Origin of the sequence: Croceibacterium xixiisoli, from assembly GCF_009827305.1 — a bacterium.
Taxonomy (GTDB): Bacteria; Pseudomonadota; Alphaproteobacteria; order Sphingomonadales; family Sphingomonadaceae; genus Croceibacterium_C; species Croceibacterium_C xixiisoli.
This window is the reverse complement of the sequence record NZ_WTYJ01000002.1, coordinates 57,672-115,342: the sequence shown is the minus strand read 5'-3', so window position 1 is coordinate 115,342 and position 57,671 is coordinate 57,672. Positions and strand designations below refer to the sequence as shown.

The 57,671-nt window shown below is 62.0% G+C and carries 49 protein-coding genes (2 of these 49 cut by a window edge); 27 read left to right on the top strand and 22 right to left on the bottom strand.

From position 1 onward, the window contains the following. The 5 genes from GRI97_RS09620 to GRI97_RS09600 form a co-directional block, all read left to right on the top strand. Positions 1 to 330, top strand: partial view of a response regulator gene (locus GRI97_RS09620; RefSeq protein WP_235917751.1) — the 3' portion only. It extends 66 nt beyond the left edge of the window; the window shows 330 of its 396 coding nt (coding positions 67–396); its start codon lies beyond the left edge, outside the window; the stop codon is at positions 328 to 330. A gap of 125 nt (positions 331 to 455) precedes the next feature. Beyond that, positions 456 to 3,008, top strand: a complete 2,553-nt coding sequence (locus tag GRI97_RS09615) for an HWE histidine kinase domain-containing protein (protein WP_161390984.1) — start codon at positions 456 to 458, stop codon at positions 3,006 to 3,008. A gap of 272 nt (positions 3,009 to 3,280) precedes the next feature. Then, positions 3,281 to 4,465, top strand: coding sequence for an acyl-CoA dehydrogenase (locus GRI97_RS09610; RefSeq protein ID WP_235917750.1), 1,185 nt, complete (start codon positions 3,281 to 3,283; stop codon positions 4,463 to 4,465). A 262-nt stretch (positions 4,466 to 4,727) separates the two neighbouring features. Next, a complete protein-coding gene (locus GRI97_RS09605; RefSeq protein ID WP_235917749.1) occupies positions 4,728 to 6,590 on the top strand; it encodes a glycosyltransferase in 1,863 nt (620 codons plus the stop codon). A gap of 194 nt (positions 6,591 to 6,784) precedes the next feature. Then, positions 6,785 to 7,657 carry a hypothetical protein gene (locus GRI97_RS09600; RefSeq protein ID WP_235917748.1) on the top strand — a complete coding sequence of 291 codons (873 nt, stop codon included), beginning with the start codon at positions 6,785 to 6,787 and terminating at the stop codon, positions 7,655 to 7,657. A gap of 60 nt (positions 7,658 to 7,717) precedes the next feature. Here GRI97_RS09600 and GRI97_RS09595 read toward each other — a convergent pair whose 3' ends face one another. Both GRI97_RS09595 and GRI97_RS09590 read right to left on the bottom strand, forming a co-directional pair. Next, complete coding sequence (locus tag GRI97_RS09595; protein WP_161390982.1) at positions 7,718 to 9,841, bottom strand: acetate--CoA ligase family protein; 2,124 nt, start codon at positions 9,839 to 9,841, stop codon at positions 7,718 to 7,720. 200 nt (positions 9,842 to 10,041) lie between these two features. After that, positions 10,042 to 10,902: a p-hydroxycinnamoyl CoA hydratase/lyase gene (locus GRI97_RS09590; protein WP_161390981.1), complete on the bottom strand. Its 861-nt coding sequence runs from the start codon at positions 10,900 to 10,902 to the stop codon at positions 10,042 to 10,044. Between the two features lie 106 nt (positions 10,903 to 11,008). Here GRI97_RS09590 and GRI97_RS09585 point away from each other — a divergent pair, with 106 nt between their 5' ends. From GRI97_RS09585 to GRI97_RS09560, 6 genes are all read left to right on the top strand, one after another. Continuing rightward, a complete protein-coding gene (locus GRI97_RS09585; protein WP_161390980.1) occupies positions 11,009 to 11,419 on the top strand; it encodes a MarR family winged helix-turn-helix transcriptional regulator in 411 nt (136 codons plus the stop codon). Positions 11,420 to 11,597: 178 nt separating this feature from the next. Further along, positions 11,598 to 13,544 (top strand): acetate--CoA ligase, encoded by a 1,947-nt coding sequence (acs, locus tag GRI97_RS09580; RefSeq protein ID WP_161390979.1) that lies wholly within the window; start codon positions 11,598 to 11,600, stop codon positions 13,542 to 13,544. A gap of 50 nt (positions 13,545 to 13,594) precedes the next feature. After that, complete coding sequence (locus GRI97_RS09575; protein ID WP_161390978.1) at positions 13,595 to 14,218, top strand: glutathione S-transferase family protein; 624 nt, start codon at positions 13,595 to 13,597, stop codon at positions 14,216 to 14,218. A gap of 238 nt (positions 14,219 to 14,456) precedes the next feature. Next, on the top strand, positions 14,457 to 15,539 hold the full coding sequence (locus GRI97_RS09570) for an MBL fold metallo-hydrolase (RefSeq protein WP_161390977.1): 1,083 nt from the start codon (positions 14,457 to 14,459) through the stop codon (positions 15,537 to 15,539). A gap of 205 nt (positions 15,540 to 15,744) precedes the next feature. Further along, a complete protein-coding gene (locus GRI97_RS09565) occupies positions 15,745 to 17,127 on the top strand; it encodes a hypothetical protein (protein ID WP_161390976.1) in 1,383 nt (460 codons plus the stop codon). Positions 17,128 to 17,245: 118 nt separating this feature from the next. Next, the gene (locus GRI97_RS09560) at positions 17,246 to 18,523 is read left to right on the top strand and encodes a hypothetical protein (RefSeq protein ID WP_161390975.1); all 1,278 of its coding nucleotides are present in this window, start codon (positions 17,246 to 17,248) and stop codon (positions 18,521 to 18,523) included. Positions 18,524 to 18,703: 180 nt separating this feature from the next. Here GRI97_RS09560 and GRI97_RS09555 read toward each other — a convergent pair whose 3' ends face one another. The 3 genes from GRI97_RS09555 to GRI97_RS09545 all read right to left on the bottom strand — a co-directional run bounded on the left by GRI97_RS09555 (position 18,704) and on the right by GRI97_RS09545 (position 20,929). Further along, positions 18,704 to 19,720, bottom strand: coding sequence for an aldo/keto reductase (locus GRI97_RS09555; protein WP_328598529.1), 1,017 nt, complete (start codon positions 19,718 to 19,720; stop codon positions 18,704 to 18,706). Between the two features lie 83 nt (positions 19,721 to 19,803). Then, positions 19,804 to 20,229 (bottom strand): barstar family protein, encoded by a 426-nt coding sequence (locus GRI97_RS09550; RefSeq protein ID WP_161390973.1) that lies wholly within the window; start codon positions 20,227 to 20,229, stop codon positions 19,804 to 19,806. Next, on the bottom strand, positions 20,213 to 20,929 hold the full coding sequence (locus GRI97_RS09545; RefSeq protein WP_161390972.1) for a DUF6683 family protein: 717 nt from the start codon (positions 20,927 to 20,929) through the stop codon (positions 20,213 to 20,215). The genes GRI97_RS09550 and GRI97_RS09545 overlap by 17 nt, the downstream gene beginning before the upstream one ends. A 171-nt stretch (positions 20,930 to 21,100) precedes the next feature. On the opposite strand from GRI97_RS09545, the gene GRI97_RS09540 reads away from it, so the two are divergent. The 3 genes from GRI97_RS09540 to GRI97_RS09530 all read left to right on the top strand — a co-directional run bounded on the left by GRI97_RS09540 (position 21,101) and on the right by GRI97_RS09530 (position 22,118). After that, positions 21,101 to 21,454, top strand: coding sequence for a hypothetical protein (locus GRI97_RS09540; protein WP_161390971.1), 354 nt, complete (start codon positions 21,101 to 21,103; stop codon positions 21,452 to 21,454). Between the two features lie 3 nt (positions 21,455 to 21,457). Further along, positions 21,458 to 21,853, top strand: a complete 396-nt coding sequence (locus tag GRI97_RS09535) for a GFA family protein (RefSeq protein WP_161390970.1) — start codon at positions 21,458 to 21,460, stop codon at positions 21,851 to 21,853. Positions 21,854 to 21,947: 94 nt separating this feature from the next. Continuing rightward, a complete protein-coding gene (locus GRI97_RS09530; RefSeq protein ID WP_161390969.1) occupies positions 21,948 to 22,118 on the top strand; it encodes a hypothetical protein in 171 nt (56 codons plus the stop codon). Here GRI97_RS09530 and GRI97_RS09525 read toward each other — a convergent pair whose 3' ends face one another. Both GRI97_RS09525 and GRI97_RS09520 read right to left on the bottom strand, forming a co-directional pair. Then, on the bottom strand, positions 22,119 to 23,273 hold the full coding sequence (locus GRI97_RS09525; protein WP_161390968.1) for a CaiB/BaiF CoA transferase family protein: 1,155 nt from the start codon (positions 23,271 to 23,273) through the stop codon (positions 22,119 to 22,121). Between the two features lie 6 nt (positions 23,274 to 23,279). Next, a complete protein-coding gene (locus GRI97_RS09520; protein ID WP_161390967.1) occupies positions 23,280 to 24,308 on the bottom strand; it encodes an amidohydrolase family protein in 1,029 nt (342 codons plus the stop codon). Between the two features lie 130 nt (positions 24,309 to 24,438). Between GRI97_RS09520 and GRI97_RS09515 the strand changes: the two genes are divergently transcribed. From GRI97_RS09515 to GRI97_RS09500, 4 genes are all read left to right on the top strand, one after another. After that, a complete protein-coding gene (locus GRI97_RS09515) occupies positions 24,439 to 25,407 on the top strand; it encodes a helix-turn-helix domain-containing protein (protein WP_161390966.1) in 969 nt (322 codons plus the stop codon). Positions 25,408 to 25,571: 164 nt separating this feature from the next. After that, a complete protein-coding gene (locus tag GRI97_RS09510) occupies positions 25,572 to 26,249 on the top strand; it encodes a CDP-alcohol phosphatidyltransferase family protein (RefSeq protein WP_161390965.1) in 678 nt (225 codons plus the stop codon). 156 nt (positions 26,250 to 26,405) lie between these two features. After that, positions 26,406 to 27,653, top strand: a complete 1,248-nt coding sequence (locus tag GRI97_RS09505; protein WP_161390964.1) for a hypothetical protein — start codon at positions 26,406 to 26,408, stop codon at positions 27,651 to 27,653. Positions 27,654 to 27,658: 5 nt separating this feature from the next. Then, positions 27,659 to 28,792 carry an acyltransferase family protein gene (locus tag GRI97_RS09500; RefSeq protein WP_161390963.1) on the top strand — a complete coding sequence of 378 codons (1,134 nt, stop codon included), beginning with the start codon at positions 27,659 to 27,661 and terminating at the stop codon, positions 28,790 to 28,792. Positions 28,793 to 28,799: 7 nt separating this feature from the next. On the opposite strand, the gene GRI97_RS09495 is transcribed toward GRI97_RS09500, so the two are convergent. Continuing rightward, positions 28,800 to 29,840 (bottom strand): acyltransferase family protein, encoded by a 1,041-nt coding sequence (locus GRI97_RS09495; protein WP_161390962.1) that lies wholly within the window; start codon positions 29,838 to 29,840, stop codon positions 28,800 to 28,802. Positions 29,841 to 30,121: 281 nt separating this feature from the next. On the opposite strand from GRI97_RS09495, the gene GRI97_RS09490 reads away from it, so the two are divergent. The 7 genes from GRI97_RS09490 to GRI97_RS09455 all read left to right on the top strand — a co-directional run bounded on the left by GRI97_RS09490 (position 30,122) and on the right by GRI97_RS09455 (position 38,659). Beyond that, positions 30,122 to 31,327: an acyltransferase family protein gene (locus GRI97_RS09490; protein ID WP_161390961.1), complete on the top strand. Its 1,206-nt coding sequence runs from the start codon at positions 30,122 to 30,124 to the stop codon at positions 31,325 to 31,327. Between the two features lie 116 nt (positions 31,328 to 31,443). Next, positions 31,444 to 33,282, top strand: a complete 1,839-nt coding sequence (locus GRI97_RS09485; protein WP_161390960.1) for a PEP-utilizing enzyme — start codon at positions 31,444 to 31,446, stop codon at positions 33,280 to 33,282. Continuing rightward, positions 33,279 to 34,346 (top strand): PEP/pyruvate-binding domain-containing protein, encoded by a 1,068-nt coding sequence (locus tag GRI97_RS09480; protein WP_161390959.1) that lies wholly within the window; start codon positions 33,279 to 33,281, stop codon positions 34,344 to 34,346. Before GRI97_RS09485 ends, GRI97_RS09480 begins: the two co-directional genes overlap by 4 nt. Beyond that, positions 34,343 to 34,819 carry an acetyl-CoA carboxylase biotin carboxyl carrier protein gene (gene accB / locus GRI97_RS09475; protein ID WP_161390958.1) on the top strand — a complete coding sequence of 159 codons (477 nt, stop codon included), beginning with the start codon at positions 34,343 to 34,345 and terminating at the stop codon, positions 34,817 to 34,819. The genes GRI97_RS09480 and accB overlap by 4 nt, the downstream gene beginning before the upstream one ends. A gap of 5 nt (positions 34,820 to 34,824) precedes the next feature. After that, entirely contained in the window at positions 34,825 to 36,360 is a 1,536-nt protein-coding gene (locus GRI97_RS18610; protein WP_235917746.1) for an acetyl-CoA carboxylase biotin carboxylase subunit, read from the top strand. Continuing rightward, on the top strand, positions 36,360 to 37,823 hold the full coding sequence (locus GRI97_RS09460) for a biotin carboxyl carrier protein (RefSeq protein WP_161390957.1): 1,464 nt from the start codon (positions 36,360 to 36,362) through the stop codon (positions 37,821 to 37,823). The genes GRI97_RS18610 and GRI97_RS09460 overlap by 1 nt, the downstream gene beginning before the upstream one ends. Then, positions 37,823 to 38,659 carry an HAD-IIA family hydrolase gene (locus GRI97_RS09455; RefSeq protein WP_161390956.1) on the top strand — a complete coding sequence of 279 codons (837 nt, stop codon included), beginning with the start codon at positions 37,823 to 37,825 and terminating at the stop codon, positions 38,657 to 38,659. Before GRI97_RS09460 ends, GRI97_RS09455 begins: the two co-directional genes overlap by 1 nt. 265 nt (positions 38,660 to 38,924) lie before the next feature. Here GRI97_RS09455 and GRI97_RS09450 read toward each other — a convergent pair whose 3' ends face one another. From GRI97_RS09450 to GRI97_RS09390, 13 genes are all read right to left on the bottom strand, one after another. Next, the gene (locus GRI97_RS09450; RefSeq protein WP_161390955.1) at positions 38,925 to 40,127 is read right to left on the bottom strand and encodes an FkbM family methyltransferase; all 1,203 of its coding nucleotides are present in this window, start codon (positions 40,125 to 40,127) and stop codon (positions 38,925 to 38,927) included. Positions 40,128 to 40,323: 196 nt separating this feature from the next. Further along, positions 40,324 to 41,541: an FkbM family methyltransferase gene (locus tag GRI97_RS09445; protein WP_161390954.1), complete on the bottom strand. Its 1,218-nt coding sequence runs from the start codon at positions 41,539 to 41,541 to the stop codon at positions 40,324 to 40,326. Between the two features lies 1 nt (position 41,542). Beyond that, on the bottom strand, positions 41,543 to 43,831 hold the full coding sequence (locus tag GRI97_RS09440) for a glycosyltransferase (protein WP_161390953.1): 2,289 nt from the start codon (positions 43,829 to 43,831) through the stop codon (positions 41,543 to 41,545). Continuing rightward, complete coding sequence (locus GRI97_RS09435) at positions 43,828 to 44,409, bottom strand: hypothetical protein (RefSeq protein ID WP_161390952.1); 582 nt, start codon at positions 44,407 to 44,409, stop codon at positions 43,828 to 43,830. Before GRI97_RS09435 ends, GRI97_RS09440 begins: the two co-directional genes overlap by 4 nt. Before the next feature lie 32 nt (positions 44,410 to 44,441). After that, entirely contained in the window at positions 44,442 to 44,855 is a 414-nt protein-coding gene (locus GRI97_RS09430; RefSeq protein ID WP_161390951.1) for a hypothetical protein, read from the bottom strand. A gap of 73 nt (positions 44,856 to 44,928) precedes the next feature. Continuing rightward, a complete protein-coding gene (locus GRI97_RS09425; protein ID WP_161390950.1) occupies positions 44,929 to 46,080 on the bottom strand; it encodes a polysaccharide biosynthesis/export family protein in 1,152 nt (383 codons plus the stop codon). A gap of 141 nt (positions 46,081 to 46,221) precedes the next feature. Continuing rightward, a complete protein-coding gene (locus GRI97_RS09420; protein ID WP_161390949.1) occupies positions 46,222 to 47,472 on the bottom strand; it encodes a glycosyltransferase family 4 protein in 1,251 nt (416 codons plus the stop codon). 8 nt (positions 47,473 to 47,480) lie between these two features. Next, positions 47,481 to 49,001, bottom strand: a complete 1,521-nt coding sequence (locus GRI97_RS18905) for an ATP-binding cassette domain-containing protein (RefSeq protein WP_161390948.1) — start codon at positions 48,999 to 49,001, stop codon at positions 47,481 to 47,483. Continuing rightward, positions 48,998 to 49,801, bottom strand: coding sequence for an ABC transporter permease (locus GRI97_RS09410; RefSeq protein WP_161390947.1), 804 nt, complete (start codon positions 49,799 to 49,801; stop codon positions 48,998 to 49,000). Before GRI97_RS09410 ends, GRI97_RS18905 begins: the two co-directional genes overlap by 4 nt. Further along, positions 49,801 to 50,955: a hypothetical protein gene (locus GRI97_RS09405; protein WP_235917745.1), complete on the bottom strand. Its 1,155-nt coding sequence runs from the start codon at positions 50,953 to 50,955 to the stop codon at positions 49,801 to 49,803. Before GRI97_RS09405 ends, GRI97_RS09410 begins: the two co-directional genes overlap by 1 nt. Beyond that, entirely contained in the window at positions 50,945 to 52,207 is a 1,263-nt protein-coding gene (locus tag GRI97_RS09400) for a glycosyltransferase family 4 protein (RefSeq protein ID WP_161390946.1), read from the bottom strand. The genes GRI97_RS09405 and GRI97_RS09400 overlap by 11 nt, the downstream gene beginning before the upstream one ends. Next, complete coding sequence (locus GRI97_RS09395) at positions 52,207 to 52,965, bottom strand: NTP transferase domain-containing protein (RefSeq protein WP_161390945.1); 759 nt, start codon at positions 52,963 to 52,965, stop codon at positions 52,207 to 52,209. Before GRI97_RS09395 ends, GRI97_RS09400 begins: the two co-directional genes overlap by 1 nt. 71 nt (positions 52,966 to 53,036) lie before the next feature. After that, entirely contained in the window at positions 53,037 to 54,137 is a 1,101-nt protein-coding gene (locus GRI97_RS09390) for an inositol-3-phosphate synthase (RefSeq protein ID WP_161390944.1), read from the bottom strand. A gap of 344 nt (positions 54,138 to 54,481) precedes the next feature. On the opposite strand from GRI97_RS09390, the gene GRI97_RS09385 reads away from it, so the two are divergent. Beyond that, the gene (locus GRI97_RS09385; RefSeq protein WP_161390943.1) at positions 54,482 to 55,609 is read left to right on the top strand and encodes a glycosyltransferase family 4 protein; all 1,128 of its coding nucleotides are present in this window, start codon (positions 54,482 to 54,484) and stop codon (positions 55,607 to 55,609) included. Here the strand turns inward: GRI97_RS09385 and GRI97_RS09380 are convergent. Continuing rightward, positions 55,582 to 56,511 carry a CDP-alcohol phosphatidyltransferase family protein gene (locus GRI97_RS09380; RefSeq protein ID WP_235917743.1) on the bottom strand — a complete coding sequence of 310 codons (930 nt, stop codon included), beginning with the start codon at positions 56,509 to 56,511 and terminating at the stop codon, positions 55,582 to 55,584. The two genes, GRI97_RS09385 and GRI97_RS09380, sit on opposite strands and share 28 nt — an antisense overlap. A gap of 180 nt (positions 56,512 to 56,691) precedes the next feature. On the opposite strand from GRI97_RS09380, the gene GRI97_RS18900 reads away from it, so the two are divergent. Then, positions 56,692 to 57,671 carry the 5' portion of a CDP-alcohol phosphatidyltransferase family protein gene (locus GRI97_RS18900; RefSeq protein ID WP_161390942.1) on the top strand. 61 nt of this gene lie beyond the right edge of the window, so the window shows 980 of its 1,041 coding nt (coding positions 1–980); it begins with the start codon at positions 56,692 to 56,694; its stop codon lies off the right edge, out of view.

Below are 57,671 nucleotides of genomic sequence, written 5' to 3'. Positions count from 1 at the left end.
CTCGACCTGACCGAAACGGTGCAGGATCTGGGCTATGCCATCGATGGCCCCTATGCGGACCGGGAAAACGCCCTGAAGGCGATTGGGCGCCATCTCCCGGACTGCGCCATTCTGGATGTGAACATCCGCGATGGCGAGGTCTATCCGCTGGCCGATGTGCTGGAAAAGGCTGGCGTGCCGATCATCTTCCACACCAGCCAGGCCGAACCGCGAGAAGTGAAGCAGCGTTATCCGCGTGCGCTGGCTTGCCCCAAGCCTTATCGGTTGAACATGCTGACTGAGGTTTTGAAGAGGGCGACGGGGGGAACGATGAGGCCGAAGGCTGCTTGAAGCGGCCCTGGTTTTAACTGCATCGGATCGACACCAGCCTCAATTTTTGGGAAGATGCATTTTCGATGCGCGGTCAGCGTGCCCTCTTCAGGCGTAACCCTGCGCAAGGACATTGAAGGGACAATGTGAACAGCTTCGAGAAAGTGGACCTGACGAACTGTGATCGCGAGCCGATCCACCTTCTCGGCGCTATCCAATCTCCTGGATTTCTAATCGCAGTAAGCAGCGACTGGATGATCTCGCGCGTCTCATCCAACATCCGAGATCTGCTGAATCATGATCCAGATCAGCTTATCGGTTGTCCGCTGCCCGATTATGTGTCGGCCAAGCTGGTGCACGATCTTCGAAACAAGCTGTCGTATCTGATCGAGCCTGACATGGTTGAGCGGCTCTACGGACGCGAGGTGGGAACCTCCGGGCAGTTGTTCGACATCGCGCTCCATATGTCGAACGGCCTTATCGTCATCGAGATGGAGCCAGGCTCGCCTGCTGGCAACGACGGCATCAGTTCGGTTCGCGCCATGATGTCCCGCCTCAACCGCACAAAAGACATGTCGACCTTCTATCGCGAGGGCGCGCGGCAAATTCGCTCCTTGCTAGGATACGACCGTGTGATGGTCTACAAATTCGCCGCCAGCGGCGCGGGCGAGGTCGTAGCCGAGGCCTGCAAGCCAGGCATCGGCAACTTTCTCGGTTTGCACTACCCTGCGAGCGACATACCGCTGCAGGCGCGCGCGCTCTACAAGCGCAACCTTATTCGCGTGATCCGCAACGTAGAGGCGGAACCGATCTCTGTGGTTCCTGTGATTGACGCGGCCGGCCAGCAGCTGGACCTGTCGCTGTCGGTGCTGCGATCCGTATCGCCTATCCACATCGAATATCTCAAGAACATGGGCGTAGCCGCCTCACTGTCGATTTCGATCATCGTCGATGACGAATTGTGGGGCCTGTTCGCCTGCCACAATTACTCGCCCCGATCTCCGACGCTTGAACGGCGCACTGTGTGCGAACAGTTCGCCGAGAATTTCGCGATGCGCCTCGAATCCCGCGAACGCCGACAGGCAGTCGAATACGAACGCCGTGCACGGGATATATCCGATCAGCTTTTGGGAGCAGTAGCATCGGACGAGACCCTGCTCAACGACCCTGACTGGCTGGGTGATATCCTGACCAATGCCATTCCTGCCACCGGTGTCGGCGTATGGATCAACGGCAATTATGCATTTTCCGGCGTAACCCCGCCGACCGAAGATTTCAGGCGGATCGTTCGCGCGCTGAATGGCCTTGCAGCTGGAAGAGTCTTCACGACCGATCATATCGGCGGGCTGATCGACGGCGCCGAGGAGTTCGCCGACAGGGCAGCAGGCATGCTGGCGATTCCGATCTCCCGTTCGCCCCGCGACTATGTGATCCTGTTCCGATCCGAACTAAAACAGTCTGTTCGATGGGCCGGTGATCCGCACAAGCCGGTCAGCTATGGTCCAAACGGGCCGCGCCTGACACCGCGCGAGAGCTTCGCTGAATGGCAGGAAGACGTGCACGGTCGCGCCGAACCTTTTACCAGAACCGAGCAGCGCGTGGCCGAGACGTTGCGGGCAACATTGATCGAGGTTGTCCTGCGTCTCGCCGACGAGGCCGCAGCAGAACGCAGACAGTCGACGGCGCGACAAGAAATGCTGATCGCGGAACTCAATCACCGCGTCCGGAACATTCTCGGCGTGATCCGGGGCCTGATCAGGCAGTCGCAGCCCGACAGTCCCGAAGTGAAGGACTTCGTGAAGCTGGTCGATGGTCGCATTCACGCGCTGGCCCGCGCGCACAATCAGATCACGGACGACCATTGGGGGCCGGCCCCGCTCAACGCGCTCATAGACGCCGAAGCGGCTGCATTCGCGGCCACCCGGGAGAGCGCGATCATTGCTGAAGGCGAACCGGTGCTGCTCAATCCACAGGCCTATTCGACCATGGCGCTGGTCGTTCACGAGCTGGTGACGAATTCCACCAAATACGGAAGCCTGTCCGGGACGGGAGAGGTTTACATCGACTGGTCTCGCAACCTGACGGGCGATCTTGAATTCACGTGGCGCGAGGTTGGCGGCCCGCCAGTATCACCTCCCAAGCGCAAGGGTTTTGGGACGACGATCGTAAATCGATCTGTTCCTTATGACCTCGGCGGCAGGGCGAGCATCGACTATGCGGTTGACGGTATCACTGCGCATTTCGTCATCCCCGCCCGGCATGTGTCACGCCCGCAAAACCATGATATCGCCACCATCACCCAACCGCGTCGATCGGTCTCAAGCCAGCAGCACATCGACACGGCGCATTTCGGGACGAAAACGGTGCTGCTGGTTGAAGACAGTCTGATCATCGCGCTGGACGCTGAGGACATCCTGAACCGCTTCGGGGCGTCCGTTTTCACGGCATCCACGCCGGAGGCCGCTCACGACATCCTCGACAGCGAGCAGATCGACTATGCGATCCTCGACATCAATCTGGGGGACCAGACCAGTTTCGGGGTCGCGGATCGACTGCGCGAACTGGCGATCCCGTTCTTTTTCGCGTCCGGATATGGCGAGCAGGCAAACTTGCCGATGGACCATCGCTCTACAACTGTTGTTCAAAAGCCTTACACGACCCACAATCTCGCGAAGGCGATCGACGACTTCACGGCATGATGACCCTCAAACTCCCGCTTCCAGAGTAAACGATCAACATCGTTCCGGGCGAATATGTCTGATGGGTCGGAAACGATCGCTGCGGCATCGTTTTAGACCGTCAGGGCAGCACCCACTCCATTTGGTTGCTCCATACCCTTGCGCAATTGCTACGCCTTTGGTTCAAACAGGTCGCGAGCGGAACAATGTCTCAAGCCATCGCCCCCCATCTGCGCTGAACGATTTACCTACGCCAAAACCACGATAGGATGGTTGCGCAGGAGACTATTTCTATGGCGAGCATGGTGCCCTTCGACTGGACCGATCCTCTCGATCTCGATTCCCTGCTGAGCGGGGAGGAGCGCATGATCCGCGATGCGGCGCGCGGGTTTGCCGGGCAGGTGCTGCAACCGCGCGTGATCGAGGGGTTTAGGGATGAGCGCGACGCGCCCGAACTGTTTCCGCTGATGGGTGAGGCCGGGCTGCTGGGGGTGACCATTCCCGATGAATTCGGCGGGGCTGGCGCGAATTATGTGTCTTACGGGCTGGTCGCGCGGGAGATCGAGCGGGTCGATTCCGGCTATCGCTCCATGGCTTCGGTCCAGTCCTCGCTCGTCATGTATCCGATCCATGCCTATGGATCGGCAGAGCAGCAGGCGCGGTTTTTGCCGGGGTTGGCGCGGGGCGAGCTGATCGGTTGTTTCGGACTGACCGAGCCCGATGCCGGATCCGACCCGGCATCCATGCGCAGCGTCGCGCGGCGGGATGGCGATGGCTATCGCCTGTCGGGCACCAAGACCTGGATCAGCAATTCCCCCTTTGCCGATGTCTTCGTGGTGTGGGCCAAGAGCGAGGCGCATGACGGGCGCATTCGTGGCTTCCTGTTGGAAAAGGGCATGGCCGGGCTGAGCGCGCCGAAGATCGAGGGCAAGCTGTCGCTGCGGGCCAGCACCACCGGCGAGATCGTGATGGATGATGTTCGCCTGCCGGCCGAGGCGCTGCTGCCCGGGGTGGAGGGGATGAAGGGGCCATTCGGCTGCCTCAACCGTGCGCGCTATGGCATTGCCTGGGGCACCATGGGCGCGGCCGAGTTCTGCCTGGCCGCCGCGCGCAGCTATGGGCTGGAGCGCAAGCAGTTCGGCAAGCCGCTGGCCGCCAATCAGCTGTTCCAGAAGAAGCTGGCCGATATGGCGACCGAGATTGCGCTGGGGTTGCAGGCGGCGCTGCAGGTCGGCCGGCTGATGGATGACGGGCGGCTGTCACCCGACATGATCAGCCTGATCAAGCGCAACAATGTCGGCAAGGCGCTGGAGATCGCGCGCCATGCGCGGGACATGCATGGCGGCAATGGGATTTCGGAAGAATTCCAGGTGATCCGCCACATGGTGAACCTGGAAACGGTCAACACCTATGAAGGCACGCATGATGTCCATGCACTGATTTTGGGGCGGGCGATTACGGGGATCAGCGCGTTATGAAGCTGAGCCTGAAAATCAGGCATGCCCTGTGCGTGCCTGATTTCAGCGCCTTTTTGACTTTGTGTCGACCCTGCATCGGGCATTTTTCGGGAATGTATCGCCCGGCAGGCTCGTTTCACCGCAAACCATTCGGCAGACAGCGCCTATGCGGGAACGGCCATATTCCAGCCGCATTCCATTCGGCGTAGGTATAATTGCATGAGGGCACCGTTCGTTGCCGGTTCGTACTGATATTGATCCCTGGGTTCTGTTTATCGCCATCATGGCGTTGCTGATTTCCCTGTGGACTTCACGCGCGGTCAGATCCGCCTATGATATTCGCCCGACATCGCCGCTTGGCCTGCTGATGGTTGCCGCCATGGGTGGTGCCATCACGGCGGCGGTCACCGGGTTCAGCGCGGTGATGCCGCCGTTCCTGCTGTTCCTGGCGGTGGCCGGCTGCATCTGGATGTCGGCGCGGCATCTGAGCATGCCGGGCGTGGCGTGGATGACGGTCGATTTTCTGGGGATCGCGATCGCGTGGCTGTGGGGTTGCCTGTTCATCAACGAGCTGTTCTTGCCCTGGGGCGTGGAGGCGCTGGCGCTGTTCGGCCTGACCATCACCCTGGCGGTATCGATCCTGGGCGCGATGGAGCGTATCGCGCGCGAGGCGATCTTCACCCATGACCGTTGGCGCCTGCCATTTTCGGCGCCGACCGGCCAGTTGCTGGGCACGGACCAGCCCAAGGTTTCCATCCAGCTGCCCTGCTATGCCGAACCGCCCGAAGTGGTGAAGGAAACCATGAACCGGCTGGCGGCGCTGGAATATCAGAATTTCGAAGTGCTGGTGGTGGACAACAACACCAAGGACGAAGCGCTGTGGCGCCCGCTGGAACAGCATGCCGAGGTGCTGAACCGCCAGATGGGCCGCGAAGTGTTCCGCTTCTTCCATGTCTCCCCTCTGCCGGGGGCGAAGGCCGGGGCGCTGAACTGGCTGATCGACAACAACCACATGGCCGAAGACACCGCCATCGTGGCGGTGATCGACGCCGATTATTATTCGGAGCCCGATTTCCTGTCACGGCTGGTGCCGTTCTTCGACAGCCCGAGCGTCGCCTATCTGCAGACGCCGCATGATTATCGCGATTTCGAAAGCAGCCGCTATCTGTCCGCCTGCTATTCCGAATATATGCCCAACAACAAGATCGATATGCTGGGCGTGCATGAATATGGCGGCGCCTTCACCATCGGCACCATGTGCCTGCTGCGCGCCAATGTGCTGCGCGAAGTGGGTGGCTGGGCCGAATGGTGCCTGACGGAGGATTCGGAAGTTTCGGTGCGCATGCGGGCGGCCGGTTTCCGGGGCATCTATCTGGGTGAAACCTTCGGTCGCGGGCTGATCCCCGACACCTTCGACGATTACAAGAAGCAGCGTTTCCGGTGGACGGCCGGCCCGGTGCAGCAGCTGCGCCGCCACTGGCGCCTGTTCCTGCCTGCCCCCTGGGCACGGCGCATGCCGGGCTGGACCAAGATGCTGGAAGTGCTGCGCTGCATCGCCCCGATCCGCACACTGACGGGGCTGGTGATCGGCCTGGCGGGTATCGCCAGCATTGCCATCGCCAATGCGACCGGCGCGGGCGCCAAGGTGGATGTGCCCGATATCGCCTGGAGCCTGATCCCGCTGGCGCTGGCCACCACGCTGGTGCGCACCTGGCACCGCTATCGCATTGCCGGGATCATGCGCGTTGCCGACATGATCCGGGGCGAAGTGGCCCGTGCTGCGCTGACCTGGGTGGTGCTGGTGGCGGGTGTTGCCGGCCTTTCCAACAAGCCGCTGGCCTGGCGCCGGACGCCCAAGTTCGGCGGCACGGACAGCTTCGCCGGGGCGCTGTATTCCGCCTTCCCCGAAACCATGCTGGGCCTGGCAGCCTCTGCCGCAGCGTTCGGCATGTATCTGCTGAAGCCGATCATCGGGCTGGAAATGACCATTCTTGCCTGTTCCAGCCTCGGCTTCCTGGCGCTGCGGTTCTTCTGCGCGCCCTATATGGCGGTGCTGGCGCTGCGCGATGCGGCCCCGCAGACGGTGCTGCCGGCGATCCCCGCACCAATGAAGGACAAGCTGCCGGCGGCCCGGCAGGCGGCCTGATCGATCCTGCTGCCGGTCTGGCACGGTTGCGTGCCGGACCGGCAGCGGCGAAAATTTTACGATTTGAGTGGATCGTGCGAAGGGTTTGCGCCACCGCCACGTTAGAGCCGTGATCGAAGCGGGAAATTGACGGAAGGCTTTACCGAGAGGCCTTGCCGGTTTTATGTTCACTGCACCCCGGCCGACGAGGTTTCTTGCCCCTGTTTCCGCCCAATGCCCCCGCTTCGGTCACCTATTCCGAAACCGATGAGCTTGAACAGCCTGCGCTGATCGAGCGGTTGCGAGAGCGTTTCGGCCGTCGCACGCTGGGGATTGTCGTCGCGATCCTGCTGGAGCTGTTGCTGCTGGCGGTGTTGCTGACGCTGGGGCAGTTCGGCGGCGGGCAGGAGGAGAAGGGCCCGGCGGTCACCACCTTCAGCGCCAGTTCGCAGCCGAGCGAGGACGACACGCCCCAGAGCGCGGAAGAGCCCGAGCAGGCGCAGGACAGCCAGCCGGAAGCGGCTCAGCCCGAACAGCCCCAGCCCGAGCAGGTGCAGCCGGATGCGCCCGCGGCGGCGCCCACTCCGGTGATCCCGACGACCAACAGCACCCCCGCGCCGGTGACCCCGCCGGCCGCGCCCGCTGCCGAGGCCCCTGCCCCGCCTGCACCACGCCGCCCGTCGCGCCCGCTCGGCCCGGTGATGGGTCCGCCGGCTCCGCCCAGCAATCCCGGCGGCGGCATGCCCGGCGATTCCGAACGGGTCGGCACCGCGCCCAATGGGGAGCCGATGTATGCGGCGCGCTGGTATCGGCGGCCCGATGACAATGAGCTGGCGGGCTATCTTTCCACCGCAGCGGGCCCCGGCTGGGGCCTGATCGCCTGCCGCACCGCGCCCGATTACCGGGTCGAGGATTGCGTCGCGCTGGATGAAGCCCCGGCCGGCGTGCGGATCAGCCGCGCCGTGGTGCAGGCCGCCTGGCAGTTCCGCGTCCGCCCGCCGCGCGTGGGGGGCAAGGACATGGTCGGCGAATGGGTGCGCATCCGGATCGATTACGGCGTACGGCAGGCCAGCGCAAACCAGCGCTGAAGCAACGAAAAAGGCCGGAGCATCGCCCCGGCCTTTCGATCTTGTGCCTGATGGCGGATTTTACTGCTGGACCAGCATCAGCGCATCCAGCGCCACTACGCCTTCGCCATTGGGGTGGATGATCACCGGGTTGAGATCGATTTCCCGGATCGCGGGGTTGCCCGCCATCACGCGGCCGATCTGCACGATCAGATCCGCCAGCGCATCGACGTCGAGCGCCGGAGCACCGCGATAGCCCTGCAGGATGGCGGCCTGCTTGAGATCGAGCAGTCCGGCCTTGACCGCAGCCACATCCATTTCCGGGGTGAAGAGCTTCACATCCTTGAGGATTTCCGCCGTCACGCCGCCGAAACCGGCCAGCACCACCGGGCCCCATTCGGGATCCGATTTGGCGCCGACGATCATTTCGGTGCCCATGCGGCCCATCTTTTCCACCAGCACGCCATCGAGCGCGATGGCGGCATCATAGGCCGCGACATTGGCATACATGCGGGTGAAGGCTTCGCGCACGTCGTCCGCCGTCTTCAGGTTCAGGATCACGCCGCCGGCATCGGACTTGTGGCCCAGCGCCGCCGCCTGCGCCTTCATCACCACCGGATAGCCGAGCGCGTCAGCCGCCGCCGCCGCATCGTCCGCCGTGGGGGCAAAGGTGCTGTCGGGGAAGGAAATGCCCAGCGGCTTGAGCAGGGCCTTGGCCTTGTATTCGGGCACCACGCCATTTTCTTCGGCGATGCCGGCCACGGCCAGCGGCGCCTGCGAACGATCGCTCAAATCGCGCTTGGCCAGATCGGCCAGGCGGGCGATCGCGCGATAGGCGCGTTCGGTGCTCGGGAACCAGGGAATGCCGACCTTGCGCAGGCCTTCGATATATTCGGCCGGCACGGTCGCACCTTCGTCCACCCCGGCAAAGACCAGCGGCTTGTCGAAACTGCCGCTTTCCAGCACCTTGATGATGGCGGGGAACTTGATTTCCGAGGTGATCGGATCGGACTGAATGATCGAGGCGACCACCGAACCGACGCGGTCATCTTCCAGCAGCGCGGTCAGCACCTTGGTGTAGATTTCCGGTTCGGACAGGCCGATCGCGGTGATGTCGGTCGGGTTGGAGACCGGCACGAAATCGGGCAGCACCGCGCGCAGCGCCGGGCTGTTGTCATCATTGAGATCGATCAGGTCGAGCCCGATATCCTCGGCAATGTCGAAGGCCAGGCCGCGCAGAGCGCCGCTTTCACCCAGCACCGCCATGTTCGCGCCCGGCAGCGCCTTGCAGCGCAGGGCGATCTCGGTGATGTCGGCCAGTTCTTCCAGCGTATCGGCGAAGATCACGCCTTCGCGGCCCAGCTTGATCTTCATCAGCTGATAATCGCCGGCCATGGCACCGGTGTGCGTGGCCGCGCTTTCCTGCGCCTTGTTGGACTTGCCCGGATGCAGCATGATGATCGGCTTGCCGGCTTCGCGCGCACGACGGGCGGCGGCGATGAAGGCCTTGGGCCGGCGCAGGCTTTCCACATACATGGTGATGACGTGGGTATCTTCGTCATCGACCAGCCATTCGACGAAATCTTCCACGCCGGCAGCGGCTTCATTGCCGGTGGAAACCGAGGTGCTGACATAGCAGCCACGCGGATGCAGTGCGGTGGCGAGCACGGCGGCAAGCGCGCCCGACTGGCTGGCGATGCCGACCGCACGGGTGCCCTTGGGCGGGCTCTGCATGTTGGTTTCGACGAAGGTGAGCGGAACGCGTTCGACGTAATTGGTGCAGCCCAGGCAGTTGGGCCCTTCGATGACCATGCCGGTTTCGCGGGCGATTTCACCCAGTTCGAGCTGTTCCTTCAGCCCTTCTTCGCCGGCTTCGGAAAAGCCGGCCGAATAGATCACCACGGCGCCGCATTTGCGCGCGGCCAGCTGGCGGACGGTATCGAGCACGAAGGGGCGCGGAATCGCGAGGACCGCGCAATCGATGCCTTCGGGCAGTTCGTCGACGCCCTTGTAAACCTTCAGCCCAAGCAGTTCGTCCCGCTTGGGATTCACCGGATAGATGTCACCGGCGAAATCATACTGGACGAGATTGTTGAGCAGGGTGGCGCCGAGCGCGCCCTTGCGATCCGAGGCGCCGATCACGGCCACCGATTTGGGCCGCAGCAGCCGGTCGATCTGCTGGTTGGTGAAACGCCGCTCACTCATATCCGTCACTCTCCCAAATGAATTGCGTGCCGGGCTTGCCGGCCGGAAATCCTTGTCGATCCCTCTGCCAAAACGGCCCGGGGGTGTCGAGCAATGGCGCGCGCCAAGGGCTCTGCGCACCAGATCAATAATACGGGACAAATGATGGGGCCCGCCGGTCAGCGGGCCCCACATGTGGTGATGGGATCAGATGATCCGCATCAGTCCTTCTGCAGCGTCGACTTGTCGAACGCGCCGAGGCCCGGCTTGAAGGTCTTCTGATCCAGGAACTGGCTGGTCGCTTCCTTGCGGGTTTCCCAACCGCCGAAATCGTTCAGCGCTTCCTGTGCGCGGATCAGGTAATCTTCGGCATTGTCATAGGTCATTTCGCGCACGCGGCGAACGGCCCACTTGGTGGCGCGCAGAGCCTGGCTGTCCTTCTTCTTCAGAACGTCGGCCACTTCCTGCACGCGTGCCTTCAGCTTGTCAGCCGGCAGCGATTCATTGACCATGCCCTTGGCGGCCGCTTCCGGACCGGTCAGGTTTTCGCCCATCATGGCGTGGTACATGGCATCGCGGAAGCCGAGCAGTTCTGCAGCAACCTTCGATGCGCCGCCGCCGGGCAGGATCGCCCAGTTGATTTCGGACAGGCCGAACTGCGCTTCGTCGGCGCAGAAGGCCAGATCGCAACCGAACAGCGGGCCATAGGCGCCGCCGAAGCACCAGCCGTTGATCATGGCCACGGTGGGCTTTTCGTACCAGCGCAGGCGTTCCCACCAGCTGTAGGCTTCACGCTGCGAACGGCGGGTGGCGTGCAGGCCTTCCTGTTCGCTGAAGCGGAAATATTCGAGCAGATCCATGCCGGCCGACCAGGCCGTGCCTTCGCCCGAAAGCACCAGCACCTGCACATCGTCACGGAATTCAAGCGCTTCGAGCGTGCGGAGCATCTGGCGGTTGAGCTTGGGGCTCATGCAGTTCCGCTTGTCAGGGCGGTTGAAATAGACCCACGCCACGCCATCGATGATGTCATAGCGGACGGTTTCTTCTTCGGGACGGGGATCGGGCTGTGAGGGACCGGTCATGCTTTCTCTCCTGCTTGAACTCGACTCGTTTCGGAATGCTCCGAACGCGAGCGGGCCTTTATCGCCGGGGATTGTTATGATCAACTACAATCGCTAGGGGGGCGGCATGAATGATCCGCTTACCGCCTTCCCCGGCTATTCGCTGCGCCGCGCCGCGCATGCCAGTTCGTCAGAGCTGGCCAACCGCCTCGCCGCCATCGGTCTGCGCCAGTCGGATGCATCGGTGCTGATGCTGATCGGTGCCAACCCCAGCGCCACCGCCAGCGCCCTGGGCCGCCATCTGGCCATCCAGCGCGCCAATATGGTGCCGCTGCTCAAGCGGCTGGAAGATGCCGGGCTGATCGAACGCGCGCCGATCGACGGAAAATCGCAGGGGCTGGCGCTGACCGAAGCGGGCCAGGATCGACTCGCCCAGGCGCGCCAGACGATCGAAAGCTTTGAAGAAGAACTGTTTCTGCGCATTCCTGCCGAACATCGCGAGCATCTGCTGCCCGCGCTGGAAGCGATCTGGCGCTGAGCAGCACCCGTCTGCTGCGCGATCTGCCCCGGCATTGAGACAGATGGACCGTTCCGACTGATCTGACCGTGCTTTCCCGCCGCAAGCCTCTTGCGGCTGCGCCCCCTGCGGCTTAGCCCTTGGGCAGCAGGCCGCTGCGTTGCGACGGCCGGAAAGAAAAGCAGAACGGGAGCAGGCGATGAGCGAGGTGACAGTCCATCCGGTGTCGGCGGAATGGGCAGACAAGGCCCTGATCGGCGCCGAGGCCTATGCGGAGAAATATCGGCGTTCCCTGGCCGAACCCGATGCCTTCTGGGCCGAAGAGGCCAAGCGGCTGGACTGGATCAAACCCTTCACCCGGGTGAAGGACACCAGTTTCAACGTCGATGATTTCCGCATCCGCTGGTTCGAGGATGGCACGCTGAACCTGGCCGCCAATTGCCTGGACCGGCATCTGGCCGACCATGGCGAGCGGGTGGCGATCCTGTGGGAAGCCGATGATCCGGCCACGCCCGGCCGGCGCATCACCTATCGCGAACTCTATGCCCAGACCTGCCGGCTGGCCAATGCGCTGAAGGCGCAAGGGGTCAAGCGCGGGGACCGGGTGACCATCTATCTGCCGATGGTGCCCGAAGCGGCGGTGGCCATGCTCGCCTGCGCGCGGATCGGCGCCGTGCATTCGATCGTCTTTGCCGGCTTCAGCCCGGAGGCGCTGGGTGGCCGGATCGACGATTGCGCCAGCGATGTGGTGATCACCGCCGATGAAGGCCGGCGCGGGGGCAAGACCATCCCGCTCAAGGCCAATGTCGATGCGGCGCTGGAACACCACGCCCCCAATGTCAAAAGCGTGATCGTGCTGCGCCATACCGGCGCCGACGTGCCGATGGTGGCAGGGCGCGATATCGATTGGGCCGATGCGGTGGCCGGCCAGCCCGGCGATTGCCCACCCGAGGAAATGAACGCCGAAGACCCGCTGTTCATCCTCTATACCAGCGGATCGACCGGCAAGCCCAAGGGCGTGCTGCACACGACCGGCGGCTATGGCGTGTGGGTTTCGATGACCCATGAATACACTTTCGATTATCGCCCGGGCCAGATCTACTGGTGCGCGGCGGATATCGGCTGGGTCACCGGCCACAGCTATGTCGTCTATGGCCCGCTGGCCAATGGCGCGACCACGCTGATGTTCGAAGGCGTGCCCAATTTCCCCGACCACAGCCGGTTCTGGCAGGTGGTGGACAAATATGGCGTGGAGATTTTCTATGCCGCCCCCACCGCCCTGCGCGCTCTGATGCGCGAAGGCGATGATTGGGTGACTCGCACCGATCGCAGCACGCTGCGCCTGCTGGGCAGCGTGGGCGAACCGATCAATCCCGAAGCCTGGGAATGGTATTACAATGTGGTCGGCGGCGGGCGCTGCCCGATCGTGGACACATGGTGGCAGACGGAAACCGGCGGCCACATGATCACCCCCCTGCCCGGCGCCACGGCGCTGAAACCCGGCAGCGCCAGCACCCCGATGTTCGGCGTGCAGCCCGCGCTGGTGGATGGTGAGGGCCAGCTGATCGAAGGCGCGGCCGAAGGCGCGCTGGTGATCACCGACAGCTGGCCGGGCCAGATGCGCACCGTCTATGGCGATGATGAACGCTTCTTCCAGACATATTTCAGCACCTTCCCCGGATATTACTTCACCGGCGACGGCTGCCGCCGGGACGAGGATGGATATTACTGGATCACCGGGCGGATCGACGATGTGATCAATGTGTCCGGCCACCGCATGGGCACGGCCGAGATCGAAAGCGCGTTGGTGCTGCATGATCTGGTGGCCGAAGCCGCCGTGGTGGGCATGCCGCATGACATCAAGGGCCAGGGCATTTACGCCTATGTCACCACCATTGCCGGAACCGAAGACAGCGACGATCTGCGCCGCGAGCTGATCCAGTGGGTGCGCAAGGAAATCGGCCCGATCGCCACGCCCGATGTGGTGCAATTCGCCCCCGCCCTGCCCAAGACCCGCAGCGGCAAGATCATGCGCCGGATCCTGCGCAAGATCGCCGAAAACGACACCGGCAATCTGGGCGATACATCAACGCTTGCAGATCCGGGCGTGGTGGATGATCTGCTGGCCAACCGTCCCGAAAGCTGAACATTGTTCCGGTAATTGAACCACACCAACCCCCTGAAAGGCCGTATTTAATGATCACCGTCTATCACGCCCCCCGTTCCCGTTCGCTGCGCGTCATCTGGCTGCTGGAAGAGATCGGCGATCCCTACAACATCGAAGTCAGTTCCATCCCGGCCCCGGCCGAATATCTGGATGTGAACCCGATCGGCACCTATCCGGCGATCGACGATGACGGCGTGACACTGAATGAATCGCTGGCGATCCTGCAGTACATCACCGGCCGCCGCCTGTTCGGCCTGGCCGAAGGTGCGCCCAGCTTCACAATTGGCCCGGTGCCGAGCCCGGCCGATTATGCCGCGCATCTGCAGTTCCTGCATTATGGCGAAGCATCGCTGCAGTCTGCCGTCAGCGCGCTGTTCCGCACCATGGTGATGGGCGGCGAAGACCAGAACAACTGGACCGCCAATGATGCGCGCACCCAGCTGATCCGCCGTCTCAAGCTGCTGGAAGATCGCCTGGCCGATGGCCGCGATTACATCATGGGTGATGCCTTCACCATTGCCGACATCTCGGTCGGCACCGCACTGCTCGCCTTCGCCCCGCTGGGCCTGGACGATGAGCTGTCGGACAATGTCAAGGCATACCGCGCCCGCCTGCAGGAACGTGAAGCGTTCCAGCGCGCGCTGACCAAGTAAGAGCTGGCTGGTCCCGCAAGGGATCAGTCTGCCAAAATGGCCGGTGGCGCTGACGCGCTGCCGGCCATTTTTGCATCTGACAACAACATATTTCTCAAACGGATCAGCCGGTTTCCGCGCCGCTGCCCGACCGGCACGGCGGGCGATGAAATTTCGGACCGAATCCATTTGTTCACGCCCGCCGGCTTCGCTACCAATCGCGGCAAAGTGTTTGGGGACGTCCCCGGGGAGAGACTGAGTGAAGAAACATCTGATCATCGCGTTGCTGGTATCCGGCAGCCTTTCCACCGCCTGCGTGGCGCAGCCGGCCCCCACCGCCGGTGCCCCGGCGCGCCCGGCCGCCGCCGCGCCGCGCGGATCGCCGCTGCCGCCGCCGACCCCGGCCGAACACATCACCGGCAATGTCTACAAGATCTTCGGCGGTGGCGGGAACACGCTGGTGATCGTGCAGGATGCCGGCGTCGTGCTGGTCGACACCAAGATGCCGGACAATGGCCAGGCCATTCTGGATGAAGTGCGCAAGATCACCGACAAGCCGATCACCACCATCATCAACACCCACAGCCATCCCGATCACATCGGCAGCACGGATTTCATCCGCGCGCAGTTCCCCAATGTGCGCGTGATTTCGAGCGAGGCGACGAAGACGGAAATCACCGCCAATCCGCAGCACAACCCGGCGGTCGTGCCCAATGAAACCTACACCGGGCGCATGACGATCGGCGAAGGCGCGGACCGGATCGAACTCTACAGCTTCGGCCGTTCGCACACCGCCGGCGACACATTCGTGGTGGTGCCGTCGGCCAGGCTGCTGTTCATGGGCGATGTGATGGCTTGGAACATGGCGCCGTTCCTGCCCGCCGGTGGCGCGATGGAAATCGCCGATGTGGTCGAACAGCTGGTCGCCACGGTCAAGGATGTCGACATCGTGGTCGAAGGCCATGGCCATGTGAACGATTGGGCCGGGCTGCAGCGCATGGCCAAGTTCAACCGCGCGCTCGTGACCAATGCCCGCGCCGCCTATGATCGCGGCGATGCCCCCGGCACCGCCGTGGCCGAATTGCAGCGCAATCCCGATTTCGCCGTGCTGCTGGACACCAAGATCAAGCCGGGCCTGGAATATGGCAACACCCCGCTGGCGCGCGCGCATATGAATGTGAACGTGGCCTTCCAGGAATTTGCCGGCGAACCGGTCGGCTTTGGCGTGGCCAATGGTCAGCCGCTGGCGCAGACGGACAAGCACAAGGGTTCCAACCCGGCCGATACCGCGCCGCCGGCTGCGCCCCAGTCGGGCGCTGCAGCCCAGCCGCACGCGCATTGATCGCTGACTGAATACCGCCGCCGGCCGCGTTTCCCGCGTGGCCGGCGGATTTCGGGCTGCACGCTGCCGCTTGGCCTGCACGGCCTGTCGCAAGCGTCATATACGCTACACGCCGATCCGGAAATCCTGCCCTCGACAGCGGTTTTGAGGAGCAGAATGCATGCGATCCAGCGGGCGATTCACGGGCAGACAGCCGAAACTGGCCTTGGCAATCCTGACAGCCCTGGCCGGCACATCGCTGGCCACGATCATCCCGGCCAGCGCCCCGATCGCGCAGCAGGCCGATGCCACCACCCGCTTCACCCGTGACCCCGCCTTGCTGCGGCAGAAACAGGCCCAGATCGTGGCCGCCATGCGCAGCACCGCGCCCGAAGCCGCCGCCGATGTCGAACGGCTGTTCGCGCAGGATATCATCGCCATGATTGCGCCGAGCCTGCGGGAACTGGGGCTCGATCATCAGGACATGGCCGATATGACCACCGCCTATTGGGTCGCCGCCTGGGAGGCATCGCAGGGCATCGTCGGGCGCAAGACCGATCGCGCGATCATGACAGGCGCGCGCAACCAGATCGCCGGCATCGTCCGCAGCAATCCGGCGCTGGCGCAGATGAGCGATGCGGAAAAGCAGGATGTCGCCGATACCATGATGCTGCAGGCGATCCTGATCGAGGCGCGCATGGGCGCGGCGAGCAAGGCCGGCGGCACCATGCCCCGGCAGATGAGCGACACGATCCATGCTGAAGCCAATCAGTTGCTCAACACCGATCTGCGCCAGGTAACGCTGAGCCCGGCTGGTTTCACGCCCAATGGCGGGGCCCGAGCCAATACTCCGGCTGCAAGCACGCCGACTGCCGGCAATCCGGCGGCAGGCACGGCTGCGCCGCCGCCGCGCCCTGCCGCTGCGCCCGCAGCCGGGGCCCATGCCGCCAATTGGAACCAGGTCGATGGCGTGTTCTTCCGCGCCTTCACCACCTTCGGCGTCGGCGGGATCGTGATCACCGATTACGAGCCGGTGATCCTGTTCAAGGACGGCAGCTATTACGAGATCGAGGGCGACGCGCTGGAAGATGTCGATCTGGCCGCCAGCCGCCGGGCCAAGCCGCGCAATTGGGGCCGCTGGAGCAAGACCGGCCGCACCTACAATTTCACCAACAGCCAGGGCCGGGCATCCGACGCCGAATTGCAGAACGGCAATTTCTTCCAGTCCTTCCCCGGGGAGGCGAGCGGCGGCAAGCTGGCGGCGAAATACACCCGCGTTTCGGGCGGCGGCAATTCGGCGATGGGCGGGGAAATGACGATCAGTTCGCAAAGCGATCTGACCTTCGCCGCCGATGGCCGCTACACCCGCGCATCATCCTTCGGCGCGATCGGATCGGGCAGCATGAGCGGCGTGGGCACCTCCGTCGCCAGCCGCAACCGGCCCGCCGGCGTCGGCCGCTACACGATCGACCGCCACACCATCACCCTGACCGAGCCCGATGGCACCACCAAGCGGCAGTTCTTCGCCTTCGGGTCGCGCGGGGACCCGGCGCAACCGGCGCAAAACATGCTGTTCATCGGCAACCGGGTCTACATCATCCTGGATTGAGTCGAGCGAAAGTAATCCCGACAGTACTTATTGAGCGATTACCAAGACTGTACAGCAAAGCTGATCGACTCTTTTGTCGAATCGGCGTATTGTCCGCCCATCTTGCCGGGGGGCTCAAATGATCGGACTGCGCAAACGCACACTCGTCGCACTTCTGGCAGCAGGGGGCGGCGCAGTGGTCGCCGCCAGCCCGGCCCTGACCCAGAATGCACCGCCCCCACCGGTCCGCTACACCGTGGATGCGGGCACCCTGTCCGGCATGGCCGCCATGGGATCTGCAGCCAGTGGATCGGGTGGCGGCGGATTGGGCGCCGCGATGGTGATGATGGGCGGCGGGGGGCGTGGCCCTGCCCATGAACTGACGCTGCGGATCGGATCATCCCGCCCGGCCGATGGCCCGCCCAAGGCCGACCATTTCATGCCGCAGGCCGCCGGTCTCGGCCTGTCCGTGCCGCTCAACACCCCCGGCCCGGTCGGGCGCGAAGAACCGGCCGAAGAATTGCCGAACCAGATGCAGACGCCGAGCGGGCGCCTGCTGCTGTATTGGGGCTGCGGCGAAAGGGCCGGACCGGGCCAGCCGGTGGTGATCGATTTTTCCAAGCTGGCGCGCGGGCAGATGCCACAGGGCCTGTTCGCTCCATCGCTCAACCTGCCCGATGACTGGTCCATCCGGCAGGGCAATTCCACCACCTATGGCTGGTGGAACAACGGGCATGACGGCAAGAGCCTGCCCTCCAACGCATCGCTGCTGGGCCAGCATCGCATTGCCGGCAATTATGCGCCGGAAATCAAGTTTGACCTGAAGCAGGATTTCATGGGCGCGCTGCAGACGACATCGCGCGATCTGCCGAGCGGCGCCGTGGCGCTGAGCTGGAATGCGCTGGCCGAAGCAACCGGATATTACGCCTGGGTGATGGCCATGCCCGATGGCGGCGGCGATCAGCCGCGTGACGTGGTGTGGTGGACATCATCGGCCACCCAGCAATTCGGCGGCCCGATGGCCGACTGGATTGCCCCGGCCGGCGTGCGCCGCCTGATCGAAGCGCGCACGGTGATGGCCCCGACGCAGACCGAATGCACGATCCCGGCCGAGGTCAAGAACGGCGGGGAAATGATGATGGCCAATCTCTATGCCTATGGCCCGGAAGTGAATTTCGCCTATCCGCCCCGCCCGGACAATGCCCGCACGCCCTGGAACCCGGAATGGATCGCCCGCGTGCGGTACCGTTCGCACACCATGTTCATGCCCGGCATGGAGGCGATGATGGGCGGTTTCGGCGGGGAAGATCAGGCCGAAGGCGGCCAGGCCGCCCAGCCGCAGCCCGAACAGCCCCGCAAGCCACGCTGCCGGGGCCTGGGCGGAATTGCCGCACGTGCGGCGGGGCTGTGCGAATAGGCTGGGGTTGTTCCACAACCGGATTAATCAAGCTGGTTCATTCACAAACTACGCTCGCCTTGAGCCTGTCGAAGGGCAGGCAAAACACCTGAGACAGGCCCAACCGGCGTGCCTATGCTTCGACAAGCTCAGCATGAGCGGGTTTGGTGAAGGTTTGAAGCGAGAAAACAGAGTTCGGCATCACCACACTTCCTGCCGCCCTTCCACGGGATAGGCCGGGTCGGTGTAGCCATGCTGGGAGGCATGGCCCGGGCGGACCAGATCGTCGACAAAGGCTTCGTCTTCCGCATCCAGCCGCACATCCATGGCGGTCAGATAGGCATCCCATTGCTGTTCGGTGCGCGGGCCGGCGATGGCGGCGCTGATCAGGCGGTTGCGCAGCACCCAGGCGGTGGCGAACTCTGCGCTGGTGAGGCCGCGTGCTGCAGCCCGTTCTCCGATAGCCTGGGCTACGGCGAGCGATTCCGGGCGCCATTCGGTCTGTTGCAGCCGGACATCGCCACGTGCGGCGCGCGATCCTTCGGGTGCGGCGGCGCCGGCGGCGTATTTTCCGGACAGCACGCCACGCGCGATCGGGCTGTAGCTGACCACGCCCAGGCCGTAATGGCCGGCTGCGGGCAGCTGTTCCACCTCCGCCTTGCGATCGACGATATTGTAAAGCGGCTGGCTGACCACCGGGCGCTCCATACCCAGCTGATCGGCCAGGCGGCAGATTTCCGCGATCCGCCAGCCGGAGAAATTGGACACGCCGTAATAGCGGATCTTGCCCTGGCGGATCAGATCGGAGACCGCGCGCAGTGGTTCTTCCAGCGTCTGGCCCGGTGCCGCCTGATGGAAATAGAGGATGTCGATGTAATCGCTGCCGAGCCGTTTCAGGCTGGCCTCTGCCGCCTGGATCACCCATTTGCGCGACTGGCCGCGCTGATTGGGGCCGATCCCCGAACCATAGCCGAACTTGGTCGCCACCAGCCAGTAATCGCGGTTTGCCGCAATGGCGCGCCCGACGACTTCTTCCGACGCGCCGCCGTTATAAGCATCCGCCGTGTCGATGATGTTGATGCCCCGGTCGAACGCCTTGCCGATGATCCGGTCCGAAGTGGCCGCATCGGTGGCGCCGCCGAACATCATCGCCCCCAGGCACAGCGGCGAAACCTTCAGCGCGCTGCCCCCCAGGGGCCGGTATTCCCAATCGCTCACCCTGCTCTCCATCTTGTTTTCGGGAACGGCATCGCATGGTCGCGGGGCATCAGGCAAGCCAAGCCGGCGTGCTGCCGGAGCCGCTATTCCGGTTGCAGCGTGATGTTGGGGTGATCGGCAATGATCTGCTGGACGATGTCGAAGAAGGTCGGCCCTTCCCCCCGTTCCAGCGCATCCAGATCGGCGCGGATGCGCTGAACATTGAAGCCTTCGGGCTGGTCGAGCTTCGCCTGATACCAGCCGCGCGTGGCATCGCGGCCCAGATCCTGCCGGTTGCGCTGCATCTGCCGCCAGATCAGCACCACCGGGGCATCACCCTGCAGCGCTCCGTAACCGCCATAAAGCATATCATCCAGCGCATCGAGGCTGTGGCCCAATTGCCAATCTTCACCGGCCATGAAGACCCGGTTTATTTCTACATAGAAGGATGCAATGTCACGGATATGCGCCCCTTCGATGATGATGCTGGCGCCGTTATCCCCATCGTGATCCCTATCGTTTGGTGACAAAGCCCTGCCCCGTCAGTTCCATGCGATCGGGATCGATGCCGGAGGCAAGCAGCGCGCGCCGGGCCGTGCCCTGCAGGCCTTGAATGGCCGCCTGGTCGGCCGACTTGTGTGCCCGTTCGGATACCAGATCCATCAGCACCGCCTGATACAGCAGGGTTTCGGCAAATTGCTGGCGCTTGGCCGGGTTATCGAGCCCCGCGCCGGCGAGATCGAAACCGGCCGCCGTCTGCGCGCGCAGCCCGGTGACCGAAAGCTGCGGCTGTGGCGTGGTGATCCCCTTGGCTGCGCCCCACATGGCCAGCCGGTAAATGGTGACCGCATCGATAACATCGCCCGATCGCAGCCCCATGGCAGCGACCGCCCGATCCATCATGGCGATCAGATCATGCCGGGCGAAAACCTGCGCAAGCTCCTCCCCCGCATCCTCACTCTCACGGGCAAATGAGTCGATCAGAGCCTGCTGCACCTTGCGCCGGATGGTGGGATCGACGGTGTAACCGGGATCGATCCCGGTTCGGGCGGCAGGGCGGCGCGGCTGCGGATCGTCATTCTCTTCGGCCGGATTGACGATCATGTGCTGGCGCATGGTCGCGTGGACCTGGTTCATCGCTTCCGAAGTGGCGAGATTGTTCCAGTCCTGCGCAGCGGCAGGCTGGATCCAGAACGGGAGGGCCATCAGGATCAGCGGTAGCCGCATCATATCACCCCATGCAGTGGCATCAGTGCAGCCAGATATATCCTGTCAGCGGGGCCAGCGCCTATGCCCGGCCCGGCAGCCCGTCCCGCGCGGGTTTCGCCCGGTCGCGAATGCCGGTTTTTGGGCTGTGGCGAGAGTGGTATCGCCCTGACTTGACTTGATCATGGGGATGCGATGTCATCCGCCGTCATGGGAATGATCCTGCCCGCCTTGCTGATCATCATCGCCATCATCGCGGCGCTGGTCTGGCGCGGGCGGCAGTTCGGCCGGCTGGCGCGACATGGCGTGCCGGTGACGGGCACAGTGGTGCGCAAGATGCGCCAGGGCGGAGCGCAAAGGATCGCCTTCACCTATCGCGGGCCCGACGGGCACGAGTATCGCCGTGCTGCCACGATCGCGCTGGGCAAATGGGTGGAACTGGCAGAAGGCGGGCCGATCCCGATCATCTGCCTGCCCGACCACCCGCAGACCAGCGCGCCGGCGTGGCTGATCGAAGATGCCCGGCGGGCGTTGAAGCTGCAGCCCTGATCCATGCAGCGCACTGCCACCTGCCGCTGCGGGGCGTTGCGCGCCATCTGCAATGGGGAACCGGTGCGGATATCGGTGTGCCATTGCCTGGATTGCCAGCGCCGCAGCGGCAGCGCCTTTTCAGCGCAGGCCCGTTTTCCCGCCGACTGCGTGGAACTGATCGGGGAGGCGCAGATCTATAGGCATCAGGGCGACAGTGGCGCGCATGCGTCGTTCCATTTCTGTGCGCTGTGCGCTGGCACGATCGCCTATGCCAATGCGACCATGCCCGGGCTGATCGCGATCCCGCTGGGCGCCTTTGCCGATCCGCATTTTCCGCCGCCGCAATTCTCCGTGTATGAAGAGCGCAAGCATGGCTGGGTCACGATCGCGGGCGATGGCATAGAGCATTGGGACTAGAGATGGTTGCCCCCGCGCACAGCCGTGATCCGTTATCCGCTGCCGCCGCGATACATACTGCAGAGGGGCGAAAAACGCCTGGCAGGAACAGATCATGAGCCATTGCACCCACCATTTCGTTGCGTCTGCGGATCAGGGCAGCAGTGCCATCACGGCGGCCAATGGCTGCGATCAGCCCTGCCCCTATGGCAATTTCTATCACTGCTGCATCGTGACCGGGCCGCATGACGGACCGCATTTTTGCGACCAGGGGCATAGCTGGTAGCTAGCCCTTCCCTACCCGTGGCGAAGGCTGCGAGGGCGTGAGATCCTCTCCGGCGAAGCGGATCGGGGTGCGCAGGCCGGGGATCGGCGTGCCGTCATCGGCCTGCATGGCCAGCACCATGCCACGCGCCGCCACCTGCGGATCGGTCAGGGCGGCGGCGACATCGTTGATCGGGCCGGCGGGAATTCCCGCCGCCTCCAGCGCGGCGAGCAGATCGTCGCGCGTCCACATCGCGGTGATCCGCGCCACTTCTGCAGAAAGCGCCGATCGGTCGGCGACGCGCCCGGCGTTGGTGCGCCATTCTTCGCGCGGGTCCAGATCCAGCAGCAAGGTCAGCCGTTCGAACTGCGCATCATTGCCGACTGCGATGACGATCCAGCGTTCCCCCTCCGTACCCGGTCGCACGGGAAACGCTTCGTAAGGGACGATATTGGGGTGGGCATTGCCCAGCCGGCGTGGCGTTTCGCCGGATACCAGCGCGTTCATCGCCTGATTGGCCAGCGTGCCGACCATTACATCCAGCAGGGCCATATCGACATGCTGTCCGTGCCCGGTCGCCTCCCGCTGGCGCAGCGCGGCCTGGATGCCGATCACTGCATAGAGCCCGGTCAGAATATCGGCATAGGCCACGCCGATTTTCTGCGGCGCGCCATCGGGATCGCCGGTCAGTTCCATGATGCCGCCCATCGCCTGGATGATGAAATCATAGCCGGCGCGATGGGCATAGGGACCGGTCTGGCCGAAGCCGGTGATCGAGCAATAGACCAGGCGCGGGTTGATCGCGCTGAGGCTGGCGTAATCAAGCCCGAACCGAGCGAGGCCGCCGAGCTTGAAATTCTCGATCAGCACATCGGCATCGCGCACCAGATCGAGCACCAGTGCCCGGCCTTCCTCGGTGGCGAAATCGGCCACGACCGAGCGCTTGCCGCGATTGGTGGCGTGAAAATAGGCAGCATCGCGCGTGCCATCGGCATAGGTGACGAAGGGGGGGCCCCAGCGACGCGTGTCATCGCCGCCGGGGCTTTCCACCTTCACCACATCCGCCCCCAGATCGGCCAGCACCTGCCCCGCCCATGGCCCGGCCAGGATGCGGGCCAGTTCCACGACCTTGATGCCGGCGAGCGGACCGCTTGGGGAATGAGGGGCGTCGGTCATGGCGTCCTATTCGGCCGGGGGAATGTGGAACACGCGTTCGGCATTGCCGTGGCAGACAGCGTGCATTTCCGCCTCGCTCAGCGGCGCGGTCTGGATGAATTCGACCGCCTCCTTGATCGGCTGATAGGGATAATCGATCGACCACAGGACATTTTCCACCCCCATCCGGTCGATCGCGTAACGCAGCGCGAGATGATCTTCCACGCCGCTGGTGGTGAAGACGAAATTGTCCTTGAAATATTCTTCCATGCTCCGCTGCGTCTTCGGCGCGCGGCCGACCTTCTGCGCCCGGCTGTTCATGAAGTTGATCCGCCAGATGAAGAACGGCACCATTTCGCCCATGTGCCCGACGCAGATCTTCAGTTTCGGGAAACGGTCGAACACGCCGCCGGCCATCATGCGCAGCATATGGGTGCCGACCTCCACCCCATAGCCCCACATGGCGCTGTCCATGGCGTAATCCTGCAGCGGGCCCTTCAGCGTGTCGGAGGGTGAGCGCGGGTGAATGTAGATGCAGGCATCATGCGCCTCTGCCGCCTCCAGGATCGGCCAGAAGCGGTAATCGTCGAAATAATCGCCATTGGTGTGGCTGTTGACGACCAGGCCGTTCAATTTCAGCTCTGTCATCACCCGTTCCACTTCCTTGGCCGCGCGTTTCGGGCTGTGCGGGGCGAAACTGCCCAAGCCGACGAAGCGGGTGGGATGCTTGCGGATGATTTCGGCCATGCGATCGTTCGACAGCGCAGCCAGATCGGTGGCGGTATCGGCGTCGAACATCTGCACGCCGGGCGCCGTCAGCGTCAGCAGTTGCATGTCGACGCCATGTTCGTCCATCTGCGGCAGGCGCCGTTCTTCCACGTCGAGCAGCCCTTCGAGGAAGTTCATCTTGCCATAGCCGGAGGTATCGACCTCCGCATCATAGATGCCCTTGACCAGCAGCTTGTCCAGGCTCTGGCTCGGGCTGCGGGACACCTGCTGCAATTCGGCGGCGACTTCGGGAATGGACCAGGCTTCTTCCGTGGCAATCAGGCGCATCAATCTCTCTCCATGGGTGACTTTTATGATTTTGTGCGGAGACTAGCGGCTGAGGCCGGAGCGGCAATCCTGAAATCCAGCAAACACGCGCCCCATTGCCCGGCGCGGCACTGCGGCCTAGCCTGAGGGCATGGAGCAGCCGCGCCCGACAGAAGACACCAGCTGGAGTTCAGCAGGCCTCGCCCGGCGCGATGCGATGAACCAGTGGAGCGAATGGGCAGCCAGCACGATCGCCCCGATCGAGGTAACGGTGTTCGACACCGATGCCTTTGCCGCGCGCTGGGCCAGCCACGGGATCGGTCAGCTGCGGCTGCTGCATCTGCATGCCCCGGCCCAACGGGTGACACATACCGGGGCGGAGGGGAGCTCGGGCCGAGCGACCCCGTCGATCCAGCTGGTCTATGCCCGGCATGGGGCGATGAAGACGCTGATGGGTGGGCGCCGGTTTACGGTGGAACCCGGGCAGTTCGTGCTGCTCGACAACACCAAATTCTACCAGATGGAAATGGAAACCCCGCATGAGTGCATCGATCTGATGATGCCGCAGGCGTGGCTGGAAAAACATCTGCCCGATCCGGGCGAATTGCTGGCGCGGCCGATCTGCACCCGCGCGGGCTGGGGTGCACCCTTGGGGGCGCTGCTGGAAACCATTCTGGATGATCTGGTCAATGCGCCGCTACCGCGCCCGCTGATCGCCGAACAGATCGGCGGCTTGCTGGGCCTGGCGACCGGTTTTCACGAGGCGGCGGGCACGCGCCATCGTGGCCAGCTGGCGCGGCAGATCCTGCGCCGGATCGAAAGCGCCTATGCCGACCCCGATCTGTCGCCTGAGCGGGTGGCCGATGATTGCGGGATTTCCAAACGCTATCTGCAGACATTGCTGGCCGGCAGCGGCACCAGCTTCGTGCAGGAAATGAACGCCATCCGGCTCGACCGGGCGAGCGACATGCTGGCCGATCCACGCGCCCGTACATTGGCGATTGCCGATGTCGCCTATCGCTGCGGATTTCTGGACCCCGGCTATTTCACCCGATTGTTCCGCAAGCGGTTCGGCATCACGCCGCGCGCCTGGCGGGCCGGCCATGCACCGCAATCGTGAAATTGGCGCAGGCAAAGCTGGCACAAAAAGGAACGGTCAGGCGATTTTCGCATGAATTTGCGTCATAGCGGTTACAAACGGCGGCAGAATCTGCAGATGGCAGGCCTTACATTCATGTCAATCGTGCTATGGGCGGCTGCTGATTGCCGAAAGCACCCCCCCGCATGTTAGACAAGACCAGTAAAGAATCCCTCGCCCTGGACCGCATTCAGGACAATCTCCTGGCGCGCAATGAGCGCAGGCTGCTGAACTGGTTGTGCGCGCGGCTGCCCCGTTGGGTAACGCCGGACAAGCTGACCATTCTGGGATTGATCGGCAGCTTCATGACCTTTTCCGGCTATGTGCTGAGCAATCTGGGCCCGCTCTGGCTGGTGCTGGCGATCGCCGGCTATTTCGTGAACTGGTTCGGGGACTCGCTGGACGGCAGCATCGCCCGTTTCCGCCATATAGAACGGCCATCCTATGGCTATTTCATCGATCACAGCTGCGACGGTTTGACCGTGCTGATGATCCTTACCGGCATGGGGCTCAGTCCGTTCGTGACGATGGATTACGCCATGGTGGCGCTGGCCGGATATCTGTTGCTGGCGATCCACACCTTCCTGTCCGCCCGTGTGCTCGGCGAGTTCAAGCTGTCCTACATGGCTGGCGGGCCCACCGAACTGCGCGTGATGCTGATCGGGCTGACGGTGATGATGATGGTGCTGGGGGATGATCCCGGAATTTTCGGCAAGATTTCGGGCTTCGACATTTTCGTCGGCGCGGCCGGGGCGGTACTGATCGTGCTGTTTGCCACGCAGACCTTCGTCACCGGGCGTCGCCTGGCCAAGATCGACAGCTGAGCGGCAGCACACCGACGCCTGCTGCTTTGCGGCAAATCACTGGAACATCAGCGCCACCCCGATCCCCCTGAGTGCAAGGCGAGGTACCGCCGGAGTTGACGCGCCCTGCCACTATGGCAAGAGAGCCGCGCGACCGTATCTGACGCCGGGGGAACAATGTACCAGACTATCAGGCAGAAAATCGGCGTCGCGCACAACAGCGCCAAGGCCGCACCTTTGCCGCTGTTCTACATTTTCTTCGTGCTGTTGCTGGTGTTCAATATCGCGCTACCCAAGGGCGGGATCGCGGTGGGCGTCACGCCGATCACTTTCGGCTATCTGCTGATCGCGGTGACTGCACCGGTCGGCTTGCTCGGCGTGCTGCTCAGCCGGCTTGCTTCCCCCCCGGCCATGCTGAACTTCATCCTCGGCTATGTTCCCATCGCCTCGCTGGCCCTGCTGAAGATCATGTATGGCGGCTCCACATCCGCGCTGATGATCTACACCGTCGTGCTGGTGGCCATGCCGGCGGTGATGTTCATCGTCTACGCGCCCTATATGGAATTGCTGACCGAAGATCAGCTTGGCCGACCGATCGTGTGGTGCATCCGCTTTGCGGTCTTGTGGGGGCTGATGAACTTCGTGATCTTTGCCTTTACCAGAACGCTGATCGAGGTTCAGTTCCTGACCGTCAACCCGCTGGATGCGGGGGAAATCTACAGCAAGAACAACCGGCGCGGCATATTGATGAAGCTGGTTTCCACCTACAACAACGGCAATCTCTATGGCGTGTGCATGGGCATGCTGGCGCCGATCTATTTCTATTTTGAACGCTCGCGGATCTTCATTGCCGCCTTCTGCCTGGCGATGCTGCTGACGCTGAGCCGGACCGTCTGGTTCGGAATGATCTTCATCGGCATATTGATGGCCATGTTGGGCCTGCTGCGGGTGGACCGCCCGGTGATCTGGTATGTCACCGCAGCCATGGCGCTGATGGGGGTGGCGCTGCTGCCACTGATGGGCTGGACCGCTGAACGCGTGGTGGAAACCGATCTGGGCGGGCGCATGATCTATTGGGATGAGCTGGAGCTCTCCGCCCTGGGGTCAAGCACAGTCCGGATCAGCGAGGTGCTCTATGCCGGCCTGCTGCAGAGCTTCGGTATTCTGGGGACTATTCTGGCACTGTTTGCTTTCGCTTTCCCCATCATCTTCGGCATAGCGAATATCAGCCAACTGTCCCGCCTGCGCCGCAGCGCGATGATCGGCCTGTGTTCCTATCTGATGATGGCCGCATCCGACGCGGCATTCATCTTCCCCCCGACTATCGCGATCTACATGTTCGTTGCCACGCTGGTATATCGGCGCGGCTATGCCGGCCCGCAGAAGCATAGCCGGCCCGTGCCCGCCACCGCTCAGCTGCGCTGAACCCGATGGCCGGGATCCGCCCACCCAGGCTTATCCGGCTGACGGCGGAATCGCCGGATCTGCTGCATCTCGATGCCTTGCGCTTCGGCGCAGCGCTGGCCATTGTGGTCGTGCATTTTCGCACCAATCTGCTGGCCGCCTGGCCGGGGGCGCAGACCGCCTTCTCCCGGCTGGACGGGCTGGCGGTCAGCGTGGATCTGTTCTTCGCCATTTCGGGCTTCGTCATCAGCTGGGTTTATGGCGACAGACTGTCCAGCCTGGCCGCCTATGGCACTTTCCTACGCAAGCGTGTGGCCCGGCTGATGCCGCTGCACTGGGCAACGCTGGGCTTCTTCGTGCTGGTCGGGCTGGTGCTGCAGAGCCAGGGCGGTGATGCCGCGCCAACCAAATACAATTTCAGCTGCCTGTTGACCAATGCCGTGCTGCTACAGGGTTGGGGCCTGTGCGGCGGCCCTTCGTTCAACACGGTCAGCTGGTCGATCAGCGCGGAAATGACGATGTATTTCGCCTATCCGCTGCTGTTTCTGGCCGGGGCACGCTTCCCCCGCATCGCCCTGATTGCCGTCGCCGCGCTGATCCTGGCGCTGGAACTGGGGGCCCTGGCGCCGCCATTCTGGGTGGAGCGTACGCACAATCTGGGCGTCTTGCGCGCGTTTCCGGGCTTCTGCATCGGCATATTGCTGTTCCAGAACCGTGCCCGCATGGCGCAGCTTCCCGCGCCGCAGGCCTGGCTGGGTGCGGCGCTGGCTGCCCTGATCATCGGCGTTGGCCTGGGCGCGCCCAAATCGGTGCTGGTGCTGATCGCCTATGCCATCACCGCCTGCGGTATCGCGGCTGATCTGCAGCGCAAGGCCGGCCCCATGATCGCGCGTATCGCCCCCGCCGGGCGGCTGACCTATTCGATCTACATGCTCCATCCCATTGCCCAATCGCTGTTCATCAACATCGTGGGGCGGCGGATATTGGGGCTTGAGGGTGCGGAGCTAACGCTGTGGACGCTGGCCGCCTTACCGGTGACGATCGCGATATCCTATCTGTCGCTGTGCCTGTTCGAAGAGCCCGCACGACGGCTGCTGTCAGGCGGCCACGGTCCACGCCGGCCGACAGCAGACCCGAAGGATGAGCGATTTTCGATCTGACCAATCGTTACCGGGCGCGCGCGGGTGCGTGATTGCGCAGCAGCCCGAGCAGCGGCCGTTCCAGCAAAAGATAGCCGATATAGCTGCCCACCAGCGACACCAGCGCCAGAATGACGAAAATCACCCCGGCCGGCAGCACCCGCTGCAGCCCGGCCAGCATCACGATCTTGATCGCGGCGGACAGGATCGGCGTGTGCAGCAGATAGATGCTGTAAGAAGCATCGCCCATTTTCATCAGCGCATCAGGGACAGCGATCCGCCCTTCGCGTTCCAGCGCGACAACCCCAAGCAGCAGCAGGGCACTGCCCAGGGCAAAGGCGAGACGCCATTCGTCCTGCCCCTGCACAGCGGAAATCTCCCAGATGCCGAGTACGAACAGCGGCAATGAAGTCAGCAGATACCCCCACCCCGGCAGGCCCGTACGCTTTTGCAGCAAGTACCAGGCGCCCATCCCCAGCACGAAGTTGAGGTTGAACAGGCTGGTGAAGACCCCAACGAAACCCTGATGCTGTTCGAAGGTGGTCGACCAGCCCAGCACATAGCCTGCCGCCACCGCCGCGTACCACAAGACGAAGGCCGCAATACCCAATCGCCGGTTGACGATCAGCAGGGCAAAGAAGGCATAGAACATCACTTCATGAAACAATGACCAGGCCACCGACAGGGGTGGCGCTTCGGGCACGAATTTGATCAGCAGCAAGCTGCTGGCCAGATTGCCCAGCGCCATACGCCCCTGATCTCCGACACCCAGCAGCATCAGTCCGATCACCCCGGCCAGATAGACCCAATAGATCGGATAGAGCCGCGCCCAGCGGCGATAGAGATAGCGTGGCAGGCGATCTGGCTGATCGATGTCCCGGCAATGCGCCGTCAGGATGATGAAACCGCTCAGCACGAAGAAGATATCCACGCCGACATAGCCGAATGCAAAGCCATCGCCGAACGGCTTGGCATCCAGATATTTGTCCCGCCCAACAATCAGGTGGGTGTGGAACAGCAACACGAGCAACGCAGCCAGACCACGCAGCATCTGGACCGATTTCAGCATGGGCAATTCAGTGTGACGACCTGACAGGGCATCATTCGAGGCAAGCCGCAGGCAACGCCGACATCTTCTGCCCAGTCCCCATTTGTATATTCCCGAAGCTGAGCTGTCTTATGCGTGGTATGCGGCAAAACACAAGACAAGCGGGGCTGACAGCGGCGACCGCAGAGCCATGCGCGCTCCGTTCACCCCCATCCGGCTGCATTTTATCGCAAAGCGCGCATCAATTTGGAACAGGCCCCCACGCGCAGGCTTGCAACAGATTATGCGATGAAAGGGAGGGCATGAACACAGCCGTCGCGGGCGAACGCCAACATTACTGGGATACTTTGCGCGCGCTGCTGATGTTGCTGGGCATTCCCTATCACGTTGCCCTGTCCTATCGACCGGGCGAAACCTGGATCGTTCGATCCAATGAGGGATGGGCGCCCTTCCCGCAAATTGCGGAATTCATCCATCTGTTCCGGATGCCGGCGTTTTTCCTGATTGCCGGCTATTTCGCCGCTCTGCTGCTGTCGCGGCGGGCGCCGGCGTTGTGGCTGAAGCAAAGGTTCGTGCGGCTGGGCATTCCCTTCATCACCAGCATTCTGGTGCTGGTGCCGATCATGAATCTGGCCTGTGAATTTTCCAACCTGCCCTATTCCAAGGCGCTGTCTTCCTTCCTGTGGAATTCCAGCCATTCCGGTGGGTATTGGGTGCGGCATTTGTGGTTCATCATCGTGCTGCTGTATCTTAGCACCATGATGGCGGCGCTGAGTGGGGTCATCCCCCGGCTGCGTACTGGCTATATCGCCGAAGGCTTCGACCGGCTGTGTGCCCGGCATATCCTGCCCGCGCTGCTGGTGCTGGGGCTGGTGATCGGCCTGTGGCGCGCAGGTGTGCTGGAAGCATTCTATATCGCCGGGCTCAACACCAATCTGCTGCAGCAGATCCTGCGGCTGGATGAGCTGATCCTCTTTGCGCCGTGGTTTCTGCTCGGCTTTCTGTTCCAGCGCGCGCCGGCGACGCTGAAAAGCTTTACCCGCGTGTCCTTGCCGATGGTGGTGCTGGCGGCGGTGTTCACAGTGCTCGCCTTCCGGGTGGCGCCCGATCTGCATCCCGCGACCGGGCGGCTGCTGAGCACCTTTGCCATTCTGACGCTGACCCAAGTGGTGATTGCTGCTGCGCATTACTGGATGGACCGGCCAAGCATGCTGGTCAGCCGGTTCGTGGATGCCGCCTTCGTGATCTATCTGTTCCACATGCCGATCATTACTATACTGGTGTGGCTGGGGCAGGATGTGCCCGTGCCCACCGCCGTAAAGGGCATTGGGGTCATGGCGATCACGCTGGCGCTCAGCTGGGGGGCGTGGCTGGTGATTGCGCGGGTGCGTTTGCTGGCATGGCTGTTCAACGGAACGGAACCGACGCTGGGCCGCCATGCCGCTGGTTTGACCACTGGGTTGGCGAGAAGCCAAAACAAGACAAAAGCTCCTGCGCTTTTGTCCTAATCACACTGCGCATGAGTCCTTCATAGGTCACTAATCAACGGTTAACATGGCAACCATTCGCACCTGACGCGGCCAGCAAAGGCCCGCAGGTTCCTTTTGGAGAGGATGCCGAACCTATGGCCGATGCGCCCAAGTCATTTCCGCTGCCCAGTTCCGTGAAGGTCACCACGGGAACTGAGGCAGCGCAAGCCGCATACCCCTATTACACCCAGTTCAAGCCTGAAGACGACCAGCGGTTCTGGTTCTACAATTCGATGCACTTCCCCGAACCGATGCATCATTTCGACATGATCACGGCAGAGGCAGCCTATTGCGCGCTGGGCAGTTTCAACACCCGCGTCCACGTGCTGCCTACCACCAAGGGCATCGACCATCGCATCATCAATGGCCGGGTGTTCATCGGCGGTGTGGCGGTCACCGATCCGGAAGAGATTGCCGCGCGGGCCGCCGAGTTCCAGCAGCGTGCCTTCTATTATTACGAACACTGGGAAAAACTTTACGACCAGTGGAAGGACAAGATGAAGGCGCTGATCGCAGAGGCGCAGGCCCTGCCCAGCCCGTCACTGCCCGATCTGGAGCCGATCGAGACCACCCATACCGGCAAGGGCGTGGCCGCCAATCATGCGCTGATCGACACCTATCGCAAGCAGCTGGAAGGCTATTTTCGGATGTGGCACCACCACTTCGAATTCCTGCTGCTGGGCTACGGCGCCTATCTGACCTTCTTCGATTTCTGCAAGCGCGCCTTCCCCGAGATTTCGGACCAGGCAATCAGTCGCATGGTCGCCGGAATGGAGGCGGAGATTTTCCGCCCCGACGAAGAGATCAAGCGGCTGGCCCGCCGCGCGGTGGAGCTGGGCGTCGACAATCATTTCCATGACGAGATGGATATCGATCAGGTGCTCGCCGGGCTGGACCAGCTGGGCGACAAGGGCCGCGAATGGCTCGATGAGCTGGAAACCAGTCGCAACCCTTGGTTCAACGTCAATGTTGGCGACGGATTCTATCACTATCACCGCAGCTGGAACGACGATCTGTCGATGCCGTTCGCGGCCCTGCCCGGCTATATCGACAAGATCCGCGCGGGCGAGAATATCGAACGCCCGCTGGACCGGCTGGTGGAGGAACGTGACCAGCTGGTGGCCGATTACCGCGAACTGCTGGATACAGATGAAGACCGCGCGACCTATGATCAGCTGATCGGGCTGGCGCACCGGGTGTTCCCCTATGTGGAGGGGCACAAGTTCTATTGCGAACATTGGTACACCAATCTGTTTTTCAACAAGATTCGCGAATTCGGCGCGCTGCTGGCCGAACATGGCTTCTTCGCGAAGGAAGAAGATGTGTTCCACCTGACCCATTACGAGCTGGAAAGCGCGATCGTGGATCTGATGCTGGCCTGGTCCAGCGGATCGGATCCGCGCGGCCCCGGCCACTGGCCGGCGATCGTGGCGCAGCGCCAGCAGGCGATTGAGAGCTGGGCGGGTGAAACCGTGCCGCCAGCACTGGGCGTGGTGCCCGATGTGATCGATGACCCGGCGATCGTGATGCTGTGGGGTATCACCCGCGAGAACCTGGATACCTGGCTGTCAGACGGCGCGGAAAACACCAATGAGCTGCGCGGCTTTGCCGCCTGTTCCGGGGTGGTGGAAGGCACGGCGCGGGTGATCCGTTCGGTGAAGGAAATCGGCCGGATCGAACAGGGCGATATTCTGGTATGTCAGGTCACCAATCCGACCTGGTCGCCATTGTTCCAGAAGATCAGCGCCGCCGTGTCCGACATCGGCGGATCGATGAGCCATATGGCGATCGTGGCGCGCGAATATGGTCTGCCTGCCGTGGTCGGCACGGGGTCGGCAACGCAGAAGATCCGCGATGGTCAGCGTATCCGCGTCGATGGCGGACGCGGGCTGGTGACCCTGCTCGACGAAGAAAAAGTGCTGGAGGACGCATGAGCATTCCCGGCAATTCTGTCAGCTCGTTCGCCCCTGTCAGCTGGTTTGCCGATGTCGGCATTGTCGATCGCCCGACGGTGGGCGGCAAGGGCGGATCGCTGGGCGAACTGACCCGCGCGGGGATCGCCGTGCCGCCCGGTTTCGTCGTCACCACCCATGGGTTCGACCTGTTCCTGGCGGCACTGGAAGCGCGGGCGCCGGTGCGCGCCCGGGTGGAGGCGCTCGATCCGCATGATCTGGATGCCGCCGCCGCGCTGGCGCAGGAACTGCGCGACCGGGTGGCGCATGAACCGATGCCAGTAGAGGTGGAGCGGGCAATTACCGAGGCCCATGCACGACTTTCCCCCAATGGGGAACCGGTGGCGGTGCGATCCAGCGCAACCACCGAAGATGCCGAGGACGCCAGCTTCGCCGGGCTGCAGGATACATTCCTGTGGGTGCTGAGCGCGCAGGACATGGTCGCGCGGGTGCGTGAATGCTGGGGCAGCCTCTATTCGGTCGAAAGCATGACCTATCGGCTGAAGCAGAACTTCCCTGAAGAGGGCGTGGCGATGGCGGTGGTGGTGCAGCAGATGGTGGACGCCCGCTGCGCCGGGGTGATGTTCACCCGTTCGCCGCTGACCGGCGACAAATCGGTGATCACCATCGAAGGCGCCTGGGGCCTGGGCAGTTCGGTGGTGTCGGGCGAAGTGACGCCGGACCGCTGGGTGCTGGGCAAGATCACCGGCGAAATCACCACGCGCGACATTTCCGACAAGCATGCGCGGCAGGTGCCGGCGCCCGGCGGCGGGATCCAGGAAGTGGAGAACAGCGGCGATCTGCGGACCGCCCCCTGCCTGAGCGACGAGGATCTGCTGGGGCTGCGCGCGGTGGGACGCCAGATCGAGCGTCATTACGGCAAAGCGCAGGATATCGAATGGGCGCTGGATCAGCAGGGCAATATCCTGCTGCTGCAAAGCCGCCCGGAAACCGTGTGGTCCGCAAAAGACGTGACCGCGCCGGTGAAGACAAGTGAGGGGAATCCGTTGAACCACGTCATGACCATCTTCGGGGGCCGAAAATGAGCCTGACCCGCAAAGATATCGAGGAAATCATGGGCCTGCTGGATGCCAGCCGGTTCGAACGGCTGAGCCTGGAGATGGACGGGCTGAAGCTGGAACTGGCCCGCAGCGGTGCGACAGCAAGCGCGGCACCGGTGGCGAGCTCTGTCTCAGCGGCCCCTGCCCCCGCTCCAGCGGCAGCCCCCGCGCAGGCTGCGGCAGCCCCTGTTCCCACCAACACGGCCGTACCAGACGGACTCGTGGCGGTGAAATCGCCGCTGCTCGGCGTGTTCTATCGCGCGCCCAAGCCGGGTGAAGCCAGCTTCGTGGAAGTCGGCAGCCGGGTGGAGGAAGACAGCGTGATCGGCATCATCGAAGTGATGAAGCTGATGAATTCGGCGCGCGCAGGCGTCGCCGGCGAAGTGGTGCAGATCCTGGGCACCAATGGCGAAATGGTCGAGCATGGCGAAGTGCTGATGCTCATCCGCCCGGCCTGACGGATATGGCAGACAAGAAGGCCATCCGCCGTATCCTGATCGCCAATCGGGGCGAAATCGCCGTGCGGGTGATCCGCACCTGCGAGAAACTGGGCATCGAGACCGTGCTTTGCGTGTCGGAGGCGGACCGGGATTCTCTGGGCGCGCGCATGGCCACCCGCGCCGTGTGCATCGGCGCATCGAGCCCGGCCCTGAGCTATCTCAATATACCCGCCGTGGTGCAGGCGGCCATCGGCTATGGCTGCGACGCGATCCACCCCGGCTATGGCTTCCTGTCCGAACGGGCGGAACTGGCGCGATTGTGCGAACAGGAAGGGGTGATCTTCATCGGTCCGACCGCTGCGCAGATCGAGGCGGTGGGGGACAAGCTGCGCGCACGGACCGAGGCGATTGCGGCCGAGGTACCCGTGGTGCCGGGTGGTGCGGTGGATTTCGCGGGGAGTGACACGAAGGCTGGTGGCTGCCCTTCGACGGGCTCAGGGCGAGCGGGGGTCGGGAATGGCGCCAGCAGCGGGAACGCGGGGAGCGATCTTTCACCTAAACCCGCTCAGCCTGAGCCTGTCGAAGGCCATGCGCCAACTTCCGCCCGGCAATTGGCCGAAGAGATCGGTGCGCCGCTGCTGATCAAGGCGGTCGGCGGCGGGGGTGGCCGGGGGATGAAGCTGGTCGAGGATCTGGCCGATCTGGAAGCGGTGATGGACATGGCCAGCGCCGAGGCCGGTGCCGCCTTCGGCGATGCGCGGGTCTATATCGAACGCTATGTCGCCGAAGGCCGGCACATAGAGGTGCAATTGCTGGGCGATGGCGAAGGCCGGGTGATCCATCTGGGCGAACGCGATTGTTCGGTGCAGCGGCGTTACCAGAAGCTGATCGAGGAAACCCCCGCCCCGCATCTGCCGCGCGCCACGCGGTTGCGGCTGCTGGATGCTGCGGTGCGCTTTGCCGAACGGCTGAACTATCGCGGTGCGGGTACGGTGGAGTTTCTCTACGATATCGAACGCGATGAATTCTATTTCCTGGAAATGAACGCCCGCATCCAGGTCGAACATCCGGTTACCGAAATGGTCACCGGGATCGATCTGGTGGAGCAGCAGATCCGCATCGCTGCCGGCGAAGGCCTGCCCTGCGACCAGGCGGGCGTGCAGTTCCATGGCGCTGCGGTGGAATGCCGGGTGAATGCCGAGGATCCGACGCGCGACTTCCTCCCCTCCCCCGGAACCGTCACCAGCGCCCGCTGGCCCGAAGGGGACGGGATCAGGGTGGATACCCATATCGTGGACGGGGCCAAGGTGCCGCCATTCTATGATTCCATGATCGCCAAGATCATCGCCCATGCGCCCACGCGCAAGGAAGCGATCGAGCGGCTGATCGAGGCGGTGTTCGCCACGAAGGTGAACGGGATCGCCACCAATCTGACATTGCAGCGGACGATCCTGAAGCATTGGGCGTTCAAGAATGGCGGGGTCGATACCGGCTTCCTCGCCCGCATGCTGACACCCCCACCCGCATCGATCGATGCGGTTTCCGCAAAGGATCGCTGATGGCCAACATCCGCCTTGTCGAAACATCGCTGCGCGATGGCAATCAGTGCCTGTGGGGCGCGCTGGGGGTGGATACCGCCCGCACGCTGACCATTGCGCCAGTGATGGAACGCTGCGCTTTTTCCGCGATCGATTTCACCACCAGCACCCATATGGGCGTGGCCGTCCGCTACAAGCAGGAAGACCCGTGGGAACGGATCCGGGGCATGGCGCAGGCCTGCCCAACCACCCCGCTGCAATTCCTTTCCACCGGATTTCGCTTCATCGCCTGGGAAACCGCCAGCCCGGAATTCATGGAACTGGCGTTCCGCACCCTGGCGACCAATGGCATCCGCCGTTTTGCCCTGGCTGATCCGATGAATGATGCCGCCGCCAATGTGGACGTGGCGCGCATGGTCAAGCGATCGGGTGGCGAACAGGTGGTGGGCGCGCTGGTCTATACGATCAGCCCGATCCATGATGATGTGCATTATGCCGCCGCAGCACGGATGATGGCCGCGAGCGATGATATCGACGCGCTTTATATCAAGGATCCAGGCGGGTTGCTGACCCCCAAGCGGGCGCAGACGCTGATCCCCGCGATCCTGGCCGAAATCGGCAACAAGCCGCTGGAAATCCACGCCCATTGCACCATCGGCCTGGCCGAGCAGACCTATCTGGAGGCGGCCGATCTGGGCGTTTCAGCGGTGCAATGCGCCAGCGGCGGCGCGGCGGACGGCACATCCAATCCGTCGATCCAGCGGATGATCGCCAATCTGCGCACGCTGGGCCACACGGTCGAGATCGATGACGATGCCGTGGCCCATGTGGCGCAATATTTCCGCGACATGGCGCAGGCCGATGGCCTGCCCACCGGCGCACCGATGGCGTTCGACGCTGCCTATCTGCAGCATCAGCTGCCCGGCGGGATGGTCGGCACCATGCGCCGCCATCTGGCCGATCACCGCGTGCCGCATCTGGAAGGCGCGGTGATTGAGGAACTGGGCCGCGTGCGGGAAGAACTGGGCTGGCCGATCGTCATGACGCCCTTTGCCCAGATGCTGCAGACCCAGGCAGTGATGAATGTCACCGGGGAAGACCGCTATGCGGTGATCCCGGACGAGATCATCCGCTATGCGATCGGCCGGTTCGGCCGGCCCAACATGCCGATCGCGCCCGATGTGCTGGACCGGATCATGGCCAATCCGCGCACGAAGGAGCTGCAGGAAGAACCGGCCATGGCCGATCTGGCCACGCTGCGCCGCCGGATCGGCACGCATCTGTCGGATGAGGAATTCCTGCTGCGCGCCACCATGCCGGCCAATCTGGTCGATGCGATGGCCGCCGAGGGCCCCGCCCCGCGCCGTTATGACCCGCAGACCGCACCAGTGATGGATCTGCTCCGCCGGTTGCTGGCCCGCACCGATCTGACGAGGGTGAGTGTGGAGAAGGCCGGGCTGAAACTGGAACTGGAGGGAAATTGATGGAGGGGGTTTCCATGCAGCCGAAGGGCTTCATGTTCGATCTGGACGGGACGCTGATCCTCTCCAACCGATCGCTCGGCAGCTATCAGGTGATCCCCGGCGCGGTGGAGGTGCTGCAGGCGCTGGAGGCGCGCGGTATTCCCTTCCTCGCCCTGACCAATGGCAGCGCCTACCCCTCGGCGGTGCAGGGCCCGAAATTGCGCGATGTCGGCCTGCCGATTGCCGACGAACGGCTGTTCACTCCCAATTCGGTCGCCGCGCTGGTGATGCGTGAGCGCGGATATCGCCAGGTGCTGGTGCTCGGCACCGATGGCGTGCGCGATGCGCTGGAACAGCTGGGCGTGCCCTGCTGCATGCCGGGCGAGGCGGGTGCGGACGATGTCGATGCGGTCTATGTCGCCTGGCATCCCGATTGCCGGATGGAACATATCCACGCCGCCTGCAGTCGCGTGCTGGAAGGCGCCGCCTTCCTCACCGCATCCGACGTACCCTTCTTCGCCACCAAGGAAGGACGCAGTTTCGGCTATAGCTGCGCCATCAATGGCGCGATCGCGCGGGTAACCGGGCGCGAGCCGGAACCGACCGGCAAGCCATCCACCCATGCGATGCGCTTCGTCGCGCAGCAACTGGGCCTGGCGATCGGTGAAGTGGGCGTTGTGGGAGATGATGCGGTGGCCGAAATGCAGATGGCCCGCGCCGAGGGCGCCATCGGCATCGGAGTTGCCAGCGGATCAACCAGCCGCGCCGAATGGGCCGCCCAGCCCGCCGAACGGGCGCCGCATCTGGTGATAGAGCATGTTGGCGAACTGCTCCAGCATAGCTGGCTGAAGAGGTGAGTTGGCAGCCGCCAAGCGTGGGCAGATTTGCGAGCATTGGAACGCCGGTTCCGAGGCGGCATGTCGAGATGCTGCGGCTTCTTGTGATGCTCGTTGATCAGATATTTTGTACGTTCATCCGAAAGCGTATTGATCGTCTGAATCATCATATGGTTGCGGCATACTGTGGCCTAGATCGGCGATCCGATTGCATCAGATCGCCGATCTGCTTCTTTTTGTTTGCCGCAATTTCTAGACAGATGATTTCACCTGCTTAGAAATTGCTCTAAACTAAAGTCGGTTTTTCGCGATGGATCGCCAACAAATCCCATTCAATGTCCTCGCCGGACGGGACATCCGGCATGCCATCAGCGCCAAGCTCCGTCCCCTCGCGATGGACGAAATCATAACCATGGTCACGCAGCAGCGTGTAGATTGCGCGGTAATCATAGCCCGCGCGCTCCATCCAATAGGGCGAGATTTCGATAAAGATCGTCGGACGGTCCGTTTTCAGAATGCCGGTCATGCCTTGCAGCACGAAAAGTTCATACGCTTGGACGTCAATTTTGACGAAGCGGACCGGGCGCCCTTTGGCGTAGTCGGGAAGCAGGTCGTCAAGAGGATAGACGGCAACTTCTTCCCCCTCGCCACGGCCCGCTGGGGCGCTGGTATCGACACCCAGAGCACCAAAATTATTCTCGCCCTCATAGCTGATCGGATACATGGTGACGGTGCCATGTTCCTGACCTGCAGCGGCATGAAGAGCGGTGATGTTGTCGAGGCGGTTCAGAACCGAATTGGCGTGAACCAGTTGATACATGACCCGTTGGGCCTCGATAGCGATCACCTGGCCCGTCGGACCTACCAGCTTTGCGAAGACTACCGAATGGTGCCCGAAGTTGGCTCCGATATCGAGCACCAGGTCGCCCGGTCGCACATGCTCCTTGAACAGCGCGATATCGTTGGGCGCCCAAGACCCTTCACGAACGATCGCCCTGGGAATAACCTCGTCGCTGGCCAAAACCAGAAATTCGCCCCAATCTCCATATGTCAGCTTGGTATGCTGATTAAGGAGCAGCGACCGGCCCACCGGCTGGGGAACGTCGCTGAATGCGACTCCCAACAGCCAAGCTTCGCAACGGTTGTGGTCGCGGCCTTCAACGGGCAGGGCCTCAATCGAGACCTGAAAATCCTGATGGCGCGCCTTCAATTCGACCATCACTGTATCGCTGCCGCTGTCGTTCGCGAGCGAGACGATTTGTTCCCCCTCGTCGGTGGTGATCTTTACCGCGCCGCTCCAATCGTGGCGGAGAAACTCGATCCCGACGGTTTCGGGTTTGCAGAGCAGGACCAGCGGCTGACCAAAAAGATATGTTTTAAGTGCTCGGGCTTCCCGCCTCGGATGGTAAATGGTTTCCCATCCCGCCATCTGAACCGCACGGCAAAGCCCTTGCGACAAGGCAGCATCGATGTCCTGGGTAATCGTCATCCTGCCTTTTCCTTTATCTGAACCACGCGGCAAAGCCCTTGGGACAGCCGCTGGGCAAACGTCAACCTGCCGTTCCTCTTAATGTGCATGCTCATCATCATTTGTGGTGTTTTTAGAAGTGTGCTGACGCAGCGCCGTGCGGGGCCGGGCAATCTGCGTGTTTGCCGAAGCACACCGATCGTGCGCCCCACTTGATCTATGTCGCCGATTTGCAACCCCGGTTCGGACCTTCGGGATGGATGGCGAGTAAATCCCATTCGATCTTCATATCGACCGGGATATCAGGAACATTATCGGAACCCATTGCGATTTCATCGCTGTGCATGAATTGATAACCGTACGCACGCAGCAACCCATAAATCTCGGTGTAATCATAGCCTGCCCGCTGCATCCAATATGGTGCAATTTCAACGAAAATTATCGGCCTATGCTTCTCCAACAAAGAAGTCATCCCGAGTAGCACGAAAAACTCATAGGACTGGACGTCGATCTTGACGAAAGAAATCTGGCGATCACCCAGGTAACCGGGCAAGAGAGTGTCAAGAGGATATACAGCGACCTCCTCTCCATCGTCCTGTCCTGCCAGGACGTGTGTGTTGATGGCTAGCCGCCCAAAATTATCCTCTCCTGCCTTGCTCACAGGATACATGGTGACACTGCCGTGACTATTTCCGGCAGCGGCGTGAATCGGTACAATGTTGTCGCAGCGATTTAGCGCGGCGTTGGCGTGGATCAGCTGGTACATGGTCCATTGTGCCTCGATTGCGAGCACAAGACCTGTCGAACCAACCAGCTTTGAAAACACGACCGAATGGTGTCCGAAATTCGCTCCGATATCCAAGACCACGTCGCCTGGGCGGACTTGCTCCTTGAACAGCCGAACGTCGTTTCCCGCCCATACTCCTTCACGGACAATGACACTGGGGATAACTGCGTCCGTCGCAAGGACAAGGAATTGTCCCCATGTTCCGTACACCAGCCGAGTATGCTGATTAACGGGTAAAGTCCCGCCAACCGGCCGCGGCCTCTTGCGAAAAACAAGGCTCAACAGCCAGGCTTCGCAATGCGCCTCTTCACGCCCGTCAACGTGCAGCGCCTCTATGGTAACCTGGAAATCATCCGAACGCGGCGCAAGTTGGAAAAGGACAACATCGGTGCCATCGTCTTTCGACAACAGCAGAGTATGTTCTCCCTCATCGGTCGTTATTCTGACTTCCCCGCTCCAACCGTGACGAAGGAATTCCAGCCCAACGGTTTCAGGTCCGCACAGCAAAATCAGCGGATCACCGAACGTGCAGGATCTTAGTGACTTCCCTAGCCCAACAGGATTTTCCACCGGCTCCCAGCCCGTTGTCTGAATTCCTCGAGACAAGCCATGGGCCAATGCCTCGCTGATGGGCAACTTGACGGACACATCATGCCCCCTTGTGCATGATCCGGGGTGCCGCATCCGCGCGGAGTCCCATTCGGGCAAAAACCGCGAGAAAATCCCTCACCATCGCCTGATCGGTAAAGCGGGCTTCATAATCCTTGCGCGCGGCCACGCCCATCGCACGCCGCTCGGCCGGGTCTGCGAGCAACTTATCAAGCGCATCGGACAGGCCTTGCGTGTCGCCCGGCGCCACCAGCATGCCGGTCTTGTCATGGGTCACAACTTCCGGGCCGCCACCTGCATCGCATGCAATCACCGGCTTGCCGAATACCATTGCTTCCAGAAAGACGAGGCCGAAGGATTCATATCGCGACGGGGCCACGAAAATGTCGCAGTCGCGATAAAACCGACGCAATTCCTCCTCTTCGACCCGACCATGAAAGCGAATTCGATCGAAAATTGCCTGCGTCAGGCCGCTCTTGAGAAATTCGCCCTTATAGGTCGTGCCGTCGGGGCGGAGGATTGTATCGTCGCCTACGATGTCGAGGACAGCGTCGGGATATTTGGCCAAAATCCCCGGGGCGGATTGCAACAGGGTATCGATTCCCTTGCGGGATTCGAGCCGCCCGACAAACAGGATACGTGTCTCGGCTGTTACGCCGGCCGGTGGTTCCATGCCGTCCGACCAGTCGGCCATTCCATGCGGCGAGTAGAATAGCCTTTCGTCGGGAAGCGCGAGATCATATTTTTCGCGGATGTCCCGGACGATCGCCGCGCTGTTGGCATGCATCATTTTCGCATTGTTGAGGATCAATTCTTCCATGGCGATGATGGGATTGCCGAATTCGGCCATCCAGCCTTTATCCGCTGCCTTCAGAGGCTGGCTTTCAAGCCAGAAACGCATGGTCGTCTGCAACGCAACGATCAGCGGAAACTCAGCGCTGATCTGAAACAGCAGCGGTTCGCAATCCCAAAGCGGGCAATAGACGACGTCCACCTTTCGCTTCGCATCGATCGCGCGTACTTCCTCAAGCATTGTCTGGCCATAATTCCAGATATGCGACGGAACCGCGTGCGGGGCGATCGGAGATGGGTCGGGCGCCGGATAGTGCCGTATTTCGACACGATGGACCCAGACAGAATCCTCGAAGTCCACGGTCGAAGGTCCGCGCGACTTGGTAAGGACATGGACCTGATGTCCATCCGCAGCCAGCGATTGTGCAAGCTGCGCCATATTGCGCGCGATACCGCCATTCTGGCCCGGCGGATAATCCTGCGTAACCAGACAAATGGTCGATCGTTCGGCTTCGAGACGAAGAATGGGAAAGGTCCGGAATTCCGACCGGTGCGCATCGCGCGTTGCCTGACTCAGCATCTTCGGCGGCTCGGCCGCGCGGCTGCGCCCATCTTCGAGCGCGCGCGCCGTCTCGTCGTAAAAACGCTCGACCTCCGCCGTCGTGTAGTCTCCGACACGTTCGGCGGCGAGGACGCTCCGCTCCCAGCCGCGGATATCGGCCATCCCGGCATTCAGCACCTCGCGGTGGCTATGATGGTTCCGCCCGTTCCGCAGACCGAAATAAACGCGATTCTTGATCAGCGGATACCAGTTGCGAACGATCTTGCGTTCGTCGCGCAGATGGCTCGGCGCATATTTGTGATGCACAAAGGCGCGCGGAAGCTGAACGATGCGATAGCCCGCATCGTTGATCCGGCAGCAGACATCGGTCTCGTCGAGGAAATATTCATACTCCTCGTCGAACCCGCCGATTTCGAGCAGCGCCGATCTGCGAAAAGAACAATTTGTGCCGAGCAGATGCGGATAATCGAGAGCTTGGGGAAAATTGATGTGCGGGGCGGCAGTCCCCCAATCGGTGGGATAGCCCAATCGATTTGTCGTCACGTAGCGCGCCTGAAATTTCACGCCGCTGTTATCGTAGACGAAGCCGCCGACAGCGCCGACTTCATCATCGTCATAGGCCGATGCCAGATCGCCGAGCCATTCGGGCTCGGGAACGGCATCGTCGTCGATAAAACAGACGACGTCGGATGACGCCATTGCAATACCGATGTTGCGCGACATCGACAGGATACGCTCGGGGCAATAAGCGACTTTGACATCGTCCTTGATCGCCTCAAGATATTCACGCGTGCCATCCGGCGTGGGTCCGGAGACCACGCAGACTTCAAAATTCGCATATTTCGAATAACGCAATCCGTCGATGGTGCGTTTCAGATAGTCCAGTCGGTTGTCGGTGTTGATGACCACCGAGAACGAAACACCCCCTTCCTCCGCGGGCGAGATCGCGAAACTGGGCAGCGGTTTGGTGCTCATGTCTGAATTCTTTCATCGGATGCTGCACCGACATCTCGGCACAGCCGCTCGTCGTCATTTTCAAGACGCGCGGATGTGACGTCCGTCGACGTCGGCGGGCGTAACCCGTGCGTATGCGCCGGCATATCGGTATGCCGCATCAGTGCACCGAGCCGTGCGTCGAGCTCGCGCAGTCCGGTTTCCAGACCTACTATATCGGTCTTGATGTCCAAAAGGCCGTCACGCTCCGCAAGCGCTTCTTCCAGGTTCTCCATGGCCCGGCCCGCGAACGCCTTTTCCAGGCCCTGCACGGCTCGCGCGAGGTTGAGAATCTCTTCGCGTGTTTCGGAATGGACCGCCTCCAACGTGTCGATACGCTGGTTCATTCCCGCCATCACCTTCGCCATGCCCCGCAGTGCCATGCTCAGGCTGTGGACGGCGTCATCGGCATAAGCCTTGGCTTCCTGCGATGCCAAAAGCGCGCGCGCTTCGATTGCCTCCGCCGGGACTATCCTGAAAGCTGTAATGCGATGCGCCACATAGGTATGCGCCTTGAGCGCCGCAGCATAGACGCGTTGCTCAATATGCTTCTTGCTCAAGCGCCGCCGCCATTTGTTTTCCGAGGGAGGATTCACTTTCCGCTCCAGCTGCGCGGGCGTTTTGAGAACACCACCAGTTCGGTAACTTCGAGCAGCACGCCGGGATAGACATAAGCCCGAGCCTCAACACTATCCAACCTGTCGTCAAGGTGGAAATCCATCGACACGAGGGTCAGCGTATCGTCAAATAAGGTTCCGCTCGATACGGATCTGAATGCGATGACGCCCTTCTCCGGCGCAAAAACATCGCAATTGATCAGATTGGAAACCGACCCGGGCAGCGCACGCATGTAAAATCCCGCGACATAATCGCCGGGCTCAAGCGAGCAATATGGGCCGAAGCAAAGATGGCCCTCTTGCCCCTCGGACATGCGGGAACCGTTCGGTCCATCTTTTCCCACCCCACCTGGCAGTGCCGCCCCATCGAAACGCATATAGGATGACAATGATATACCCCTTACAAAACGAACCGCAGGCGTGCTGGCGCCGCTAAACGAAAGGTGCCGCCGACAATCACCGTCATCTCACCGCATTGCCGACGGAGATTGCCGAAAAGGCCACGGTGGAGAGGCTGTTCAGGAACTTCTGGAGGTCTGTTCCCGGCGCATTTGAAATATAGAGGATATCGCGATCCCGAATGGCGAAGTCCTGCGCGGCGAAGAGGCTCGACGCATCCGAGAGATTCAAGCGATAGACCACCGGCACCCGCCCATCGAGCGTCGTGCGAGCAGTGGCCGTAACCGACGGATCGAGCGCGGCAGGGTCTTCCATGCGGAACACGAAGACACCGCGGATGTCGGCGCGCTCATCACGCAAGCCGCCTGTTCGGCCCAGCGCCTGCGCCAAGGTCAGCCCGCCACCCTCAAACGGCACTTCCGCGTTTTGGTTAACCGCGCCGAGCGCAATGAAGCTGTAGGGTTGGAACAAGACCGTGACCACATCGTCTGGCAACAGGCGGACATTCTGCGCCGGATTGCGGATGATGTCATCCAGCGCCATCGCGGCCACCGTTGCGCCGCGCGACAACTGGATCGTTGTTTTTCCAACAGGTTGCCTGGAGCCACCGGCAGCCGCAATGGCATCGAGCAGCCGTTCGCCCCTGGCGCTGAGCGGCACCCGGCGACTGGCAGCCACTTCGCCAATGATCGTGACATTGCGCGTTTCGTTCTGGACCAGGCGGACGACGACCTGCGGGTCGTTAGCCTTGCCCCTCAGACGGGCGGAAATCTCGTGTTGTACTTCGGCCGGGGTGCGCCCCGCTGCCTGCACGCGGCCGACGAAAGGAACCGAAACCAGGCCGTCATTGCCGACCACCTGCCCCGGAAGCGCAGCGCTCTGGGCGATGGAAATCCCGGCAGGGGGGCGCACGTCGGCGCCCATCGCCCCGAACAATACGGCGGGCGGCGCCTCCCACATCGAAATGTCCAGCGCATCGCCATAACCAATGACGGTATCGACCACCGCTGCTTCGCCAAAGATTTCCGAAAAATTGCGCGAGTTCCGGACGGCAGCAACCCGCCGCACTACCTGATTGTCGAGATCGATGATTTTGACATCGCTGCCATCATATTGCGTCGCCTCGATCTTTCGCACGGACGAGGTCGACGGTCCCGAGGCACCAAGCGATGAACAGGCGGCCAGCGGTACGGCAAGGCAGGCCACGGCGAGCATGTTGCGGATCGCGGCAGCGCCCGAAGGGTTGTTGCCATCAGTCCGTTTGCGACGATCCGTCATTTCATTCGACTTTCATTTGCACTGAGGCGCTGGATCATTCTGCGATCCGTTTCGGTACGATCATCCCCTGTTGGCGCATCACATCAGACCTTGATAGACCGCCTGCAAGCGATCGCGATAAAGCTTTGGCGTGAAACGCGCCGCCTGAAGAACGCCACGCTCACGCATCGCGTCGCGCAGTCCGGCATCGGCATCGACGCGGCGGATAGCCTCGGCAAGAGCGGGCGTATCATAAGGATCCACCATGACGGCCGCATCACCGGCGACCTCCGGCAGCGATGAGCTATCGGAACAGATCACCGGCGTGCCGAGCAGCATCGCTTCGAGCATCGGCAAGCCAAAGCCTTCATATAGCGACGGAAACAAGGCGGCCTTCGCACCGCGGATCAAGCTTACCAACAGCTCGAAAGGCACGTACGAAAGATTGATGATCCCTTCGGCACCCAGAAAACGCGTCTCTTCTTCAGCCTTCCAGGCTCGGGCGCCAATGATGACCAGCCGAGCCGTCGACCCGCTGGCGATATAGGCCTGGACCATCCGGCCGATATTCTTCTTCGGCTCGAGCGACCCCCAGAAAAGATAATAATTCTTATAGTCGACCCCGAGAATCGCTTCGACCTCGCGTGCCACCACTTCCTCGGATTTGTTGCGCAAAGCGAGTGGGATATCGACAGATTGGTAGGTATTGGTCACACGGCTGGGCGAAATCCCCGTGATTTCCACTATGTCACGCTTCGAACATTCGGAAACGGTGACGATATGATCGGCCCGGTCCTTCAATTGGCGAATCAGGCGCAGATAGAGTCGCTTGTTGTCGGACGTGGTATGCGGCAAGCGCAGCGGTACAAGGTCGTGCAGCGTGTAGATATTGGGGACACCCTTGACCCGCAATGGCAGTGGATAGGTCCAATGTGCGAGGTCGGGCCGTTGCGGGACCGCGACGTCGGAAAGCCGCCCCCAGAGCTTGAAAGCGCTCTGGGAGCGATGGAAGACATTCACAGCATTATAGATTTTGTCATAATGGGGCATCCTGCCCGCAAAAGACGCAGAGATGACGCGGCCCGTCATCGGAACTTCGACCGCCGACCGTGACAGCGGCCCGCGCAAGGCATGGACGACCCGGTCCACCGATTCACGTGCGGGAGAGCGGTCTGTGTCGCCCTCGAAGAAACCAATCTCCCGCAACAATTCGTCACGCGAAGCGGCGGATCTTTTGCCATAGAGGACCGAAACCCCATAACCGAGGTCGCGCAACGCAAAGCTGAGATTACGGGCATAGGTGGCGATACCCGTCCCCTTCTCCATGCCCAGATTGTAGCCGTCGATCATCACATTTTTCATGCTTGAGACCGCGATTCCGTTTGAGATCCTGCCATGTCCCGAAGGAAGGACTGGGTGAGCGGCCAATCCGAAAAAGCTCCGGCCGATGCCAAGATAGGCCAAGCATTTTCCATCGTGCGGATTTTGCTCAAGGATATTTGCGTCTCATCCTGTTCGGACTCAGGCAGGGCAATCACGCAAATATCGCGAATCCAGCCCGCTACGCTTTCCTCTTCATCGCCATCCGGAGCGTCCGCTTGCGGCAACGCCCGTGGCCCGTCACTGGGACGGACCGGATTTTGATCCGTTCGCACAATCTTGGGCCACCCAGGATGCGCTGCATCGAAGCGCTGATCCTGAAGCATCGCCGACAACAGTTCGTCACATGTTGCGTTGTTGCGGAGAAGATCGACTATGTCACCGTCATCGGTTCGATCTTCACACCACAGGATACGCGCGAACAGTTCGACGTCGGGCCTGCCCGGCACCTGGCTGCTCGCCGGGCCTGCCACATATCCGCGAAGCGGCCAGCGCTGTGGATCGACAGACTGGCCGGCCATGGTGAAGACCCAAAAATCATGGACATCCTGCACCGGCACTCCAAGCGCGCAGGCAGTTCGATACGATGCTTCCGCGCGCGCGTGCAGCCCGTTCGCCCGGGTAACATGGCCATGCTGACCCCAGCGGGAGCGCTCATAGGGATAAAGCGCCAGGGCCGCTGCATAGCTTTCCTCCGACAGACTCCACTGACCCGCGTCCCGCCGCCAATCACCTTCGCGCGCGAGCATCATGAACCGCTCGTCCTGAAGAGACCTGTGCTGGGAGGTTTCGACGAGCGCGCGGCGGCTCGTCACCGGCCGCTGATCATCGACCGGTTGAGGATCCAGGCCAATCTGGATCCGGAAATCGCCATAAGCGAGTTCGAAGTCGTCATAGAGGGTCAATTTGGCGTTGTGCAGGACGGCCCAACGATCGCAATGCTCGCGTATATACGCGGCATCGTGCGAAATGATGATCATCGCACGATCGGCACGCTTCTGAAAAAGCTCGAAATTGCAACGGGCGTGAAACCGTGCATCGCCAACCGCGCCGACTTCGTCGATCAGGAAACAGTCGAATTCGATGATCATCGAAATAGCAAATGCCAAGCGCGCGCGCATGCCCGACGAATAAGTCCGGACAGGTTCGCGCAAATACGGCCCAAGTTCCGCAAAATCTTCTACAAAAGCCAGGTTCCGTTCAAAATCCTGATTGTAGATTCGGCTGATAAAGCGAATATTATCGATGCCGGTCAATGTCGCCTGGAAAGCCCCGCCAAATGCGAGCGGCCATGACACCGACATATGCCGTTCGATCGTGCCCGACGTTGGCAACTCGGCGCCGCTGATCAGTCTGATCAGCGTCGATTTCCCGGCTCCATTACGCCCCAGGACACCCAGCTTCTCGCCCATTTTCAGGTCGAAGCCGACGCCGTCGAGCACGACCTTGTTGCCATGCCGCGTGTGATAGACTTTGTGGACGTCGCGCAGCGAGATCATTCGGGCACCACATTGCGCGCCACTTTGCGCACTTGCATCAGCGCGAACAGGCTGAGGACAAGGCAGAAGGACAAAAGATAACCCAGATCGTAATGCGCTCTCGCCCTCGATCCGAAATAGCCTTCCCGCACGAATTCGACGCCGTGGACGATAGGAATATACAGAACGATCTCCTGCGCCTGATGGGGCAAGGCATCTACCATGAATCCCGCACCCGACAGCGGGAACAACAGATAGGAAAACGGGTGCCAAAGCTTGTCCACAAGCTCGTTCTCATGCGATAAGGCGCCGATCCAGATTGCCAGTGCGGTCCCGAACCAGGCAATGCTCAACCATCCGCCGACGACCTGCAGCATGTCTTCGGGCGGCTTCAACAAGCCAAGCGTGATAAAAAGGACGGACAATGTGGCGAACGAAATCGTCGCCCCTCCGAATTCCAGCAAGACGCGCGCGAGATAGACGTCGAGCACCTTGATGTTGCGATGGTACATCAGGGCCAGATTGGCCCACAGCGCGCCGATGCAGCGCCCCGGCATGTTCCGCCACAGGAGCACGCTGGAATAGCCCGTCAAAGCGAAGGCGACGATCGGCAGATCGCTGCCGTGCACCGATTTGGTCGCGGTCCACAACGCAGTCACGCCCAGCGTGAACATCATTGGTTCGACGAAGAGCCACAGAAACCCGAGATTATGCCGACCGTAACGCGTCAGCATTTCGCGGATGAGCAGCGCACCAAGCACGCGGCACTGGATGCTCCAACTGCTGGACGCCGCAGGCTGGTCAGGCGCAGTTTCGATCATTAATCGCGATGCTCACGGATTCCGACCATCAACGTCGACAATACGCCCCAGGCAAGCAGGCCCAGAATGAAGGTCGCGACAATCCCGCGCGCGCGGCGCGGTTCCACGGCATAGTCCGGGGCATTCGGTTCGGATATGCGCTCGACATAAGCCCGTTTGCGGCGCGCCTCTCCCTGCGCATCGCGCAAGGAAACAAGTTCCGCCGCCAGTTGCTTTTGCGACAGTTCGGAATCGAGTAGCAGCTGCTGATACTGCACGGCCGCCGCCGAAAGCGAGCGGCTTCCGCCCGCAACCCCCGCCGTCTGCTCGTCGATCTCACCCTGGAGCGACTGGATCTGCGTACGCAAGAAGGGAATTTGCGACGCCTGGGGCGTGTAGGTCTGCATCTGTTGCAACTGCGTCCGCGCCGCGATGAGTTCGTCCTGAAGCTTGGAGATCATTTGCAGCCGGACCTCCGCTTCCTTCTCGGGGTCGATGATGCCTTCACGATTGCGATAGCGCGCAAGGGCCACTGCGGCTTCGCGGGCAACAGCCTTGGCGGCATCCACCTCCCCCTGCGCGACCCGGATCGAGTCGGTCCGCGCACGTTCCGACAGGCGATTGACGAGGGCTTCCGAGTTCTGCAGCAGCCGGCTGTTGATCCGTTGGGCATCTTTGGCACTATAGGCCCGGACCGTCAGCCGGGTGACCTGCGTCGTGGGTTCGTGGACGACCGTGGCCTTGGTCAGAAAATATTGGAAGAGTTGCTCCCTGGTGGAGCCCGATATCCCGCCAAACCGGTCGAACCAGAAAATTTCGGGAGCGCTATAGGCCTTGCGTATCAGCCCGTCGCCATCGGCATCCGCAAGGGCGGCCGGGGACTCCAGATATTCGGTCACCGCGCTGCTCTCTTCACTGGCGCCCGTCAGCCCACCGCCGCTGAGCACAGCGCCCAAGGGTGATATGTTGCTTTTGCTGGGGCTGCGCACGACGAAGCGTGACTCCGACACATAGATGTCGTTGGCCAAAAAGCCGAAATACAGCACCGCAATCAGCGTCGGCACTACGACCGTCGCCAGGAATATCGGGCTCACCAACTTTAACTTCTTGAACACGGTATCTTTCTTGGTTTGCGGCGCTTCGGATGCACGCGCGCTGAATTCGTCACTCGACAAGCGCATTGGAAAGTCCAGTCTCGGGACGCAATGGAGCCCGCCCCCTAAGGTGATTTGCCCGTGATCGCGCATCCTGCTTTGCGAACGAAAGCGGCGGCAACGAAGCGCACCATGCTTCCACTGCTGAAAAATGCTGTTCCCACGTGGGCGCCCGATAGGTCGCCATCGACATCATCTGGCGCGCGCGTTCCGGATGGCTGTCGAACGACCGGATCATGCCAAACCATGCCTCGATATCGAACGGGTCCAGCAAGATCGGAACACCTTGACCCGTTTCCCGGAAGCAAGGAAGGTCGCTCGCGATCACCGGCGTGCCCAGCTTGAACGCTTCCACCAACGGCAATCCGAACCCCTCGGCCAAGGTGGGCATGAGCAGTGCCCTGGCGCCCGCGATCCATTTCCCCAATTCCGCATCAGAGCAGCGATTCAACACGGTCACGTGGCGGCGCAACGCCGCCGATCCTTGCAGCATGGCCCGCACCGGCTCTGAATTCGCGCCCCATTGGCCGATAATGACCAGTTGCGGCGTTCGGTCGCCCAGTTGCCCGATCAAACGAAGCCAGAGTTGGAGCAGCAAGATATGGTTCTTGCGGCTCTCGATCGTTCCGGCACAGACGAAATAGGCAGGCGCGCCCGCGATCGGCGCGGAAGATTTCGGCAGGTCTGCCCCGGCAAGAGACGCCGCAAGAACAGGAGGCTGCCGCAGATTCTCGCGGGCAGAAAACCGCGCCAGTTCCTGCTCCGTCGCCTCGGAATTGACGATGATGCCGGCGGCATTCCGCAGCGCATTGACAACGCGCCCCCGATGCCGCGCCGTCGCCCGTTCCGTGCAATATTGCGCATGCGTGATGGGTATCAGATCATGGATCAGATACAGCGGCCGGACCCGATTGCGCTCGACCCATTGGGTGTGCCGCGCCAGGTCGAAATCAGTGTGACTGACATTGATATAGAAGGCGCCGTCACCATCGATTTGCGAGGCCCCACAGGTTAGTGCACGCGGAGCGAACGCCGCAAGCTTGCGGCGAAATGCGGTGTCGGGCCCCCGCAACATATCGAATAGCTCGTCCGAGTGCGCCGGCGTCAGAATCCGCAACAGCCCGCGAACCTGCACCGCCGCCTGGGCTCGAACGCGAAAATTATCGAGATAGGCATAGCAGACGCGATCAATCCCGGTCGAATACCGACGCGTCCAACTTCGCGAAATCAACCGCGTCGCATCGAACAGATAGGGCCGCTGCAACGCCGCCATCACTTCGCAGCTTCTGCAAGGCGATTCTCGTAGATATCGCCAAGCCAGGATACGACTCCGATCTCGGCCAAGTCGTATGCGCGCGCGTCATCGACATCGATCCACCACGCGTCACCGACATCCATTGTTGCCGCGCGCCCAACGTCAGCGAGCCGCTGCATCCCGTCGGACAGGCTGCCCGGACACCCTGCGGCGATGGCCGCTTCGATTGCAGCAGCGAGTTCGGGCGTGGCCAGAAATGCGCCGCAATCAACGGCGTCGTAAGCGGAGATGCTTTTGCCAATCGACCTGATGCAGCCTTGGTCGCCAGTTTCGACCCATGTGGCATCGTCTGGATCGATCAATGGCCCTGTGATGCGGCGGTCGATGGCGAGGGTGACACCGCGGTCGGGGCGCCCCTGTTGCGCCAAATTGCTCAAGATGGTGGACGAAAAGATGTGATCCGCCATCATCAGCAAGTAATCGCCATCGATTTGCGCCGCGCCCGCGATCACGGAATGACCGTTGGGCTGCGACCAATTTTCGACCCGTTGAGCGACAACCGGAATGTTCACGCTTCGCGAAAGCCGGGGCAGTTCGGCTTCGATCAGATCGGCCTGGTAACCCGTGACAACCACGACGCGACGCACGCCCGCGGCAACCGATTGCCGGATACCAAGTTCCAGCAACGGTATACCGAGGATCGGTGTCAACGGTTTGCAATCGGAAACCGGTCGAAGCCGCGTCCCGAAACCCGCTGCTATGATCAACGCGTCCATGATTTGGCCGCCCGGTGCCGAGAGCGAAGAAACAATGTCGAGATGGTGCCGATAATCAAGGACAGGACCGCTTATTCAGCGGCCTCTGCTCGACCGGCAATATAGACGCCCAGCATCTGCCGAGCGGTGTCATCGCTGAACTGCTCGACTGGGTGCTTGCAATAATAAGCCGAGGGCGCGATCAGCACCCCGCTTTCGCCGCGCTCGAGCGCGACCTTGCAGCAGCGAATTGCATCCACGACGCAAGCGGCCGCATTGGGGCTGTCTTCAACCGACAGACGCAATTCGACGTTCATTGGAACGCCACCCCACTGAGTTCCTTCGATACGCAGGAAGCAAATCTTGTTGTCTTTCTGCCACGGAACATATTCCGAGGGGCCGATCAGGATGTTCTCATCCGCCAAGCGCTGGGCAAGGCTGGACTGCACAGCTTCCGTCTTCGACATCTTCTTGCTCGTCAGGCGCTGACGATCGAGCATGTTCATGAAATCGGTGTTGCCGCCGGTGTTGAGCTGGTAGGTTCGCTCGACCGTTGCGCCACGAACCGAAAACAGATTGGACAGTGCCCGATGCACGATCGTGGCGCCAACCTGAGCCTTAATGTCGTCACCAATGATCGGAAGGCCGCGCTTCTGGAATTTCGCCGCCCAAACCGGATCGCTGGCGATAAACACGGGCATGCAGTTCACGACCGCAACCCCTGCCTCCAACGCGCAGTCCATGTAGAATTCGGCTGCTCGCTGCGAACCGACGGGAAGGAAGTTGATCAATATTTCCGCGCGCGCCTCGATCAGCGCATCGACAATTTGCTGTTTCGTCGCCTCCGGCCCTTCGGCAACCTGAAAACCGCGTTCGCCGGCGGTGGTCATGTGGGGGGCGACACCATCCAAGATGCATCCCTTGATGACTTTCGCACCGGTCGCCGGCACTTCCGAATGAAAAACTGTGGTATTGTTCGGCGCGGCAAAAATCGCGTCGGCGATATCCTTGCCAACCTTGCGCGCGTCGACATCTACACCCAGCACAAATTCCAGATCGCCAGCCCCATAACCACCGATATAGTCATGGATAAGGCCATCAGCCGAGCCCGTCGCGCGATAGTGGAAGACGCCCTGCACCAAAGAACTTGCGCAGTTTCCTACGCCAATAACTGCAACCCGGATTGGCTTCATTGTCATTTTCCTGCTTCGAGCGCAAAAAAGCACCGAAGGATTTTGCCCGGCTCGACATTGGGATCACCGGTCATTAGGTTTACAAATACTGGAACGGTACGACAGGCACAGCGCGACAGTTTCCAGTGGTGAATATGATTAAGTCGACTTTCCCTCGCCCCCGCCAGAAACGCAACCATTCCGCCGGTCAATAATTTGTGCGCCTTAAAGCGATGGCGCGTAAGTATCAATCACCATATTGACCCTGCAGCCCTATCGGTCCCAATTGCAGGGCCTTGTATCGACAAGAACGCCGCAACCCTGCCGTCAAATTGCGGCCCCATCGAACTTGAAGTACCGCGACCATGCCAACCATCTGCATTGATTGCCGGTATATAGGGCCGCGCCCCAGCGGGATTGCAGAGGCCGTACAGGGGCTCGTCGACTTCGTGCCGGGATTGGCCCCCGACCTGAACTTTCTTTTGCTCAAGCACCCGTCGCGATCGGCCCCGCTCACTCGTGCGGAAAATGTCAGGGAAATCGCCGTGCATCAGGCCGCCAACGGACCGGCAACAATGTGGTGGCTGCCGCAGGTGGTCGATCTTTCGGGCGTCGACTTGTTTCACGCCACTTTCAACACCATGCCGGCCAGACTGAAAATGCCGTGCGTAACGACTGTGCACGACATCATGTGGCTGACCAACCCGCGTTGGTGCAACCCGGCACCTTATGGCCGTATCGAACAGGCTTTTTACGCCCATGGCATCGGCAGGGCGTTACGCGAGGCGGCCGCCATTGCTTCGGTCAGCGAAGCCAGCCGCCGTGAAATTGTCGCGCATGCTCCGCAGGCAGCCGATCGAGCTTTCATCACTCGCTCGGGGGTTTCGCCAGACTTCCACCCTGTCGCCCGTGACCCTGGCATACTCCGGACCCTTGGCATGGCACCCGACCGCCGCTTCGTGCTCGTGGTTGGACAATATGCTCCTTACAAAAATCATGACGGGGCGATGCGGGGTTTTGCGGCTGCATTCCGCGAGCGCGACGACATCGACCTCGTTTTTGTGCAACGGATGGGCGCCCACTCGCACCGGTTGAAATATCTGGCTGACCAACTCGGCATCGCCAGCCGCGTCCGCCTGCTTGGGCCGGTCGAGCGCACGGAGATGGTGCAGTTGTATTCGGCGGCGGCGGCCTTGCTCCATCCGTCGTTGTGCGAGGGTTTCGGCAACCCGCTGGCTGAAGCAATGGCGTGTGGATGCCCCGTGGTAACGAGCGATATCTCAGCGATGCCGGAGGTGACTGCCGGGGCGGCGAATCTGGCGCCCCCGCGCGATCCGGCCGCCATGGCTGCCGCCCTGTGCGAGGCGGTTGACGACCCCGCGCGGGCGAGCGCCATGCGTCGAGCCGGTATCGCGCGGGCTGCAGAATTGAGCTGGCGCGCCTTCGCTCAGGCCAATCTCGACATTTATCGCCGGGTGTTGGGGTCGGCGTGACTCAATTCATCGTCAATCCGGTCCTTCGCGCGATCGAAGCGGCGGATCGACCGCACCAGCACGAGATTCAGCACAACCGCCTGATACAGAAAATAATAGGCCGGTGAGCCCGCCGCCATCGACAGCGCCAGAATGATTGTGCGGTGATTGGCGCTCAGCATGGTCATGCCAGACAGCAAAGGAGCCAGTTGCCCACGGACAGAGGCACGTGACCGATCGAGCCGTTCGGGATCCAATCCGGCATCCGCAAGTGCCGAATCGATCGCTGCGACCCCGGGCGCCATTCGGCTCGCCAGCCCGAGATAGGCCGATCGCAGGGCTGCGAAAATGCCGCTGTCAGCCAGGTCGTCCGCGCTCGTCGAGCGAAGCCAGGGAACGCCATAGACCCACCATTGATACTGACGGCGCTGCACCTCGAAATGGTTCGATTGCGCGATGTGGCTGATGCCGGACAGGACCATCAGGAACCAGGCGACCGGGCCGATCTGAGCCTGGAGGAACAGGGCCAGCAATACATAAAGAACCAAATGGCTGGCATAATCGCAAATACCGTCGACCAATTCGCCCACTGGCCCGCTCTGTCCGGTCAACCGGGCCAGATCGCCATCGGCGCCGTCCAGTATATGCCAGGACATATGGAACAGGAGTCCGAGCATTACCGACACCGGCCAAGCGACCTGCGTATAGGCGACCGCTGCCCCGACAACGCAAAGTCCGCCAGCCACCGAAACCATGTTTGGCGTGGCCGGCGTCGATGCCAGCCGAAGGGCCAGCCAGGCAGCGAACGGATGGTAAAGCGCCCGATTTGAAAAAATCTGCAATTCGGCCGGCCGACGCCCCTGTGGCCTGTCCGCCCCCGCGCCTTCAGTCCGGCGTCGCGACATTCCGATCTTCTCCAACATTCGACGCCTTGGCAGTCCTGTGCGCGATCCCTATAGCGCGTTCCAACCCCGGTGCCACAGCCGCCGGTCTCTTCCGTGGATCGATACAGGTTTTTTACGCAAGTGGCGCACATTCACCTCCTTTTCGCCTCGGCGGCTACGGCAAACTACCTTGTTGCGGGTATCCCGGCGGCCGCGCGAGTGATCAGGGAAATCGCCATTGCGGGCGGTTCCGGGGATGGCGCCGACAAATATACTATAGCGGTGCCCGGCGGCTGGTCGCCCAGTGAATGGAGCCGATCCGAACTGGCGCGCCTGGCGCCTATGCTCGACGTCGATATCGCTGATCTAAACGCGATCAGCACCGATAGTCATGCGCTGTTCGTCGACGGCGAATCGCTGATTGGTGCGGACGATATTGGCGAGGCGCTGATTCGCCCTGCCGTGCACGGCAGAACCGGCATGGCGGGGGGCTCTCAAAAAGCCTTGGAAGCGCATGGCATAGCTCGCCTGAAACAGGCCAGCCGATCCATTGTCGCCGCAACGGGCAAGGCGGGGGACGGCATTGTTTCTCGGTATATCAACCGCCCAATTTCGCAGGCGATCAGCCTGCGCCTTCTGCGCATTCCTGGCATTAGTCCGATGCACGCCACCTGCGGGACGGCGGCGCTCGGCCTGGGAATGGCCACTTGTCTTTTCTTTGGTGGCGATGCGGGCCTGATTGCTGGCGCCTTCCTGTTTCAAGCGGCGTCGATTTTCGATGGCGTCGATGGTGAAATCGCGCGGGCGACCTTTCGAACTTCGCGAAGGGGCGCAATGCTCGACAGCCTGATTGATGCGGCGACCAACCTGGCCTTTATTGCCGGTTTGACCTTCAACCTCTGGCATCAGGGCTTCACGCGCGCCGCAGCCTTCGGTGCGATAGGACTGGTCCTTTTGGCCACCGGTCTGTTGCTGATCGGTCGCCGCGCCCGCGCGCTCAATGACTCCTTCACTTTTGACGCGGTCAAGCATCACTTCCGGGGGCGCCAGTCGATTATCATGAAGTGGTTGACGTGGATAACGATGCGCGATTTCTTCGCCGCAGCGGGGGCGGTGCTGATTTTGATCGACTTGGCCCCACACGCGCTGGTTGCTTTCGCCGTCGTCGCCATCGGTTGGTTCTTTGTCACCATTGCGAC

What these genes read in the sequence shown, in the direction of transcription:
- GRI97_RS09610 (WP_235917750.1), top strand. Translation starts at nt 3,281, where the DNA reads ATGGCGAGCATGGTGCCCTTCGACTGGACCGATCCTCTCGATCTCGAT.
- GRI97_RS09605 (WP_235917749.1), top strand. Translation starts at nt 4,728, where the DNA reads ATGGCGTTGCTGATTTCCCTGTGGACTTCACGCGCGGTCAGATCCGCC.
- GRI97_RS09595 (WP_161390982.1), bottom strand. Translation starts at nt 9,841, where the DNA reads ATGAGTGAGCGGCGTTTCACCAACCAGCAGATCGACCGGCTGCTGCGG.
- GRI97_RS09590 (WP_161390981.1), bottom strand. Translation starts at nt 10,902, where the DNA reads ATGACCGGTCCCTCACAGCCCGATCCCCGTCCCGAAGAAGAAACCGTC.
- GRI97_RS09585 (WP_161390980.1), top strand. Translation starts at nt 11,009, where the DNA reads ATGAATGATCCGCTTACCGCCTTCCCCGGCTATTCGCTGCGCCGCGCC.
- acs (WP_161390979.1), top strand. Translation starts at nt 11,598, where the DNA reads ATGAGCGAGGTGACAGTCCATCCGGTGTCGGCGGAATGGGCAGACAAG.
- GRI97_RS09575 (WP_161390978.1), top strand. Translation starts at nt 13,595, where the DNA reads ATGATCACCGTCTATCACGCCCCCCGTTCCCGTTCGCTGCGCGTCATC.
- GRI97_RS09560 (WP_161390975.1), top strand. Translation starts at nt 17,246, where the DNA reads ATGATCGGACTGCGCAAACGCACACTCGTCGCACTTCTGGCAGCAGGG.
- GRI97_RS09545 (WP_161390972.1), bottom strand. Translation starts at nt 20,929, where the DNA reads ATGATGCGGCTACCGCTGATCCTGATGGCCCTCCCGTTCTGGATCCAG.
- GRI97_RS09540 (WP_161390971.1), top strand. Translation starts at nt 21,101, where the DNA reads ATGTCATCCGCCGTCATGGGAATGATCCTGCCCGCCTTGCTGATCATC.
- GRI97_RS09535 (WP_161390970.1), top strand. Translation starts at nt 21,458, where the DNA reads ATGCAGCGCACTGCCACCTGCCGCTGCGGGGCGTTGCGCGCCATCTGC.
- GRI97_RS09530 (WP_161390969.1), top strand. Translation starts at nt 21,948, where the DNA reads ATGAGCCATTGCACCCACCATTTCGTTGCGTCTGCGGATCAGGGCAGC.
- GRI97_RS09525 (WP_161390968.1), bottom strand. Translation starts at nt 23,273, where the DNA reads ATGACCGACGCCCCTCATTCCCCAAGCGGTCCGCTCGCCGGCATCAAG.
- GRI97_RS09520 (WP_161390967.1), bottom strand. Translation starts at nt 24,308, where the DNA reads ATGCGCCTGATTGCCACGGAAGAAGCCTGGTCCATTCCCGAAGTCGCC.
- GRI97_RS09515 (WP_161390966.1), top strand. Translation starts at nt 24,439, where the DNA reads ATGGAGCAGCCGCGCCCGACAGAAGACACCAGCTGGAGTTCAGCAGGC.
- GRI97_RS09510 (WP_161390965.1), top strand. Translation starts at nt 25,572, where the DNA reads ATGTTAGACAAGACCAGTAAAGAATCCCTCGCCCTGGACCGCATTCAG.
- GRI97_RS09505 (WP_161390964.1), top strand. Translation starts at nt 26,406, where the DNA reads ATGTACCAGACTATCAGGCAGAAAATCGGCGTCGCGCACAACAGCGCC.
- GRI97_RS09500 (WP_161390963.1), top strand. Translation starts at nt 27,659, where the DNA reads ATGGCCGGGATCCGCCCACCCAGGCTTATCCGGCTGACGGCGGAATCG.
- GRI97_RS09495 (WP_161390962.1), bottom strand. Translation starts at nt 29,840, where the DNA reads ATGCTGAAATCGGTCCAGATGCTGCGTGGTCTGGCTGCGTTGCTCGTG.
- GRI97_RS09490 (WP_161390961.1), top strand. Translation starts at nt 30,122, where the DNA reads ATGAACACAGCCGTCGCGGGCGAACGCCAACATTACTGGGATACTTTG.
- GRI97_RS09485 (WP_161390960.1), top strand. Translation starts at nt 31,444, where the DNA reads ATGGCCGATGCGCCCAAGTCATTTCCGCTGCCCAGTTCCGTGAAGGTC.
- GRI97_RS09480 (WP_161390959.1), top strand. Translation starts at nt 33,279, where the DNA reads ATGAGCATTCCCGGCAATTCTGTCAGCTCGTTCGCCCCTGTCAGCTGG.
- accB (WP_161390958.1), top strand. Translation starts at nt 34,343, where the DNA reads ATGAGCCTGACCCGCAAAGATATCGAGGAAATCATGGGCCTGCTGGAT.
- GRI97_RS18610 (WP_235917746.1), top strand. Translation starts at nt 34,825, where the DNA reads ATGGCAGACAAGAAGGCCATCCGCCGTATCCTGATCGCCAATCGGGGC.
- GRI97_RS09460 (WP_161390957.1), top strand. Translation starts at nt 36,360, where the DNA reads ATGGCCAACATCCGCCTTGTCGAAACATCGCTGCGCGATGGCAATCAG.
- GRI97_RS09455 (WP_161390956.1), top strand. Translation starts at nt 37,823, where the DNA reads ATGGAGGGGGTTTCCATGCAGCCGAAGGGCTTCATGTTCGATCTGGAC.
- GRI97_RS09450 (WP_161390955.1), bottom strand. Translation starts at nt 40,127, where the DNA reads ATGACGATTACCCAGGACATCGATGCTGCCTTGTCGCAAGGGCTTTGC.
- GRI97_RS09440 (WP_161390953.1), bottom strand. Translation starts at nt 43,831, where the DNA reads ATGAGCACCAAACCGCTGCCCAGTTTCGCGATCTCGCCCGCGGAGGAA.
- GRI97_RS09425 (WP_161390950.1), bottom strand. Translation starts at nt 46,080, where the DNA reads ATGCTCGCCGTGGCCTGCCTTGCCGTACCGCTGGCCGCCTGTTCATCG.
- GRI97_RS09420 (WP_161390949.1), bottom strand. Translation starts at nt 47,472, where the DNA reads ATGATCGACGGCTACAATCTGGGCATGGAGAAGGGGACGGGTATCGCC.
- GRI97_RS18905 (WP_161390948.1), bottom strand. Translation starts at nt 49,001, where the DNA reads ATGATCTCGCTGCGCGACGTCCACAAAGTCTATCACACGCGGCATGGC.
- GRI97_RS09410 (WP_161390947.1), bottom strand. Translation starts at nt 49,801, where the DNA reads ATGATCGAAACTGCGCCTGACCAGCCTGCGGCGTCCAGCAGTTGGAGC.
- GRI97_RS09400 (WP_161390946.1), bottom strand. Translation starts at nt 52,207, where the DNA reads ATGGCGGCGTTGCAGCGGCCCTATCTGTTCGATGCGACGCGGTTGATT.
- GRI97_RS09395 (WP_161390945.1), bottom strand. Translation starts at nt 52,965, where the DNA reads ATGGACGCGTTGATCATAGCAGCGGGTTTCGGGACGCGGCTTCGACCG.
- GRI97_RS09390 (WP_161390944.1), bottom strand. Translation starts at nt 54,137, where the DNA reads ATGAAGCCAATCCGGGTTGCAGTTATTGGCGTAGGAAACTGCGCAAGT.
- GRI97_RS09385 (WP_161390943.1), top strand. Translation starts at nt 54,482, where the DNA reads ATGCCAACCATCTGCATTGATTGCCGGTATATAGGGCCGCGCCCCAGC.
- GRI97_RS09380 (WP_235917743.1), bottom strand. Translation starts at nt 56,511, where the DNA reads ATGTTGGAGAAGATCGGAATGTCGCGACGCCGGACTGAAGGCGCGGGG.